Source organism: Nostoc sp., assembly GCF_036917615.1.
Lineage (GTDB): Bacteria > Cyanobacteriota > Cyanobacteriia > Cyanobacteriales > Nostocaceae > Nostoc.
On record NZ_JBALCZ010000010.1, the window covers coordinates 1 to 57671 of the forward strand.

Sequence of the window (57671 nt, forward strand, 5' to 3'; positions counted from 1 at the left end):
TCATCGACAATAACATAACTGCTCTCGGTTTAGCCTATAACCTGAGTAAAGCGAGACTTAATTCTCTTTAGATTTTCTTTACGAATCAGCTCTGACTTCATTGCTAGGGACTTCCAAGAAATAAATTATCCAATTTCACCGAGTCAAAACGATTTTTTCTCCCACTGCTAAGAGCTCCCTGCCCCCTGCCCTAAAAGCGATAGGACATTTTTATTATTTGTAAGTCCCCTAGAGCGCGTTGACCTTAAACATACAGAGACTAGGGCGTAGTTTACCGCCGTAGGCATCGCTACCTCCCTAAAGCATATATCTGAGCTTGTCTAACTCATCGTCCTAAATCATGCATCTGGTTAATTACCGTGGCACATTTTTGTGTCAACGCTTCCAATTCCTCTTTATTAGTGGAACTGGGAGGATCAATCAAGTTACCAATTCTCACAGTGATTGGAACTGCGCGAGGTAGGGACGATCCTTTTTGTAAAATCCCCTCAGTACCCCAAACACTTACCGGCAATATTGGGGCTTTTGCTTTCGCCGCCAGCAGCAATGCGCCTCTTTTGGGGTCTGTAATTTGACCATCTGGGGTGCGAGTACCTTGTAAGAAAACACCGACAGCCCAACCTTTATTGAGATATTCTACGGCGGAACGGATGGCTGTGCGATCAGCATTTCCCCGACTCACTGGATAAGCGCCATACAATTTAATCGCTTGCGCCAAAATGGGGATATTAAATAACTCTTCCTTAGCCATGTACGCCACTGGACGACGCACACAGTTGGAGACAATTGGCGGGTCAAAGTAACTAGCGTGATTACTCACTACCAACAACGGTCCTGATTCGGGGACATTTTCCGCACCATAAATCTGGCCCCGAAAGTAAGCGTGAAGCATGGGGCTGACGACTGACCATTTAAAGGCGTGGTAAAGTGCCAGACTGATAAACGGTTCGCGGTTTTTGTCCACAGAAGATAATGCAAATCAAACTGAATTTAGCATACGCGATCGCCAGGCCCAGAGCAAACTCAAAAAAGCTGTAGATATAAATTGCTTCATCCATCTGGGAATACTAAATCTGGAAATCTTTAGGATTTAGCAGTATGGTTAGCAGTCTTATCAGTATTCCCGGATATCGCATCAGTGAAGAATTCTACAATGGTTCCAGAACCCTAGTTTATCGAGGGTATCGAGAGACTGACTCATTAAGAGTAGTGATTAAACTGCTGAAGAATCCATATCTGAGTTTCAGTGAACTGTTGTCGTTTCGTAATCAGTATACCATCGCCCAAAATCTCAACTCGCCTCTGATCGTCCAAACCTACAGCTTAGAACCATACCAAAATGGCTATATGTTAATGATGGAAGTTGGGGGGATTTCTCTGAAGGAATGGGGAGTGAGGGTCAGGCGACAATCTCTACAGGAGTTTTTAGTTTTAGCAATCGCACTATGCAATACCTTAGATATATTGTACCGCGAGCGCATTATTCATAAAGGTATTAAACCCGCGAATATTTTAATTAATCCCGAAACTAAACAAGTTAAATTAGTTGACTTTAGCATTGTCTCAAGAAGAATTTATTGAATTAAACTGGGAATCAGGTTGTTAGCAATGCGATATTGCACAAGTAAATCAGGAAGCGGTTACAGATGATGTGGTAGAATTTATGGCGTTGCAGTTAGAAAAACTACCATTAGCAACCCAGAACATCCTCAAGTTAGCTGCTTGTATTGGAAATCAATTTGATTTAGCAACTTTGGCAATTGTTTCTGAACACTCAGAAATCGAAACGACGGCTGATTTGTGGAAAGCTTTACAAGAAGGGTTGATTTTACCTGCACATATCCGGGAAGACTAATGAAAGGAAGTCTTAAAGATTTTGCAGTATGGTTAGCACTAAAGTGAGTATTCCCGGATACAAAGTAAGCGAAGAACTGTACAATGGTTCGAGAACCCTAGTTTATCGGGGGTATCGAGAAACTGACTCCTTAAGAGTAGTGATTAAACTGCTGAAAAATCCTTATCCCAGTTTCAGCGAATTGGTACAGTTTCGCAATCAATACACCATTGCCAAAAATCTCAATTCACCCCTAATCATCCAAACCTACTACCTAGAACCTTACCAAAATGGTTATATGTTAGTGATGGAAGACTTTGGGGGAATTTCGCTGAAGGAATGGGGAGTAGGGAGTAGGGAGTGGGGAGTGAGGGGAAGCGTAGAATCTCTGATGGAGTTTTTACAGATAGCGATCGCGCTCTGCAATATCTTAGATATACTATACCGCGAACGGATTATTCATAAAGACATCAAACCCAGCAATATTTTAATTAATCCCAAAACCAAACAAATAAAATTAATTGACTTTAGTATTGCATCTTTACTACCACGAGAAACTCAAACGCTTATCAGTCTGAATGTATTAGAAGGGACACTCGCTTATATTTCTCCAGAACAAACTGGAAGGATGAATCGGGGGATTGATTACCGCACAGATTTTTATTCTCTAGGGATAACTTTTTATGAGTTACTAACAGGAAATTTACCCTTTAAATCAAACGATGTGATGGAGATTGTGCATTGTCATATTGCAAAACTTGCCGCTCCTTTGGAGCAATCAGAAATCCCGCAAGTGATTTCAGATATCGTGATGAAATTGATGGCAAAAAATGCTGAAGACCGCTATCAAAGTGCATTAGGGCTGAAATTTGATTTAGAAAATTGTTTGCGTCAGCTAAAAGAAACTGGCAGAATTGAAAGTTTTCCAATTGCCCAAGGAGATGTGTGCGATCGCTTTATTATTCCTGACAAACTTTATGGACGAAAAACAGAAGTAGAAATTCTACTGCAAGCATTTGAAAGAGTCAGCCTTGGGATAACAGAAATGATGGTGGTTGCGGGTTTTTCCGGTATTGGGAAAACCGTTGTAGTTAACGAAGTTCATAAACCGATTGTCCGTCAACGCGGTTATTTTATCAAAGGCAAATTTGATCAATTTCAAAAAAATATTCCTTTTTCGGCATTTGTACAAGCTTTTCGGAATTTAATGGGGCAATTGTTAACTCTAAGCGATGCCGAAATTCAACAATGGAAAAGCAAGATTTTAGAGGCTGTAGGTGAGAACGGACAAGTAATTATTGAAGTAATTCCCGAATTATCAAGAATTATTGGTCAACAATCACCTGCTCCAGAATTATCAGGAAGTGCGGCACAAAATAGATTTAATTTATTGTTTCAAAAGTTTACCCAAGTCTTTACTAGTAGAGAACATCCATTAGTGATATTTTTGGATGATTTGCAATGGGCAGATTCGGCATCGCTGAAATTGCTACAATTGTTGATGGAACAGACAGGACATTTATTAATCTTGGGTGCGTATCGGGATAATGAAGTATCACCGGCTCACCCGTTTATCCTAACCGTAGATGAGATCGTCAAAACTGGGGCAGTGGTCAATACCATTACGCTGCAATCGTTAAGTCTAGTTGAGATGAATCAGTTGGTGGCGGATACGTTGAATTGCGATCGCTCCCTGGCTCAACCGTTGACCGAACTGGTATACCAAAAAACTAAGGGTAATCCCTTTTTTGCGACTCAGTTTCTCAAGGCACTCTATGAAGAGGAACAAATTACTTTTGACTGGGAAGCACGGCATTGGCAGTGTGATATTGCCCAAGTCAGAGCTTTAGCGATCACCGATGATGTCGTTGAGTTTATGGCACTGCAATTGCAGAAGTTGCCGACACAAACTCAGGATGTATTGAAGTTGGCGGCTTGTATTGGAGCAGAGTTTGAGTTGGCAACATTGGCGATCGTGTCCCAGCAGTTTCCTGAAGATACGGCTGCTGCACTGTGGAAAGCATTACAAGAAGGTTTAATTATTCCGAATACGGAAATCTATAAGTTTTTTATTCAGTTTGACAGTGCGTCGGTTTCTGATGCAGCAGCTAATCCAACTTATCGCTTTTTGCACGATCGCGTTCAGCAAGCGGCGTATTCCTTGATTCCAGAAGAGCAAAAGCAAATCACCCATCTCAATATTGGACGTTTGCTGCAACAAGCAACCAGTGCGAGTGAACAGGATAAGCAGATTTTTGCGATCGTTAACCACCTTAACAAGGGGATATCTCTGATTGAGGATCAGACGGAGCAACAGGAACTCGTACAGTTAAACCTGATGGCTGGACAGAAAGCTAAGGGTGCAACGGCTTATGGAGCGGCTTTAAACTATTTCAACACGGGCATTTCTTTGTTGAGGGGCAATTGCTGGGAGAGCCACTACACTCTCGCCCTAGTTCTGTATGAAGGTGCAGCTAATTCTGCTTATCTCAGTGCTAACTTTGAACAAATGGAGCAGTTCGCTGAAGTTGTACTTACTCATGCCCGCTCTTGGCTTGATCGGATTAATGTTTACAACACGAAAATTCGGGCTTGCATGGCTCAAAACCAGCTTTTAGAAGCATTGCAGTTGGCACGGTTCGTGCTGGAACCTCTGGGGGTACATTTGCCAGAACAGCCTACCCCAGCAGACATCAAGCAGGCACTCCAGAACACCCAAATCCAACTCAGCAACAGATCGATGGAATCTTTGCTGCATTTACCGGAAATGACTGCGCCGGACAAAAAAGCCGCAATGATAATTCTGTCCACCATCATGTCGCCTGCCTATCAAGCTGCCCCAAACCTGATGCCCCTGGTGGTCTTTGCCCAGTTCGATCTATCGGTGCAGTACGGAAATGCACCAGAATCGATTCATGCCTACGGTCTCTATGGGTTAATGTTGATTGCCATATTGGGTGATATTGAAACGGGCTACTGCTTTGGGCAACTGGAGATAAACCTCCTGCAATACGTTCACTCACCCAGGCATGTTGCTGATGCCTTTTTTGACTTTAACTGCTTCTTCAAACACTGGAAAGAACCTGCAAAAACCTGCCAGGCAGGACTACTGCAAGCCTATTCCAGTGGATTAGAAATTGGTAATCTCAATCTTGCAGCACTCAGCCTACTCGTGTATGACTCTAATGCCTATTTCTGTGGGCAGGAACTGTCTTCCCTCAAGTTAGTGATGGAAGAACATCGCAAGGTGATGCAGCAACTGCGCCAGCATACCTATCTCTACACGCAAAGTCTTTTCCATCAGGTAGTCGTGAATCTGTTGGGGGCGTCAACAGAGCCACATCGGTTGGTTGGTGAATACTGCGATGAGCGTGAAATGATTCAGCTTTACCAGAAAACGGGTGAAGTAACCGCACTGCACCAAGTTTATCGCCATAAGCTGATACTTTGCTACCTGTTCCACCACTATGAACAAGCATTAGAAAACGCCAATAAAGCAGCCCAGTATTTGGGTGGAACGGCAGGACTAATGAGTGTTCCGCTTTTCCATTTCTACGATGCGCTAGTACAATTAGCGCTTTATCCAGATGCCAGCGAAACAGACCAATCAAGCATTCTAGAACGGGTTGCTACCAACCTGGAAAAACTCAGTGGGTGGGCAGCTTATGCACCGAGTAATCAGGCTCACCGCTGCGCCTTGATTGTCGCAGAACGGTGTCGGGTCTTGGGGGCTAGAGCCGAAGCAATAGAAAACTACGATCGCGCGATCGCCCTTGCCAAGGAACACGAATACCTCAACGAAGAAGCTCTCGCCAACGAACTCGCCACCAAATTCTATCTCGAATGGGGCAAAGAACGCATTGCTAAAGATTATTTGATTGAAGCCTATTATGCTTATTCCCGGTGGGGAGCAAAAGCCAAAGTTACTGATCTAGAACAACGCTATCCCCAATTACTTCAAGTCATCCTGCAACAGCAACGACTCAACCTCAACCCTCAAGAAGCTCTTGGTTTTCATGAGACTTTCTCATCGACTCGTACGAATACTGCTGGCACCACTAATATTTACGACGTCTTAGATTTTACCTCTGTCCTGAAAGCGGCTCAAGCTATTTCCAGTTCTCTAGAATTAGATACACTCATTACCAGTCTCACCCGGATTATCTTAGAAAACTCTGGCGCCAAAAAAGCTGTACTGCTGCTTCCTCAAGAAAACACTTGGCAAGTCCGAGCAATTACCTTGATTCATCATCAGAAAATACAAACCATACTTGACCCACAATTACTAGATACTTGTCAAGATATTCCCATAAAAATTATCAATTATGTCAAACATACTCAAGAAACCATTGTTATAAATAATTGCCAAACAGATATTCCTGGGGTAATTGAGGAATATATGCTAGAGTATCAACCCAAAAGTATTTTATGCACACCAATTATTAATCAAGGGCATTTGGTGGGGATTCTTTACTTAGAAAATAAACTCACAAGAGAGGTATTTACTAACGAACGTCTGCAAGTTATCAATCTACTTTCTTCCCAAACTGCAATATCCCTAGAGAATGCTCGACTTTATCAACAAGCTGGGCAAGCATTACAAGATTTACAACAGGCACAATTACAAATCGTTCAGAGTGAGAAAATGTCGGCACTGGGTAACTTAGTAGCAGGGGTAGCACATGAAATGAATAATCCTTTGGGATTTATTTATGCCAGTCTTCAACAAGCTAAACCCACCTTTACGGATATTGTTGAACACTTGAAACTCTATCAAGAAAGTCTTCCCAATCCCGGTGGTGAAATTATCGACCATGCCAAAGAAATCGACTTGGATTATAGCTTAGAAGATTTACCCAAGATGATTGATTCTATGACAATGGCGTGCGATCGCCTTCACAACATTAGCACTAGTTTAACAACTTTTTCCCGCACTGATAAAGATTACAAAGTGCCGTTTAATATCCATGAAGGCATTGATAGCACAATTTTAATTCTCAAACATCGTTTGAAAGCAAACGAACAACGTCCAGCAATTGAAGTGATAACTGACTATGGTAATTTACCTAATATTGAGTGTTTTGCTGGACAATTGAATCAGGTATTTATGAATATTATGGCAAATGCCATTGATGCGCTGGATGAATCAAATACAGGACGGAGTTTTCAGGAAATTAAGTCCAATCCCAATCAAATTACAATTAAAACCTCCCTAGAAAATGAAAGCGTGAAAATTGCTATTGCTGATAACGGCAAGGGGATGAATAAATCAGTAAAACAAAAGATTTTTGACCATTTATTTACTACAAAAGGTGTGGGAAAAGGGACGGGATTAGGATTAGCGATTGCCAAGTCTATCGTCGAAGAAACCCACAGTGGCAAATTGAGTTTTAACTCTGTTATCGGTGAGGGTACAGAATTTTTCATTGAAATTCCACTATAAACTTTTGCTCTTGTTGGTAAACAACTGCACATATCCGGGAACACTAAATAAAGGAAGTCTTGAAAATTTAGCAGTATGGTTACCACTCTAGTTACTATTCCCGGATATCAAATTAACGAACAACTTTATAATGGTTCGAGAACCCTAGTTTATCGCGGTTATCGAGAAACTGACTCTTTACCTGTAGTCGTTAAACTGCTGAAAAATCCATATCCGGGTTTTAGCGAATTGGTGCAGTTTCGCAATCAGTATACCATTGCCAAAAATCTCAACTCACCTCTAATCATCCAAACCTATAGCCTAGAACCTTACCAAAATGGCTATGTGTTGGTGATGGAAGACTTCGGGGGAATTTCTCTTAAAGAATGGGCAACAGGGTCAAGTCTAGGAAATCTCACGGAGTTTTTACAGATAGCGATCGCACTGTGTAACACCTTAGATATACTCTATCATCAGCGGATTATTCATAAAGACATCAAACCCGCCAATATTTTAATTAATCCAGAAACCAAACAAGTTAAATTAATTGACTTTAGTATTGCATCCCTACTACCACGGGAAACTCAAACGCTGATCAGTCCTAATCTATTAGAAGGGACACTCGCTTATATTTCCCCAGAACAAACAGGCCGAATGAATCGGGGGATTGACTATCGGACTGATTTTTATTCAGTCGGTGTTACTTTTTACGAGTTACTTACAGGTGAGTTACCTTTTCAATCAAACGACCCGATGGAGTTGGTGCATTGTCATATTGCAAAACTTCCACCAAATATCAATAAATGTCACTGTCATATTGTACCTTCTCCTTACCAAGGAGAAGGTTGCGGTGAGGTTGATTTTCCGATTCCCCAAGTTCTCTGTGACATTGTGATGAAACTGATGGCGAAAAATGCTGAAGACCGCTATCAAAGTGCATTAGGACTGAAATTTGATTTAGAAAGTTGTTTAACTCAACTCCAAAAAACAGGTTCGATTGAACACTTTGAAATTGCCCAAAGAGATGTGTGCGATCGCTTTATTATCCCTGATAAACTCTATGGAAGACAAACAGAAGTAGAAATTCTCCTCCAAGCATTTGAGCGAGTTAGCCTGGGTGCAACTGAAATGATCCTGGTAGCTGGTTTTTCGGGTATTGGTAAAACTGCGGTTGTTAACGAAGTTCATAAACCGATTGTTCGTCAACGTGGTTATTTTATCAAAGGCAAATATGACCAATTTCAGCGAAATATTCCCTTCAGTGCATTTGTGCAAGCATTCCGAGATTTAATGGGACAATTGCTCACAGAAAGCGATGCTCAAATCCAGGAATGGAAAAGTAAGCTTTTAAAAGCTGTCGGAGAAAATGGCCAGGTAATTATTGAAGTAATTCCGGAATTAAAAAGAATTATTGGTATTCAACCACCAGCACCGGAATTATCAGGAACTGCGGCACAAAATCGCTTTAATTTATTGTTCCAAAAGTTCACCCAAGTCTTTACTATTGCCAAACATCCATTAGTAATATTTTTAGATGATTTGCAATGGGCAGATTCAGCATCGTTAAAGTTAATGCAGCTATTAATGACTGATACAGGGCATCTTTTGATCATTGGTGCGTATCGTGATAACGAAACGGCACTTGCTACAAGCCGGGGAACCGATCCAACGCAGTGCCTCGTCAATCCAGTACATCCGTTAATGTTGACCTTGAGTGAAATCGAAAAAACACAAGCAACGATTAATACGATTACTTTAGCACCACTGAGTCAACTGCAAGTGAATTACTTAGTTGCTGAAACACTTAAGTGTTCAGAAAATTTAGCTCTGCCTCTTTCTTTATTAGTATCTCTGAAAACTCAAGGTAATCCGTTTTTCGCTACACAATTTCTCAAAGCATTGCATCAAGATGAACTGATTGAGTTCAGCTTTGAGTCAGGCTGTTGGGAATGTGATATTACACGAGTGACTCAGCAAGCGGTGACAGATGATGTTGTTGCTTTTATGGCATTTCAATTGCGAAGACTGCCGTCATCAACTCAAAATGTATTGCAGTTAGCTGCTTGTATTGGGAATCAGTTTGATTTAGCAACTTTGACTATTATTTCGGAAAAATCAGAGATAGAAACAGCAGCTTGTTTGTGGAAAGCCTTACAAGAAGGGTTGATTTTGCCTACTGATAATATTTATAAATTTTATGTCTGGCAAAAAAGTCAAGCAGTTACTCAAGAAATTTCTCAGACTGTCAAATACAACTTTTTGCACGATCGCGTCCAACAAGCTGCTTATTCTCTGATTCCAGATGAGCAAAAGAAAACAACTCATCATCGGATTGGTCAACAGTTACTGAATAACACATCTGAGAGTGAACAAGAAGAACGAATTTTTGAGATTGTTAATCAAATCAATGTTGCTGTCGAATTAATTGAGCAGCCAACAGCACGAGAGGAATTAGCAAAGTTAAATTTAATCGCTGGGCGCAAAGCTAAAAATTCTACTGCTTATAGTGCGGCGGTTAAATACTTTGCAGTTGGGCGCAATCTCTTAACTAGCGATCGCTGGCAAAATCAGTATAACCTGACACTAGCATTGTATGTAGAAGAAGTGGAGGCAGCCTATCTCAATACTGATATAGATGAGATGGAACAGCTTGTAGAAGTGGTACTGCAACAGGCAAAGACAGCATTGGATACAGTCAAAGTGTATGGTGTGAGAATTAATGTATACACATCACAGGGTAAGCTACTCGAAGCCATCAATACTGGATTGACGATATTAAAGCAATTTGAGATCGATCTCCCTGAATCACCAGATTTAGAAGATGTTGCACGGGTGAGTCAACAAACACAAGCTCTTTTAGGTAGTAAGAAACCTACGGATCTACTAAATCTGCCTGAGATGACGAACCCTCAAATTTTGGCAGTGATGCAAATTCTCAATGAAATATTAGTCCCTGCCTATTTGACAAAACCAAATCTCAATTCATTGATAATCATGACACAGATGAATCTATCAATGATTTATGGAAATGCACCTATTTCTGCATTAAACTACTCTGGCTACGGATTATTTCTTTGTGCTGTTGCTGGCGATATTGAGCAAGGCTATGAATTTGGTCAATTGGCGTTAAATTTATTATCTAAATTCAAAGAAAAAAAGATTGAATCTAGAGTGTTATTTGTAACTTCTACTTTTATAGTTCATTGGAAAGTTCATGTCAGAGAAACCTTAAAACTGCTGCAAAATGCTTACTCCAGTGGTTGGGAAAGTGGAAATTTAATGGTCTTAGGCTACGCAGCTTATGCTTACGGCTTCCATGCCTATTTCATGGGTTATGAGTTATCCGAGCTAGAACAAGAAATGACAGCCTATAGTAAGGTATTAGAACAAATTAATCAGCAAACGCAGCTCAACTACAATGAACTTTATCGACAGTCAATTTTGAATTTGCTAGGTCAAACGGCAAGTCCATCTCTGTTGCTTGGTGAAGCAGAGAAAGAACAGGAACTTTTAGTACGATATCAGCAGACAGATGACAAAACAGGATTATGGCATTTCTTTTTGAACAAGTTAATTCTGTGTTATTTGTTTCAAGAATTTGATGCAGCACTTGAGTATATCGAACGGGCAAAATATTATTCATCTGCCGGAAAAGGAATGTTTAATATTCCTGTTTTCTATTTTTATGCTTCTCTGACTTGGTTAACTGTCTTGCCTAACCATCCTAAATCTGAGCAAGAAAATATCCTGCAACAAGTCGCAGCTAATCAGAAAAATATGCAGGAATGGACAAGTCATAACCCGAAGAATCATCTACACAAATTTTATCTAGTGGAGGCAGAACGACATCGAGTTATTGGTGACTATTTAGAAGCAATGAAAAATTATGACCTGGCGATTTCTCATGCTAAAGAAAACGGCTACATCCAAGAAGAAGGACTGAGCAACGAACTCGCAGCCAAATTCTACCTGGACTGGGGTAAACAAAAAGTTGCCCAAGCATATATGCAAGAAGCATACTACTGCTATGCCCGCTGGGGTGCGAAAGCCAAAACCGATGACTTAACAAAATGCTATCCCAAACTGTTGCAACCCATCCTGCAACAGCAAAGAATTAATCTCAACCCCCTAGAAACTATTGGCTTTTCTGGGACTGTTTCATCTACTTACACTTCTAGCACTAGTAGCACCAAGATTTCCAATGTTCTAGATTATACCTCTGTTTTCAAAGCCTCTCAAGCTATCTCCAGTTCTCTAGAAATAGATCAACTCATTACCAGTCTCACCCGCATTATCCTAGAAAACTCTGGCGCGAAAAAATCTGCACTAATTCTTCCTCAAGGAGATACTTGGCAAGTTAAGGCAATTACCTTTATTAATCATGGATCAAATTCTCATATTGAGATACAAACCATTCTTAATTCACAACCACTAGATGCTTGTCAAGATATTCCCACAACAATTATCAATTACGTCAAAAATACCCAACAAACAGTTGTGATCGATAACTTGCAAACAGATATTCCTGGTGTAATTGGGGAATATATGTACCGAATAAAACCCCAGAGTGTATTATGTACCCCAATTATTAATCAAGGACATTTGGTAGGTATTATTTACTTAGAAAATAAACTGACTCCAGGAGTGTTTACCAGTGATCGCCTTAGCGTGATTAACTTACTTTGTACTCAAGCTGCAATATCCCTAGAAAATGCTCAATTGTACACTGATCTACAGGGCAGTGAAGCTCGTTTCCATCGCCTAGCGGAGAATGTTCCGGGGATGATTTATCAATTCCAGCTCTTACCAGATGGTATATCCAGATTTAACTACGTTAGTACTGGTTGTTATGAAATTTACGAAATCCCACCAGAGCAAGTAGTGGCTGATGCTAGCAGCTTAATATCTGCGGTTCCCCCAGAGGACATGGCACATTATCAAGAGTCTGTTACCATTTCTGCTCAAACTTTGGAGCCTTGGCGATATGAAGGACGAATCATCACCCCTTCCGGTAAAGTAAAATGGATTCAAGCTGCATCCCGTCCAATTAAACAAGCTGATGGCACAATTATTTGGGATGGCTTGTTGTTAGATGTCACAGAACGCAAACAAGCTGAAGCTGCTGTTTTTCAAAAATCCCAAGAATTGAAAGAAGCTTTAGAAGAATTACAACAGGCACAACTGCAAATTGTTCAAAGTGAGAAAATGTCGGCACTGGGTAATTTAGTTGCCGGGGTAGCTCATGAAATGAATAATCCTTTGGGCTTTATTTATGCTAGCCTCCAACAAGCTAAACCCAGCCTTGCAGATGTTGTTGAACACTTGAAACTATATCAAGAAAGTCTCCCAAATCCAGGTGATGAAATTATCGACCATGCCGAAGAAATCGACTTGGATTATAGCTTAGAAGACTTACCCAAGATTATTGATTCAATGGTGATGGCGTGCGATCGCCTCAAAAATATCAGCACCAGTCTCCGCACTTTTTCCCGTGCAGATAAAGATTACAAAGTGCCATTTAATATCCACGAAGGTATCGATAGTACGATTTTAATTCTCAAACATCGCCTGAAAGCAAACGAACAACGTCCAGCAATTGAAGTGATAACTGATTATGGGAATTTGCCCCAGGTTGAATGTTTTCCTGGGCAATTAAATCAGGTATTTATGAATCTTCTAGCAAATGCCATTGATGCGCTGGATGAATCAAATACGGGACGGAGTTTTAAGGAAATTAAGGCCAATCCCAACCGAATTATAATTAAAACTTCCCTGGAAAATGAAAGTGTGAAAATTGCCATTATTGATAATGGCAAGGGGATGAATGAATCAGTGCAACAAAGGATTTTTGACCACTTATTTACTACAAAAGGTGTAGGTAAAGGGACAGGATTAGGATTAGCGATCGCTCGTCAAATCGTTGAAGAAACCCACAATGGCAAATTGAGTTTTAACTCTGTTTTAGGTGAGGGTACAGAATTTTTAATTGAAATGAAGTTCTAAAAAAATTAAACAGGTAAATCAGCTGCACTCTGTATGTTTTCTAATATTAAGTCAGGGCTACTACGTTTAATCAAGCCAGTTAGGACTTTACCAGGGCCAATTTCGACTACTCGCTGGATACCGTTGGCTGGTAATTGCAGAGAAATTTCTCGCCATCTTACAGAACCAGTCATTTGCTTGTTCAGGCGTTGCTTTAAAATCTCGGCATCAATAGACGGAATTGGTTCTACATTAGACAACACTGGCACAGTAGCCGACTGAAATTTCACAGATTCTAGAATGTCTTGGAATTGGGCAGCTGCTGGTGCTATTAAATGTGAGTGAAATGCTCCAGAAACTTTTAGGGGAATAGCACGCTTTGCTTTTACTTGAGTCATCACCGCTTGTACAGCCTCAGTTGTGCCTGAAATCACCACCTGAGTCGAACTATTATCATTTGCCAGCACTACATCAGGCGTTTGGGCAATGACTTTTTCTAACTGTTCGCGGTCAAAGTTCATCAAAGCCGCCATCATCCCACCAACGGCATTATCCATGAGTTCTGCACGACGCTTTACTAGATATAAACCAGCAGACCACTCAAAGACACCCGCTATGTAAAGGGCAGTATATTCTCCCAAACTGTGGCCAGCAACTAAATCTGGGTGGTGTCCTCGTTCTCGGAGAAGGTCAGCAAGAATGCTTTCCACCACATAAAGAATTGGCTGGGTATATAGCGTCTGTGATAACTTCTCTTCTTGAGTTTGACAGATTTCGGTTACAGACCAGCCCAAAATTTCCTCAGCCTGAGCAAATTTGTCTTTAGCGGCGGGTATATCTAATAAGTCCATTCCCATTCCCAGTGCTTGGGAACCTTGTCCGGGAAACACCCATGCAGTTTTTATCATTGGTCATTAACAAAGGATAAAATATTCACCGAATTTTATATTTTAAGTTTTGAATAATGGAATTGAATAATTCAAAAGCGTTAGACTAAGCGTTCACACTGTACCCCTACGGGGATCTTGGTACGCGCAGCGTCCCGTAGGGAAGAAAGAGCATTCATGCATGGAATCAATCTAAAATCTAAAATCTAAAATTAAGTCACCTTCCCCATTGAAAAATTGCCGCACCCCAGGTAAGACCGGCACCAAAGCCGGATGCAGCAACGATGTCATTGGGTTTAATTTTACCTTGTCGCACTGCTTCATCCAAAGCTAAGGGAATGGAAGCAGCAGAGGTATTGCCGTACTCGGCGAGATTACTGATAACTTTATGTTCTGGGACATTCAGGCGTTGGGCAACAGCATCGATAATCCGCTGATTGGCTTGATGCAACAGCAGCCAATCTATTTGGTCAACGCTGAGGTTGGCTTGAAACAAGGCTTTGTCAATGATTTCTGGCACTTTTTGGACAGCAAAGCGGTAGACTTCTTTGCCATTCATAGTAATGGGTTGGTAAGTGCCTTTAGTGACATTTACACCTGACAGTAGTTCTTGGGAAACGCCTGCATAGGCAAGGTTGAGGTGATGGTTTTGAGTGCCATCACTTTTAAGTGCAAATCCCAACAAGCGATCGCTTTTGTCAGCCTGCAAAACTACTGCCCCGGCACCATCACCGAACAATACACAAGTGCGCCGATCTTGCCAATCTACCCAGCGAGAGAGGATATCTGCCCCGATCAAAAGCACATTTCGATAAACGCCTGTTCTAATATATTGGGCTGCTGTAACCAGACCAAACACAAAGCCGGAACAGGCTGCGGTTAAGTCAAAGGCTACTGCGTTGGTGGCTCCCAATTGAGCCTGCACTTGACAAGCACTACCAAACAAATCATCAGGGGTGGAAGTGGCTAGTAGAATCAGGTCTAGGTCTTCTGGTTTAATTCCCGAAGCTGCGATCGCCTGATTGCTGGCGGCAGTTGCGAGTATACTCAAGGACTCAGATGGCTGCGCTAATCGCCGTTGACGAATTCCTGTTCTTGTGGCAATCCATTCGTCTGATGTTTCAACTACTTCACTCAATGTCTGGTTGTGTAGGGAAGTTGCTGGCACTGCCGAGCCGCTTCCGGTAATTGCTACGCCTAAATTTTGCACACCTAATCTCCCCAGCTATCAGCTTTTTGCCTTTTTTCCCTTGTCTTTTGTCCTTTGTCCTGGCAAATGACAAACGGCTCATGACTTATAACTGAATCGCTAACCGCTCTCGCGCTCTAGGATATATTGGGACTGAATTCGTTGTAGCACCTGGTTGTCAACAGCTTCTTTTGCCATCCGAATTGCATTAAAAATTGAAGGAGCTTGTGAGCTACCGTGACCGATCAAACAGACTCCTGCCACGCCTAACAGCAAAGCGCCGCCATGTTCTGCGTGATCCATCCGCTGCTTTACCCGCTTCAGGTTGGGTTTTAAGAGTGCTGAACCAACTTGACCGTGCAATCCTTGGGGTAATTCTTCCCGCAGAATTTGCAAAATCACTTCTCCGACGGCTTCGGCAAATTTTAACAATACATTACCGACAAAGCCATCACAGACAATTACATCAAAGCGACCGGAAAGCACATCACGCCCTTCGGCATTGCCAATAAAATTAATTTGGGAATTTTCGCGGAGCATTTGGTGGGCGCGGACGGCTGCATCATTGCCCTTAGAGTCTTCTTCACCGATATTCAATAAACCCACTTTCGGTTCGGTTGTACCTAAGACATATTGACTGTAGGCCGAACCCATGACACCAAACTGCTCTAAAAACTTGGGACGGCAATCTACATTCGCGCCGACATCAAGTACCAACACTGGCTTCCCAGCAATAATCGTGGGAAAAACTGTCCCTATGGCTGGGCGGTCGATTCCTGGCAATCGTCCTAAGCGGAGCAAAGCGGATGCCATAGCTGCCCCAGAGTGACCGGCAGAAAATACGGCATCTGCCTGCTGCTGCTTGACTAAATCCATCGCCACATTGATCGAAGCCTTGCGTTTGCGTCTAACTGCGTTTAAAGGCTCCTCATCCATAGCGATCGCTTCCTCAGCAGTCACGATCTCTACCTGCCCTAAATTCGTTTTTGGCGGCAAGGCAGCTTTTATTTGTTGGGGATCACCAACCAACAATACATCTACACCCAATTCTTCCCGTGCTCGCAGTGCGCCAGCAACAATTTCACCGGGTGCGTGATCCCCTCCCATTGCGTCAATTGCGATCCTTACACGAGTCGATCCCATTGCTCAGAGCTTTTAGAAACCTTACAAATTTTACCAGATGGCTTTGCCGAAAAAGCTTAACTTTCAACAGAGCCAAATTACTTCTGTTACTATTGCAACAATTTTTGCTGGCAAGCTCAAGATAGCACGAATTGTTTGGGGATTGGGGATTGAGGATTGGCATGGGACATTGGCATTGGGTATTAGTTATTTCTTTCCTGCTCCCTCTGCCCCTCTGCCTCCCCTACTACCTACTCCCCAGTACCCAGTACCCAGTTAACTAGCGTCCGAACGCCGTAGCCAGTTGCCCCCGCGCCGTTGTAGCCATTTTCTTTATCTGTCCACACTGGGCCGGCAATATCTAAGTGCGCCCAAGGGGTTTCTTTGACGAATTGCTTGAGGAAAAGGGCAGCGGTAATTGCACCACCCGGACGCGGCCCTGTATTCTTCATGTCCGCGATACCAGACTTTAACCCTTCAAAATATTTTTCTTCCATTGGCATCCGCCAAATCTTTTCGCCTGAAGTTTCGGCAGCTTTCTCGATTTGGGAAGCTACAGCATCATCGGGAGTGTACAAACCAGCAATATCGTCACCCAAGGCAATAACGTTGGCACCAGTGAGGGTGGCTAAATCGAGGATCGCATCTAATCCCAATTTGTCGGCATACACCAAGGCATCTGCTAGGGTCAAACGTCCTTCAGCGTCGGTGTTGTTCACTTCGATTGTTTTGCCGTTTGATGCTGTGAGAATATCTCCAGGGTGCATGGCGTGACCGCTAATCATGTTTTCAGCTACTGCCGAGATAAAGTGAACCTCAACATCTGGCTTGATTTGAGCAATTGCTTTTGCTGCGCCCAAAGTAGCAGCTGCACCGCCCATATCCATTTTCATGGTTTCGATGCCACTACCAGCACCTTTAATGTTGAGTCCTCCAGAATCGAAGGTTACACCTTTGCCAATAATTGCTAGTTTCTTTTTGGGTGTACCTTCTGGCTTATAAGTCAGGTGAATGAATTTAGGTGGCAACTCCGAACCTTGCGATACTCCCAAAAATGCACCCATGCCTAACTTTTCACAGTCTTCTCGTTCCAGAATTTCCACTTGTAAACCGTGATCGTTAGCGATCGCTTGAGCAGTTTCTGCCAAAGTAAGCGGTGTTACCGCGTTAGCTGGTGCTGCTACTAACTGCCGTGCCAAATTTACCCCTGACACAATTTGATTGGCGCGGCTGATGGCTGCTTCTTGCCCACCGAATCCTAGTAAATCTACAGTTTCTATTTGTGAGCCTTTCTCTTCTGGTTCTGACTTAAAGCGAATATCTTCGTAAAGCGCCAATTCGACACCTTCTGCGATCGCTTGGGCACTTCCATCTGGATCGTTGTTCCACAATGGAAAGCTAAATCCCAGAATTTTGCTTTTTTGCTTTTTTCCTACTCTGGCTACAGCAGCAGCAGCGCGTCGCAAAGTGTCGAGGTTTAGTGCATCTGGTTTACCCAAACCTACCAGAATCAATTTACGCACTGGGCTACCAGCATTCACACGGGTAAAGATGGTACTGTTGGCTTTAGCTTTAAATTCCTCTTCAGCAATTAGTTCTTTTAAGACCCCGGAAAACTTTTGATCTAAAGTTGCCAATTCTCCGGTTAACTCTACTGCATCTTCAAATAATCCAATTGCCAAACTATCGCCTGCCCACTCTAGCAAAGGCTCATCACTAGGTTGAATTCTCATTTTGGGATTTTGTGTAAATATTCCTTCTTGTACCAGTATTGCTCAAAATTCTTGTTTCAGGCTGAGGCGAGTGGGCAATAGGGATCAGTAGCTATAATCTAGTGCTGAGAGTGTCAATCCATATACTCTTAAAAATGTATGAAATTTTAACGATAATAAAGTTAGTGGAATGGCAAGTTGAGTTTCATGATGATTTTGAGTCTGAGTTGGATGCTCTACCTCAAGAAGTAAAAAATGAGTTGCTTGCTACGGCTCAGATATTAGAAAACTTTGACCCACAAGCAAAACGTCCTCATGTTGATACGCTCAAAGGGTCTAAGTACCCAAACATGAAGGAGTTACAATTCTCAGCTTTGGTGATGTCTGGCGTGTGGCATTTGCTTTTGATCCATTGAGACAAGCCATTATATTGGTTGCAGGTGATAAATCCGGTGTTAGTCAAAAACTTTTTTATAAACACTTAATTTAAAAAGCTGATGCACGGTATAAGAGTCATCTTCAAAAATTAAAAGAAGAAGGGTAAGAAGAATGGGTAAAAGCTTAAGAGAAAAAATTAAAGAACAGCCAATAGAAAGCCAAATTAAAATTGAAAGCCGCGCTCAGGAATTAATCGCTCAAGAATTAACTAGGCAAAAACTCTTACTAGAGAAACAGCAACTTAAAGTTAGAGTTAGAAAGGGAAAAGGTTTGAAACAAAGAAAGGTAGTTATATTTCAATACGGTTCAGTTAAGGTTAAAACTCTTTAGAGGTGCAGAGGACATAGAAAAACAGGGCTATTTCATTCTCATCTAGCCCGCCTCAGAATAAATTCTGAGTCTAATAGCGAAAGTCGTCTCAAGACGACTGAGACTCATGTTATAGTCCGTTTTAACGGACTTTAGCTATTAGTCCGGAACTTTAGTTCTGGGCGGTTTATGTTTAGAAAGAAATAACCCTGCATAGAAAGAAGGAAAAAATGCTTAACTAACCGTATTGGATTCTACAGGCACTAAACAGGCACACGCCGAACAAGGTTTTATCGCGGTTATTGTCTAAGCCGTGACTGAAGATTAGTTGTATCTCTTGTTGAGTGAGAACTTTAACACGTCCGTGACGGTTGATTTTCATCGTCAGACTGTAACCCTGTGATTCACAGCCTACAACGATTTGAAACCTGACAAGCATAACTATTTAATTAGGCTTTTTGCGATCGCAACACCTCGCCCCTACATAAATGTTAATTTATTTGCTAAATAATTGACACCTTTTTTTCAGTAGTATATTTTTAGTGTATATGCGGTCTGTTAAAACTCATCGCTGCATCTTGGATAAATTTTGAAAAGTTTATAACGAAAGTTGTGATGCGTTTAATTAGCGCTGTTTTTTACTATAGTTATAAAATATTCAAAACCTTGTTTATACCTACTTGATTACAAACAAAGATTTTTTATTTCGGTTGATAAAACAAGGTTTTGAACAAGATTCAACGTCAACATCTTTTTCTCTTACCAGAGAGATAAAAGAGTGTTAAATAACTTTACAATGTATTCCCGAACAGCACGTATTTTCTCTGCCACTCTTTAACGAAATTTGGGGGACTTATTTTTATGAAGACAATCAGACTTTTAAAATATTTTCTCTTGCCTATATCTTTACTACTCTTGACAACTATGTTAGGCCTTACAGTAAAAGCACAAAGCTTTACAGCAAAACCAAATGGGGCTGATCTTGTACGTGTTTCTAACCCAGACCAATCCTGTAGCGTACTTATGTCAGATTTGAGTAACTTCCTTTTGTATAACAATCAAGACCATCAAGTTATAATACATCACTTAACAAATTACCAAACTGTTAATAATTCCTTTGGTGGCTATACAGCAGCAACGTTGAGTAAAAACATATATGGAAATTTCATTGGCTCGGGTAATCGACTACTCAGTACAAGGGCTTTGACTCTTGATGCTCCTCCTCCTCTTACTTTTGATCCTAACAATCCTGTTTTGGAGGAGGAGGAGGACGATCTCAGCCGTTTGACGTGCAACAACCCGATCCAATATCTTATGAGATAAATCCACTGACTATAAAAATCACTTTCAATGGGAAATACGGGGCTTACAACATGACTTGTCTTGATGATAAGTTCGCAATCGTCAACACAGGCGATAGCATCGAAACCTTTACATTTTTTAAATTCACATCCCCCCCCCTGCGGTGATCACCTTACTCTGCCCAATGCTCTATGCCCCAATTGCATTTGTATCAATGTCAAATTTGTTAGCGATCGCTGTGATTATGTATTGCTCAACAGGTGTAGTCTGATTGTCTAGCTGGGCAATTTTGTAACACTGAATCAACAAGGGGATGGCAAAATCACGATTTAGCTGATTGAGCAGTATATCAAAAGACTTAAGTGATTTGATATTTTGGGCAATGGTATCCAACGAGTTATGACTGAGGTTTACAGCTTGTAATTCTGGCAAAATTTCTTCCCAAGTCTTTTCTGGATGGCTAGCCAGGATCATGTGAACTAAGATTTGATCCATGACGGCTTCTTGAGCGATCGCACTTTGGAGATACTTTTCACTTTCGGCTTTTAATGTTGCTAGTGTCTCTGAAGAAGTCAGCGAAATTGATTCATCTAGCTTGGCTTCGTAAAATCGGCAAGCAGCATATCCTAATGAATAGATCATCGTCGCATTTGAACTAGCTGCGATCGCTGCACCCGCCAAGGGCACATTTCGCAGCAAGCCTAATCCCGCAGCTTTCAACAGACGACTTCCACCCAAAGCTAAACCAAAAATTGCCAAAATTTCACCTTTACGGGCAGGATCTTTTAAATCTAGCCCGTAGACAGATGCAATCTGATAAAGCATTTCTGACTGCAATTTGGTTGTGGCTGTTAAATCAATTGCCAACAACGCCACTGCTACTCCTGGCAAAATACTCGTGGCTAGTCCAACTGTGCCTGCTTGAGTTGCTTTCTCCACCATGATTCGGTGAGCAATCTGGCTAGGTGATTCATTTGGATACTGTTGCTTGAGCTTGTTTACCGCAACTTCTGCTTTTTCCAAGTCAACAAGATTAGTATCACTAATTAGCCAATTTAGATTTAACACTCCAGATAGTTTTCTAATCAGCCAATTTTCGCTAAGGCTAGTCACAACCTGACCGCTGGTTTGAGTTGTTTGCTCAATTAACTTGTGTGTTTGTTTCGCCGTCGCTTCTCCCACCCCTACTGCTGTATCTAAAACTGCTTTGCCAGTCTGAGCAACAGTTTCAACAAAAGACTCTAATACAGACGGTTTATTTTCTACTGATGATTGAGCCTGAATTTTTACTTGTGAAGTTTCTCTAGGTGAATTAACTAATTTATTCACCTCTATTTCTTGGGGTTTGTCTGCCATTGCTTGATACCATCCTGTAAAGCCTCTCTCTTTAAATTTGTAGCGAAGTATGAGCGGCTTGACATCTCTCAACAAGTACAAGTTATAGATTAATAATTCCTGTCACAGTTTTACAGAAAGTGATCTCATTCCCATAAAATAATCGCGTTGAGTGTGGCGTTTAAATGGTCAATCTAGATACAGGCACTGTGTTTGCGTTTATTTCTGAAGGCTCACTTGTCCGCTATCAATTACGACAATATATACAAGAACAGCAAATGGTAATGACTTAAACATGAAGAGTGGCTGAAAGAAGCTAAATAGCGCTTATCTATACTCAAGTGCGATCGCACTTACTCAAATTGTCGGATTCTGCCGTCTAACAGGTTTGGGCTTGGGAATTGGTTTAGAAATTGGGGTAGTATTTGTAGTCAGTGTCAAGTTTTCAACGGCTTGGGCAATTACCTGTACTTGCATTGGTGTTAAACAATCAGGAGAACTCTTTATCATCTGTAGCAGTGCAGGGATACCTCGTAAAACTGGAACTGAGCAATCATTTACTCCTATCCATTTAGCAATTGGGAAGACCACTGGAGCCACAACCAACCCATTAGGAAGATTAGGCATTAAGGAAGTAATCCACTGACTAAACATTTTTTGATGGTAAATACTTTGAGAAGTCGGACTATCAGAAACTGCTAGCCAGTCGTTACCTTCACGCCGTTTCCATTGATCTTTGTAAGCACTAAATGACCCTTTCCAGGTTTTGACCTCCACTAAAAACACACCACCCTCACCGATAATTAGATGGTCTATTTCCGTTAAAGAGCCGGAGTTAGTAGGGATTAAAGCATTATTAAATATCACCCATGTATCTGGAAAAGATTGTAAAAGTAGTGATACTCCCCATTCCCCCATATTACCTTTGAATTTATTTTTGGCTTGCTTAAATTCAAACATGAATGAACCCAACCCACCCAAAAAGCCATCACCTAATGTTTCATAAATTTCTTGGTGTTTAGTAGATTTTTTGGTGTCGATTTTTTGTTGGAATATTGCCCTAAGTAAGGGTGATTGTTGAAGAGTTTTCATAAAATTTTGGTACGCTTTATCAGCGATCGCCATTCTTAAGGTTCCCAGAAAAAGCAAACAAAATACGATGAAACCACATTTTCAGTATATTAACTGATGAAATGCGTAGGCGCAGCCCGCCGTAGGCATCGCTCCTCACTCTATCCTCTCACCTCTAGCCCCGTACCTATATCAGCTTTACTTTCTAAAAAGTCGTTATCCTTAAGAATGTCATAGAGATTAATATCTTGCTCTAACAAACAAGCGTGTCCGCAATTGGGCAGCACCACAATTTTGGTATTTGGTAAGATATTCGCTATCCGCTTCACTTCTGTTACAGAAGGCAAAAGGCGATCGCTAGCACCGGCAATTAGCAAAACTGGTTGAGTCAAGCGACGTAACTGTTCCTGATCAATTTCAAACTCTCGCAGTAAAGACAACCGCCAAAGAACGGTTTCTACCGGGACAGAACGCATAGTTTTCAGCAGCTCGTGGCGATCGCTTCGGGAAATGCGTGGCAAAGATGATAAAAACGGCAATAACGCCAGTGCCCCAACATCATACAATCCTGATGGCACTAAGTAAGTTAGTTGGGATGCCCAACTTAACCAAGGGCGAAGATGAAAGGATGAAGCTGGGTTAATTAGGATAATTCGCTTAAATAACTCCGGTGCTTGGATCGCTACTTTCATTGCCAAGCAACCACCAAAGGACTCACCACACAAGTAAATCGGCCTCTGAGAGCTTTTTTCTAATTCAGCGTCGATCAAGTCCAATACACTTTTACTTAGCACATCCCAACTATTAAGGTCTTTGCGTGGGAGCGCCAAACAACGGACATCAAAGCCAGCTTCTAATCCAGCGGTTTGCGATCGCAATAGTTGACCAGTTCCATCCATTCCTGGCAAATATACCAACAGGGGATACTCTGGTTGTACTCGTTTAGGAGTAAGGAAACAAGGGTTTAGCTCAACTTCTGAGATAGTCATTGGTCACTAGTCAATCGGATAAAAATTTTGAAATGCTGATTGTTACTTATAAAAGCTTCGGTGTTTTTGATTCTAATAGCAACCTTGACGCAGTAAGTTGCTAATTTCGCCGTGACAGTGTTGCGTCAGTTCAGCCACAACAGTTCTCGCCTGTTTTCCGTGATATTTTTTCTGCTGTTGGGGTGTAATCCAATAAGGGCGACCGATTAACACAGCAACCCGCCGATAAATTACCAGAGGATGCCAACCACCTTGGTTAAATAAAGGTTCTGAAGGGTCAAATACACTCAAAAGCCTTAAGGGGAAGCCATTCGTGTTTACCTCTTCTAAAGAGGCGATCGCAATCGGCAAAATAGCTAGATCCTGCACATCCGCTCGCAATGCCAAATGGGCAAATCCCCGCTGAAATTCACCCATTTGGTTTGGCACAGTAAATTTCACCATTGGTTGAGTTCCTTCTGGAAAGACTCCCACCATCTGCCTGGACTGCAATAGCGCCTGTGATTGCGAAAAAAAGTTTTGCTGGCGGTTTTGAGTTTCCTCCAAAGGAAAACACCCGAATTGTCCGATGACAATCTCCCGCATTACTGGCACTTGTCCCATATAGTGATGGCAAGCAAAGCGAATCGGACTCGATAACGCCGCCATTAAAATCAGTGCATCCATAAAGCTGCGGTGATTGCTGACTACCAATACGCTGGCATCCTGGGGAATGCGGTCTTCGTAATAGCGAAACATTTGCGTTGAGAGTGCCGCCACCAAAGCGCGAGAAATCTCCAGGGGGCTATTTCGACTCATACTTCATCAATATATTTTTCCGGTAATATGGCAGTTTATCTTAATTTAATTTTTACATTTCTTTACTATTGCCATCACCGTCTTAAGATAGAAATATCTAATCCACAAAAGCAGCTAGATTTTCTGCGTTCTCGGTTATGTATTCTTGATCACAATAATATCTAATAGTAACTATTTGAAAAAATTATGATTAGTTAATTTTCATCTTTTAAGTAGCAATTAGCTGAATTGATGCATATTACAAAAGAATTCTGAACTGAGAAATTTGTTAATGTTAAGGTATTATTGAAGAAAATGGTAAAAATATTGTATAATCTCTTGGTTTTTCCGATAAAAGTTAAGATGTAAAACGTTTTAATAAGTTGATTTTTATTTTGCATGAATTTAGTGAATAAAACAGAAAAGACATTTGCACTGACAACACCGCTATATTATGTAAACGATGTCCCCCATATAGGCAGTGCTTATACAACGATCGCAGCAGATGTAATAGCGCGATTTCAAAGGCTGCTGGGGCATCAGGTATTACTGATTACAGGTACAGACGAACATGGGCAAAAAATTCAGCGTTCGGCAGAAAGTTTAGGGAAAGCACCACAAGATTTTTGTGATGAAATTGTCCCTAGCTTCGTGAGTTTATGGCAGTTACTAGACATTCAATATGATCGCTTTAGTCGAACTACTGCGCCTCGTCATGAAGCGATCGTTAAAGAATTCTTTGAGCGAGTCTGGGAATCTGGTGATATCTACCAGGGACAACAACAAGGCTGGTACTGCGTATCCTGCGAAGAATTCAAAGAAGAACGAGATCTGTTAGAAGGACACCGTTGCCCGATTCATACTAACAAAGAAGTCGAGTGGCGAGACGAGCAAAACTATTTTTTTCGCTTATCCAAATATCAAACTAAGCTGACAGAATTTTATCAATCTAGACCGGATTTTATTCAACCAGAAAGTCGGCGTAATGAAGTCCTCAGCTTTGTAAATCAAGGATTGCAAGACTTTTCAATTTCGCGGGTGAATCTCGATTGGGGTTTTCCCGTACCAGTTGATCCCAAGCACACCCTTTATGTTTGGTTTGATGCGCTGCTAGGTTATGTAACGGCATTACTAGAACCAGATGCAGAACCGACTTTAGCAAATGCTTTCGGAAGATGGTGGCCGATTAACTTGCACCTAATTGGTAAGGATATTCTGCGCTTCCATGCAGTTTATTGGCCAGCAATGCTGTTGTCGGCTGGCTTACCCTTGCCGGGGCGAGTATTTGGGCATGGCTTTTTGACTAAAGATGGTCAAAAAATGGGCAAAAGTCTGGGTAACACCCTTGATCCTGTGGCGTTAGTTCAGCGCTATGGTAGTGATGCCGTTCGTTATTACTTCCTTAAGGAAATCGAATTTGGCAAGGATGGAGATTTTAATGAAGTAAGGTTCATTAATGTTCTGAATGCAGATTTGGCAAATGATTTAGGTAATTTGCTCAATCGCACCTTGAGCATGGTGAAGAAATACTGCGCTAACAATAATGTCCCATCAATCGGCAATGAAGGAATTCCTGAGGGAAATCCTTTGAAAAAAATTGGTTTACGTCTAGGGGAACATGTAAAACATGCCTATGAAGAGCTAGCCTTCAGTCGAGCCTGCGAGGCCATCCTTTCATTGGCGCAAGCCAGTAATAAGTTTATTGATGAACAAGCTCCTTGGTCATTATATAAACAGGGACAGCAGCAGTCGGTGGAAAAAGTTCTCTACGCAGTTCTAGAATCAGTTAGACTAGCAGCTTATCTGCTTTCCCCAATTATTCCGAATATTAGTAGCGATATTTATCAGCAACTGGGCTTTGGAATAAACTTTAACGATCAAATACAAAGTTCAATTACCGCTCCTTTTGCCACCCATGCAACATGGGGGATACTATCTAGTAAACAACAGTTGGGTACACCCCAACCGATTTTTAAGCGAATAGAACCCCCGAAAAACGATTAATCCTTATCAAACTCTGATTTTGTTCAATTTCTTAATTTTCTCAAAACATTTATCGGGGCTTAACTTATATTAGCCCCGGAACATTATCATAAGCCGCTGTGACTAGCATCTAAAAGTTGGTAATTTGTATCAAAAATAACAGAGATAAAAATCGAGGTATGACAACGATGTTGAATAATTTTGAAACCGATTCAATTTTTACGCCAGAACAAGTTTTGGAGAATCGGGGTCGGGTCGCCATATTTATTGATGGCTCAAATCTATTTTACGCTGCACTGCAACTAGGGATTGAAATCGATTACACGAAGCTGTTGTGTCGATTAACAGGAGGTTCTAGACTACTGCGTGCTTTTTTCTACACTGGTGTAGATCGGACAAACGAGAAGCAACAGGGGTTTCTTCTGTGGATGCGTCGCAATGGCTATCGAGTCATTGCGAAGGATTTGGTACAGCTACCAGATGGCTCTAAAAAAGCCAACCTGGATGTAGAAATAGCAGTCGATATGATGGCACTTGTAGATTCTTATGATACCGCAGTTTTAGTCAGCGGTGATGGGGATTTGGCATATGCGGTAAATTCAGTCAGCTATCGCGGCGTGCGGGTAGAAGTGGTAAGTTTGCGTTCGATGACCAGCGACAGTTTAATTAATGTAAGCGATCGCTACATTGATTTAGAAGCCATCAAAGAGGATATTCAAAAAACCCCTCGCCAAAGCTATCCATACCGCCCGTTATCTGGTATTGGTTTTTTGGAAGACCCAAGAACTAGTGATGGACATCTAGAAATCCAAGAATAATGGCGCATCAATTTCATCAAAGGGGGAGAGAGGGGGTAAGAAAAATTCAAAATTTCTCCTCTACTCCTTCCTTCCTGATTTTTCCTTTGACTTTTTTTTTGGTATTTGGTTTAGTTGCCTGTGGGGGTAAATCCCCCCCAGCTTCTCAACAAAATACAGCGGGTTCATCTAACCAAGATAGTAATTTAACTTTCTTTGATGTCACCCTAGAACAGGCAGATGAAGTGGGACGACCGATTTGGAAAGTCAGGGCTAAAACCGCAAAATACACCAAAGAAAAACAAATTGGTCAGGCTGAAAGTCCTTATGGTGAACTATATCAAGATGGCAAAGTAGTTTACCAAATAAAGGCAGATGTCGCAGATATTGAACAAAATGGGAAGCAGTTATTTCTTAAAGGTAAGATATTTGCCATAGACCCTAGTAATGGGGTTGTGTTGCAAGGGAATGAATTAGAATGGCGACCCAAAGAAGATTTGTTGATTGTCCGCAACCAGATTAACGGTACTCATAAACAACTACAAGCAGTGGCGCAGGAAGCACGAGTTAAAACCCGCGAACAGCGCATGGAATTTTCTGGACGGGTAGTAGCAAATTCCACTGATCCCCAGTTACAAGTCAGAACCGAGCATTTAATCTGGAATATTAAAGAAGAAAAACTGATTGGCGATCGCCCCATACAAATTGACCGCTACAAAAATAATAAAATTAGCGATCGTGGCAAGGGAAATTCTGCCGAAGTCAACTTAAAAACGAAAATTGCCACTATTCAACAGAATGCTCAATTAGAATTACTAGACCCACCAGTGCAAATAGCTAGTAACTCTATGATCTGGAACATGAACGCAGAAACTGTGACTACAAATTCCCCCGTGCGTATGTTCCAGCGAGTCGAAAATCTTACCGTCACCGCCAATCAAGGTGAAATGAAAATACCGCAAAAAACGGTTTATTTAACAGGTAACGTTAACGCCCTTGGTCAGCGTCGCCAGTCTTTGAAATCTAATACATTAACTTGGTATTTAGACAATAAGTTAGTTGAAGCTCAGGGAAATATAGTTTATCGGCAAGTTGACCCACCGTTAAATTTTACGGGTGAAACAGCCGTTGGTAATCTGCAAACAGAAAATATTGTTGTCAAAGGTGGCAGTTCTAGCGGTAGGGTAGTAACAGAGATTATTCCCCAAGAAAAAGTCAATCGTCAGTAGAGTTAAGGACTTTCACCCAGAAATTTTGGGTTGGTCGAGTACTAGGCTAGGATCTTAGTACTACAAGTCCTTTGATAACCCATGAATGGATCAAACCGATTAGGCAATGAATCCTTGCCAATATCCCAACAAGCAGAACATTCCCACCATCATGATACAGACCATGAACATACAGATCATACTCATGGGACTGGAGAATCGGCTCATTCTCACGTCCATAGCGAAGAGTCTTTACGGCGAATTGTCAATCGATTATCGCGTATAGAAGGACATGTTCGTGGTATTAAGGCAATGGTGCAGCAAAGTAGCCCTTGTCCTGATGTTCTACTGCAAATTGCCGCAGTGCGGGGCGCATTGGATCGGGTAGCACGAATTGTTTTGGATGAACATTTAACTGAGTGTATTGGTAGAGCCGCACAAGAGGGTAATATTGATGTTGAAATTAAACAGTTAAAAGCTGCTTTGGATCGATTTTTGCCTTAAGAATTAGAAAAATAAAAAATTAACTAGCACAACAAGACATTTTCTAGAGATAGGAGATTTGGTGTATTGACTCAGGCAGAGGGTTCTTTATGCGAAAATTAACACAAGTGTCTCACAGTCATGGCTGATGGTTTGCGCGGCTCCAAAGCGATTGTAGAGCGGTAAATATACCCTCGAATGTATATTAAGCTAATGAGCATTTAAGTTGCATAAAAGCAGGGCTTCAGCCCTTACTACAAGCGAATCATTCTGGAAAAATGAATGACGATTAGCTCAGAGGATGTTTGAAAAGTTCTCTTGTCGATATCAAAAGTGTTAGATCCCTCTAAATCCACGCCACGTGTTAAAGAGCGTGAACGCTAAGAGCGAACAAGTCGGCAGAGCGCAAGGGCGCAGTGGCTCCCCTTTAAAAGGGGGACTTTGATTCCGGTTCCCCCCTTTTTAAGGGGGGTTAGGGGGGATCTAAAAGTGCCTCAAGTCACAGGGAAACACTTTTCAAACAACCTCTTAGGGCGAGAACATTTTGGCATTACTTATCTTGCCAAGGATCAAAAAAGCGATGCCTACGGCGGTAAGTTACATATTTTCGTCAAAACCCTGGAGGATGAATCTCTCAACCAACCAGACTTTAATATGATATACAGCCGCGATAGTGATTAGTTAGACTATGATCTTAGAAAAATATCATTTTCACTATTTTTTAATTGGCAAATTCAACAAACCACTAATTCTTTTTCTGCATGGTTTCATGGGTAACATCGATGAATTTGATGAAGCCATACAATTACTATCTGACGATTTTGATTATTTAACACTTGACCTCCCCGGACACGGCAAAACTCAAGTTTTGGGTGAGGAAGAGTACTATACAATCGTAAACACTGCTCATGCTTTAATTAACTTATTAGATGAGTTAAAAATTCCCAAATGCTTTTTAGTTGGTTACTCAATGGGTGGGAGATTAGCTTTATACCTCACCCTATATTTTCCAGAACGTTTTCATAAAGTTGTGCTAGAGTCAGCTTCCCCTGGTTTACCAACACAAGCAGAACGATTAGAACGAATTAAACTTGATACGCAAATAGGCAGAAAGTTGACAAGAAGCTTTGAAAAAAAGGATTTTGCCGTTTTTCTATCAAATTGGTACAATCATACTATTTTTGGTTATATAAAAAATCATCCAGAATATAACCGAATGCTAGAAAGTCGGTTACTGAATAATCCCAAGGAATTAGATAAATCACTTCGCTTCATGGGTACTGGATTCCAACCTTCTTTATGGGAAAAGCTACAAGATAATAAAATATCTATGCTTTTGCTAGTCGGTGAATATGATGAGAAATTTATATGTATTAATACAGAAATGGCTAAACTATGTGAATTTGTCCAGCTAAAAATAATTAGTAATGCTGGACATAATATTCACTTTGAAAATCCTTTGGCATTTGTGGAAAATATCAAATATTTTTTCCGTAGCAAGTTAAAAATTAAGATAACCTTACTGCTTCTTTTTCTTTACTGTCTTGCTGGAAGGAGTTGGGGATAGTGTCAAATTCGGGGCAGGTCGTTGATTTGCTGCGGTTAATTCCTCTTGCAACATTTTCTGATAAACCTTAGGTAAAGAACTACTAACATAATTAGTTTCTATCCCATATCCTAGACTTGTCCAGGTGGGAGAGAGTCGCCGCAAAACATCATTTAACTTTCCCTGATGCAACAATTGAGAAATATCAGTTCCCCAAACTTTAGAATCACTTAACCAACGGTAAACTACTACATCTTGATATTCTGCTTCAAAACTATAAGCAGTCCAAAACATCATCCGCATCGGCTTTGGGTGATAACGAGGAGCTAAACGATACCAAGTAATGTTGATAATTTGATATCTCCCAGCAGCTGTGGAACAATTACCTGTGTTGGGGCCTGTGATAATTGTGACGCATATCTCAGGATGTCGGCTAAGGTCGTTGACTTGCTGTCCACCATACAACAGCGAATAGGGACGGTTCCCACTAGCCTCACTCGCCGAGATGGTTCGCATTAAAGCGCGGATATAGGGGTCACCCTGTTTCATCACCAAAGGCGGCTGTTTATCTTCAAAGATGGGATCGGAAGGCGATCGCAAGTCTCCAATATACCATTGCAACAAATACACAAAGCCGAGAAGCGCGGCTATTGGCCCAATAAGTTTTTCAACACCTTTGAATTCAAAGCCTTTCAGAGTCCGACTCCTTCAAATTCGCTCTCTTTGCTAACAAAAATCATCGACGAACTCATTCTGACAAAGTTCGCACCTGATTGTTAGTTATTAATTATCGATTTGCTGATTTTTTTAGGAATTAGGAAAAAAGGGCATAAATCAAGCGAGATACTTCCAACAATGCCAACTTAGTTAGGACTTACGCAAAATCATGAAAAAACCAACCGCAAAGAACGTAAAGGACACAAAGGAATAAGACTTTCAGAGGGTTATTGCGTAAGTCCTATTAGTATAAGCTCAATCGCTTCTTGTTGCATCCTGCTGACGGCAAGAAATCGCTACTTCGCTCAAATAGTGCGATTTTCGAGTCGCACTTCTAAAACTGTGACCTATATAGCAATCCTAAGTGAATCATCAGAAAACACTATATTCATCTACTGGTAGGAAGTAAAAAATTGAACAATTAATTTATGAATAAAACCAACGTTTTTATAAAAGAGGAGTTATGCACAGATAAATACGTATATTCCAGTTCAAAATAAAACCAAGTCTTTACTTGTGTGTTTTATCACAAATAATTCAGTATTGCTATATATGGTTTACCACGTTGCCGCCCATTCTTCCGAATGTGAGTTGATGCACATCTTGGACATTTGATTCGGAGTTAAACAATCCGTAATTCGTAACTTGTAATTCGTAATTATGTTAAGGGAGCGGGGATTTAAACCCCGACACAAAAAATTTTCCTGCCCACCTACTTAAGTTCTTAATCAAGGATTATTTGTTTATAATATTTGGAGCAAATTTAAGGATGTTTGAAAATTCAGAACTTCACATCGATTCATCTTTGTCAACATTGGGTAATACCTCAAATTATTTAGGTAATAATTCGGTAAATCCTTTACAAGCGGATTGGACAGGATTCAATTCCCAGAGACTTTTAACGTTAGCAGGTGAGATGCTGATTAACGTATGGCAAAACCAAACTAACCCAACCCAAGCATTGGTTTACACTGCTGCGAGTATTTTCAATCCTAATTTTGCGGCTAATGCTCAGGTTGCCTTTGGAGAAGCCTTTGATGTTAGCAAAGCACAAGCATTAGGTGCTGACATACTGGGTGGAATCTATGGTGTCTTGCCAGATGTGAAATTTCTCTCCAATTCTGAAATGAATGGTGCTTTTAGCGCGTATGCCAAAAGTAGTAACACAATCTACCTTAACAGTGTTTTTCTGACGCAGAATGCGTCTAATCCAACCGCTATCGGCAAAGTTATTGTTGAAGAAACAGAACATTTCCTAGATGTCTACGCCAGTCCTATTGACTCACCTGGCGATCAAGGTGACATTTTTGCACGGCTTACAAATAACGAAAAAATCTCTAATGAAGTATTAAAGGCCTTAAACTCTGTAATTGATAGCCGTGGAAACGATATTCTTACTGGCAACAGCTTTAATAACAGCCTCAATGGCAACAGCGGTAATGATGTTTTGGATGCCTATGGTTCTGATCTTCTTGAGCGAGATGATTTGCTGGGTGGTTTAGGAAGCGATCGCTTTATTCTTGGAGATGCTAACAATACTTATTATGCTCGAAGCGGAAGCCGTGATCTGGCTGTGATCGCTGATTTCAGAATTGGTGAAGACACTATTCAACTCAGACGGCTTTCTAACTCTGTGACGAATTCTAGTCAAGCCTATGGCGATCGTTTAAACACACTAAGAAAGAATACAGAAATTCGTTTAGACAACAATGAACTGATTGCTATCCTGAATGGTGTGACAGGTCTAGATTTCACTAGCTCTGCTTTTCAATTTGTTGGTACTGTTCCGCCTCCTGACTATGCAGGAAATAGTACCAGTACAGCTTATAACATTGGTATATTAAATACTTCTCGTAGTTTTAGTGATTGGGTAGGTGCAGCAGATACAAACGACTACTATCGCTTCTGTGTGGAATCTCAAAGTAACTTCAATCTCAGTTTAACAGGTTTAAGTGCTGATGCTGATGTCCAGTTACTCGATGATTTAGGTAATGTCATTACCAGTTCTACTAACAATGGAAGTAGTTCCGAGTCTATTATCCGTCAGTTAAGTGCAGGTACATACTTTGCGCGGGTTTCTCCTTTTAGTAGTGCCAATACTAACTACAACCTCAGCTTGACGGCAAACCCAATTCCTAACATTAGCTTTAGTTCTTTTAATGTTTTTGATGCTGCGGGTGACAGTACTATCAACAGTGTCTTCCAAGGTGGAGCCATTCAGTTAAATTATGGTTTGTCAAATGTTACATCTTTATCAAGTGTTCGCTTAGAAGCTCTAAGAAACGGTAGTACTATAAATCTAGGAACTTGGACTGGAGGTAGTTTATCCAACTCTTTAATCAACCTTGCTAACTTCTCCAGCTTAACAGGAGGTGATTATCAATTCCGTGCAGTCGCTCGCACTACCAGTGGTCAAGACTTTTTCTCTAGTTCCCAATCAATGAAAATTTTGTCTTGGAGTCAATCTAGCAATACCACTTATGGAACTTTTGCTGGTGAAACACTTAATTACTCTGGTGGATTAGGTACAGGCGCTGTTGTTGTGGGACGCGGTGGAACAGACACTTTGAATCTCTGTGGTATTTCCCGCTGTAATGTGACTGGTATTAATGGCGTCAGTCTTGGGTTTTTTAATCCTTTCTGTTCAACTAGTCAAGCAATTTTCAGAGGCACAAGTTTTGACTATCTAACTTTAGCTGATGGTCGAGAAATCTATTTCCAAGGAATTGAAAGCCTCCGCTTTGGTGATGGCTCAACATTAGAGATGCAAGTCCGCACTAATGATACTTACTTCAATTCTCAGTGGAATCTAAGTGTATCTGATGTCGGGAGTGCATGGCGCTTTACCCAAGGTGCAAGTAACGTATTGATATCATCTTTGGATTCAGGTGTGCTAACGGCGGCTGGCAAAAGCGGTAGTGTTGTGGATATTTCAACAAACCGCTTGATCACTGATCCAACAGATGATGATAACGTCAATCGTCCAGGGCATGGACATCAAGCAATCAGTATTATGTCTTCAACGGCTAACAATGGTTCTGGTATTGCTGGCATCAACTGGAATAGCAGTGTGTACGTGAATGATGTGTATCATGGCGTATCTTTACAGCAAGCAATTCGTGACACTATTGCTTATGCAAGAGCCAGGAATCAGCGCGTTGTTTTCCAAGGTGGTATTCAAGGTGAGTATTGGCTGAAAAATGGTGGTACACAAGCACAATTGGAGCAGTTAATCCGAGATAACTCAGACATTGCTATATTTGCCATAGCAGCAGGTAATGGTGAAATCGATATAGACAACTCTAGTGTAGACAACTCTAGTGTCAAAAAGGGCTTCAGTGGTGGTGTTGCAAGGCTTCAAACTACTTACAGTAATGTGATGTCTGTAGGGGCGCTTCAGCGTTCAGGACAATCGACTGTGAATGGTTTGGCAAATGCTACATCTGTGAATAGAGCTTATTACTCCAACTTTGGCTCCAGCCTCACACTGATGGCAGCAACAGACTCACCAGCGATGAAACCAGATGGCAGTGTGAACTTAATGTTTGACGGAACCTCTGCCGCTAATCCCAATATGGCTGGAATTGCTTCACTGGTTTGGAGCGTTAACTCTAGCTTGAATGGGGGGCAATTGCGTCAGATTCTGATCGATACAGCAATGGATTTGGGTGCAACAGGTCGGGATAATATTTTTGGAAACGGTTTAGTTAATGCAGATGCTGCTGTACGTCGTGCATTAGCACTAAGCCGTAACAATCAACTTAGCAATCTTTATTCTGGACGATCAGAATTTGCATAAGGTTGTCTAGATTAAGGCAAAAAGGGTTCATAACTAGAATTGTAGAAAGGCGATCGCCTTTCTATGATTCCAAAATAACGATCATATTTTTTGTGATCGTGAAAAATGGGGTGCGTTCACGTAAATGTAAAGCGATCGCTTTCTCATTCACAGACAAGCGATCGCTTCAGGGAGTGGAATCAAGGGCGGTCAATTTAGATGAGTCCAGCTACTTGACAAAGTGCCGCAGCTACGCCCGTCGTAGACATCGCTTTTCCATTAAAATGTGAGCCGATCATGTTGGGAATAGAATCCTCTGGGATATCAGCACTGTTGAAATAGCTCCTTAAAGCTTTTGGAGGCTGCTTCAGGTTTGGCAACAATTTCGACAAGTTTATTGCGTGCATCTGCTTCCAACAGTGCCTCAACTGCAACTTGGGCGACTTTTTGCCTGGGGATGCTACCGTCGAACAGTGTATCAGCACTCTGCATCACGATCGCGTCCGGGTTATCTTCATTCTTCAACCCACCAGGCCGCACAATCGTATAAGTAAGACCACTTTTTTGGATGTACTCTTCAGCTTGCTTTTTCCACACCAAAATCAGCCAAAACAAGTTCAGCGGATGGAAAAGCTGGGAAGTACACAATGAAGAAACGAAGACAAAATGCTCAATTCCCTTTACCTTAGCAGCATTTACTAAATTTTTAGTCCCTTCAAAATCCACTTTATAGGGGCCAGTGGGGTCAAAACTAGGTTTTGCACCAGTCGCAACTAACAAAACTGTGCTATCTCCCAACGCAGCAGTTAGACTTTCTGGTTGTAATACGTCGCCTACTACCAATTCGGCTTCAGGAGACAGAATACCCCTAGCTTTCTCTATATCGCGCACCAAGGCCCGAACGGGAATATTCCGTGCTATCAACTCTTGCACAATCCGGCGACCTGTTTCACCCGTTGCTCCTGCTACAAATGCTTTCATGAGAAATGCTATCCTGGGAAACTATTGTGTGCTTGTTCAGTTCTTTATTTTAGTAATTCTATGGAGTTAATGGCAGATTAATGAGGTTTCGGTCAAAATGGGATCTAAGTGCTAAATCACCCAGGTATATGGGGAACTATTAATATAGACGAACGCCAAAGTATACAGTAATGCATTTATGCTCTCAACAAAAGGCGAATATAAATCCTGGGAAATAACAGAAGCAGTTTTACCTGTAGCGTCCAGCCAAGAAGAAGCCGAGGACATATTAACAGAAGAAAATGTAGTGACGCTCACAAAATTTTCTGGTCGTTATCAAGATTTTATGGAAATGCCTGCCCCAGCAGAGAAGGTTGCTGAGTATCTTAATGCTCACGCCTCATGGTTTTGTCGTTGCGCTGAACCCATGAAGGTACAATCACTTGGGAAAAATGGCTATGCTTTAGGAATTGGTCGTTTTGGTGCTTTTGGTTATGATGTAGAACCAAAAATTGGTTTGGAATTGTTGCCTCCAGAGGAAGGTATTTACCGCATCCGTACAATCCCCATTCCTGACTACCAACCGCCTGGTTATGACGTAGACTATCGGGCATCTCTACAGTTAATAGAAAACAATGTTTCCACTAGCATTGGTGAGGTTACGAGAGTTGAATGGGAATTGGATTTAATGGTTTATTTGCACTTTCCCAGGTTTATTCAGCGATTACCCAAGTCTATAATTCAATCTACAGGTGATCGCTTACTTAACCAAATCGTCCGCCAAGTCTCCCGCCGCTTAACTCGCAAAGTTCAGGAAGATTTTCATAAATCTTTAGAAATACCCTTTGATGCCAATTCCAAGTAAAAGGGGTGAATCAACAGTCAGTTGTCATAAACTAATGACAACTGACAAAGGACAAAGGACTACTTAACTATGCTTGAGTCAGAATTCTTTGGACAATTTGCACGCCAGTAACAGCCTGCCAAGCAAAAAGTCCCAAAAGGATAAAATTCAACAAAATGTGAGTTGCACGCGCCCAATTTGCCCCTTTCTGCATATAAGGAGACAAAGCAGCCGAAAATGCAATTAAACTCGTCATACCCAGTCCTGCTAGTAGGTGAGACCCGACAAATAACTTACCATTATTGATGTAAGTGACAGCCATAGCAGCGATCGCACCTGCCACCATCAAAGCTAGGAGTATAGACCCCATTTGGTAGTGTATGACGTTATATCTACCTTTAATCAGTTCTTTCTTTTCTTCCCCCTTAGCATTTCTGGTACGCTGTACTTGCAGTCCCAAATAGGCAGCATAAATTGAGAGTGCTAATAGCGCCCACATGAGCACCGGATGAATGAAGTTCAGCCAATATTTTACCGACGTAGAAAGTTCCAGACTCATCGTGTTCTCGTCCAATTATTAAATCTTCATAAAAATTAGCATAACTCTATTTTCTGTGCTTAAAGTTGCACAAATTATAAGAGACTGAGGGAGAAGAGAGAAGAAAAGAGTAAAGCCTCCCTTAGTTTAATTTACATCAATTCAATAGCCAGAATGCTTGCCAAAACTGCATTTATTAATTTTGAATTTTGCGGAAAGTCTAAGCGGAGGTTTCCGACGCTCTCTACGAGACGCTGCGCGAACGCGGACTCTCTCTAAGCGTACCCCTGCTCTTAAGCAAGCTACGCGTAGCGTCTCGTAGAGAAGCTATGCCGTTGGCGAACGCGAACAGCGTGTCGCAGACAAACCTCTCGTTCGCGTAGCGTCTCCCTTTGGGAGAAGAGAAGGACTTTACGCTGCGCTATCCGTTCGTCGTTCGCGCAGCGTCTCGTAGAGAAGACGTTGCCGAAGGCATCAGAACTTTCCAAAACGAATGAGTGAATTTTGAATTGGATAACCTCTTGCCAAAGTGGATAAACAATCTCAGACTGAATTTTAAGGGTAGACGAACAAAACTCCCTGTATGGGATTTCATCCATGACTGAAAACAACGATACTTTGCTGCTACAAGCTGCTAAAAGTGGGGATATTAAGCATCTGTGTGCGTTACTAGCTGCTGGTGCGAAGGTGGACGCGTGCGATCGCCAAGACACGACGGCGTTAATGTTTGCTGCCAATTTAGGCTACACCGAAATTGTGCGATCGCTGCTGGATGCTGGGGCAAATATCAACTTGAAAAGAAAACTCTATGGTTTGACGGCTTTGATGTTGGCAGCTAATGCCAAACAGCTTGACATTGTGCAGCTTTTACTATCCAAAGGTGCTGATGTAAATGCTAGTAATGAAGATGGCAGTACAGCTTTAATGGCAGCAGTACTCAAAGGTCATATTGATGTAGTGCAAGTCTTATTGGCTGCTGATGCCCAAGTTAATATCGCAGATAAAGATGATGATACTGCGTTGAAACTCGCCATTAAGCAGGGAAAAATAGAAATTATAGAAGCAATTCTCCAAACTGGTGTCGATGTCAATATCCAAGATCAGGAGGGTGAGACACTCTTAACATTAGCGGCAGATTTGGGACATCTGGAGATTGTGGAAGCACTGCTACTAGCTGGGGCTGATGTGAATGTGAAAAACGCTGATTGTGGAACTGCCCTATCGGCAGCAGCAGCAGCGGGACACAGTGCGATCGCAGCAGCTTTACTGGATCGAGGTGCTGAGATTAATCTCCAAGACCAAGATGGTGAAACTGCCTTACACCTTGCTGTTGTGGAAGGCTACATTGAAGTGGTGCAAGTGTTACTTAACAGGGGTGCAGATGTCCAAATTATAAATCATCTGGGTGATACGCCACTGCTTGTAGCAGCATTGCAGGGACACAGTCATATTCTTGAGGCATTGCTGCATTCTGGGGGAGATATTACTGGGAAAAACCTTGGTGAAGTACCTTTGACGCTGGCTGCATCACAAGGACACACCCAAACAGTGAAAGTGTTGCTAGATTATGGTGCTGATGCCAACACTCCGGGGGATGATGGCAAAACTGCTTTGATCAAGGCAACCGAACGCAAGCACACAGAGATCATACATTTGCTGCTGGCAAAGGGGGCAGATGTGAATTTTCAAGACTCAGCGAGGGCAACATCATTGATGTGGGCTGCCTCAGCAGGTTATGGCGAAATTGTGCAGTTATTACTCCAAGCTGGGGCAGATGTAAATTTGAAAAACCGGGGTGGTTATACTGCTTTGATGATTGCAGAATTTAATGGTTATAAGAATGTGGTACGGAGTCTGCAAAAAGCTGGGGCGCAAGAATAGCCAATAGCCATTTGAATTCTTCATCTAAAATATTTTCACAAATATCTTGACAAATCATTAAATGAAGGTTATTAACTTTAAATACCAAGAAAGTTTAAAACAACCAAGTTTAGACCTGAGAAATAAACAAAGCAAAACTCCGTCGTAGCTGTTGTGAACTTGCTACGGCGGAGAAAAGAAGAATTAAAACGCCAAAACTGAGCAGGCCAAATGCTTGCGTCACAAGGATAGTAAAGAAAGCAAAAATGAAGAAGTAAATTTACCTTTTACTTTTTCCCTTGTACGTTTTACCTTTTACCTGGTCTCCCCCTCGGCGTTTCCTACTGTGCTAGATGTGCAAAATATATAGTTTTTACTTGAACAGAAAAGTATTCTAACGATCATTTTTTATGTATCATCCTAAAGGCTAAATACAAACGAGTCCGGAAAAAAGGTTGATGTGCTACCATTTGAGCGATCGCTACAGAAAATCAAAGAAAAAATAAATAAAAAATTAAATTTAGTATAATCACTGTAGTAAATCCCCAGTCACCATAAGCTTAAGCATTGACTGATGACTTAACCAAGCAAAAATGGCTAATGACTATAAAATTTGCAGAACAACTAGTGTCATATCATCAGTGTTTTGCTTATCAACACCGATGAATTGCTGAACTTGGTCAAATAGGTAATCCACAATCTCCTGTGGCCCATTGCAGTATTTGCAAGCCGTATTGAAGCCAGCAACAAAGTTTTCTTCATCAAAGCGATCGCCACCAGCAGCAGCGGCATCGGTCAAGCCATCTGTATAGTAAATAATTGTATCCCCAGGCTCTAGCTGTGCCTGGGCATCTTCATATTGGCTGTTAGCATCTAAACCGATTAACATTCCTAAAGTATCTAAACGGCTGACAGTTTTCGTGGCTGCGTGCCACCACAAGGGAGGATTGTGTGCCGCATTGCTATAAGACAAAATTCGGTTATGGGGATTATATTCTGAGTAAAATAGCGTTACAAAGCGGTGGGAATTTTCCAAATCCGCATACATAACTCTGTTTAAGTTTTGCAGAATTCCTGCTGGGGAATTACCATGTAGCACTTCTCCCCATAGCATTCCCCGCATCATCGTCATAATCAGCCCAGCGGGGACACCTTTGCCCATAACATCTCCAATAACTAAACCCCAGCGAGTAGTTTCCGTACCACCTTTGGTCTTGGGTTGAATCTTATTGTCATTGGTAGCAATAAAGTCGTAGTAGTCTCCGCCGACGCGATTGGCAGGTTTACAGCGTGCCGCCAGGACTGCACCAGGGATTGCGGGGCATTGACGTGGCAGAAGTCGCCGTTGAATTTCTGCGCCAATTTCTAATTCTTGGTCTAGACGTTCTTTTTTTCTTAGTTCTACAGCTAGTTCATCGTTTTCGATCGCAACCGCTGTTTGGTCTGCAACTAACCTAACTAATTTTTGCCTAGTTTCTGTCCAACTATATTCTGGATCGCGGCTCAAGACATAGAGCCATCCCCGTTCTGTATGCTTCACCAGAATTGCCGTACCAAAAATTTGCACATCTGGTCCCAAATAGCGATGCATCTGGTCATCCAAAATCCCCGTAGCATTCGCTAGAGGGGCAGTATTGGGCACAAGCGTGATTTGACTACTGGCTATTTCTAGCGCTTTGCGGATATTCTTTCGCTGGCGACTATCTTGCCAATGTAATTGCTCTAACCTGACTTGACCATTAGGTTTGTAGAGAAATAGGGCGCTACCGTCTGCATCTGTCACTCTTGTTGCCATCAGCGGGATCAGTTCCAAAAACTGATTCAAATTATTGAAACTTCTAAGAGCAAATCCTAAAGAACTTAGCAAATCTTGAATTTTGTTCTGTTCCCGGTGCAACCTTGCCACAAGTTCTTTGAGTGCCACGACTGGTGTGACATCCGTCGCGGCACTACTATTGTTATCAGTGGGTTGAGAGGGCAGTTGAGACACAGGCACAGGTACTATTGCACTTATATTTGGAAGATTTCAGATTACTTATAAATCTTTTGGCTTTGGCATTGCTAAACCATATTTAGACAAGACTTGTCACTTTAGCAAGAGTATAAAGACGTAACAGGCAAACTTTTATAAGTATTTTATTTGCTTATTGTATTTCTGATGGAATATTAGTAATTTCAGACCATGTATTTTTAGTCAAAATCCAACCCGTAAAAATTACTAGTTTCGGTGATAGTTCAGAAAGTTATTAATTTTTTCATAACTTAATTCCCAAAGCATATCTCTAAAGTCATAAAAATACTTTATTAAAAGAATAATTCAGCAGGTTTTCAGAGTGAATGTTTGGGCAGAGGCAACTAGGAGACTAGAAGTCTTTTAAGTAGAAACCTCTATAAGCACTCAAATAGAGCTTGAGTTTGGTAAAAAACTAGCCTGTAATTGATTTTAGGGAGGAGTCATTTGGTAAGTGTAAGATATGAATAGAAGAGATGACACTAAATCTATAAAAAATATCTTCCAAGAACTTTAAGTCAAAAGCCAGAAAGAGTGTTGTCGTTTAACCATCAGAATTCAAACCTCTCGATTTATTACATAAAATATTTGTGGATATTTTCGCAAATAGGAGCTGAGAATACAGCTGCGAGTGTTGAACCAGCTTACTTACACTAATTCACTTTTTGAGTCCACAGTGGACGATTCTGCGAAGTTTTGATGGTCAGAAACTGTCCTTTTCTTGAGGTCGGCGCTGGGCAAACATCTGACGCTCGTACCCTACTCTTAAGTAAGCTACACGCAGCGTGCCGCTCTGTAGACTCGCTAACGCAGTTGCTTTTCCTGTCGGAGACGCTGCGCGTAGCTTGCTTCTCCGTAGGAGTACAAGTCGCCATAGCTAACACCAGTCACCTGCGGAGGGAAACCCTCCTGGAGTGCTGGACTCATCCGCGCTGGCTCCCCAACCACTGCTCACCGCTCAGACTGTTGTCCATCCCACAATAGTTGTATTTGTGGAAGTGAGCGTCTCGCCTGCCCTTTAATTTGCTGCAAGATGCAAGTTTACAGGCTTTTGTGTGTCACAACTAAATGCTCATGCTGCTACATTTAAAAAGCCCATTCAAGGTGTGAAAAAAGGGCATTAGCTTGAAATTTTAGCAAAAGTCACCCATTTATTGTGACAAATCCATGATTTTAGGACTTGAGATGTTTTCAGTATTTTGTTTCTAGTTAGTTCAAGTGATAATACCAGATCAGTCAGCCCTAAATTTATCAGTTTGTCAAGAAAAATTTTTAACTCTAAATTTTTCAATTAGCCACTCAAGAGAGCTTCGACAAACTCATAGCTGGAAAAGGGGCGCAGGTCTTCAATTCCTTCACCAGCACCAATAAAGCGAATGGGTAAACCTAGCTGTTGCACAACGGCAAGGGCAACGCCGCCTTTAGCCGTGCCATCTAGCTTGGTTAAGACAACGCCACTCAGTTGGGCAGCTTGGGAGAAAACTTCGGCTTGCCGCAATCCATTTTGTCCTAAAGTGGCATCTAGAACCAACAGTGATTCTACTTTGGCATTTGGGGCTTTTTTGTCGATAATTCGCCGGATTTTGCTGAGTTCGTCCATTAAATTTTTCTTGTTTTGTAGTCGCCCAGCCGTATCTATCAGAAGTAATTCTGTTTGACGCGCTTGGGCGGCAGCGATCGCATCAAATACAACTGCTGCTGGATCTGTATTCTTTCCAGGATTGGCAATTACTTCCACATCACTTCTGCTACCCCAAATCTTCACCTGTTCCACAGCGGCGGCGCGGAAGGTGTCTGCTGCCCCAATCAAGCATTTATAACCAGATTTTTGTCCCAGGTGGGCAATTTTGCCGATAGTGGTGGTTTTACCTGCACCATTCACCCCAGTGATTAACCAAATGTTCAAGGTTTCTTTTTCTAGGGTAAAGGTAGTTTTGTGGGATGTTTTGCTCGGCGCATCCAGCATATCCCGGAGGATTTTTTTCAGGTAAGCGATCGCTTCTTCTGGTGCGGTGACTTCTTCTCGAAGTTTTTTCTGTAGGGCATTGATAATAAAATCTGTCGCCTCTACACCCACATCAGCTTGCAGGAGCAATGCCTCAATTTCTGTCACAGCAGCTTGGTTAAGCGGCCCTTGACCGACGATCGCCTTTAGTTGGTTGAGGATGCTACGGCGAGTTTTGTCTAACCCTTGCCGGAGCTTTTTCAGCCAGGTAATTTCTTCAATAGAAACGTCTTCTGGACTTCTACCTTGAGCTGCTAGGACTTTCGCCGACCAGACAAAACCATCATCAAATACCAGTCCAGGAATTTCCTCTCCTGTCTCTGAGGTTGCAGCTACTGGTTGTACTATCTCCGGTTCTGGGATTTCAATGGCGGTGGCTATTAGTTGTTCCAGCTTTGCTTGCCGTTCTGCTGCTGCCCGTTCTAAGAAGGATAAGATAGTTGGTGCTGTTGGCTGTGTTGCCTCTGGCGTAGCTAGTGCTTCGGTAGGTGTTGGTTCAGCTTCATTTGCGGTTAGTTCTGGGCTTGTGACATCTGGCTCTTCAGCAATTGCTGCTACTGAGAAATCTTCTGTAATTTCTTCCTCAGTAGCTGCTTGGATAACTTCTGGCTGTGCAGTTTCTACGGTTGTACTAGCAGGTGACTCAGTTGGTTTTTGTTCGGTGATTTGGGCAATTGCCGTTTCTGCGGTTTCCGGTTGTGCTGATGGTGCTGAGGTATCTACTGAATCAGGCGGTGTTTCTACTACCTCGGCTTGTTGTTTTTGCTGGATATTTTTGTAGGCAGCTTTAGCAAACGCCAACAAGTCTGCCGTTGTGTCTGATGCCGTTTCAGCAGTTGGTGTTGACGTTTCGGCTGGCTCTGGTTGGGGTTCTTGTGCGGGAGGAGTTTCTTCCTGCTTCTGATCAGAGGGAGTGTCAGAGGAATCGTTATATTTACGACGGAACCAATTAAAAACCATTGCAGCAGTATTGGTTATATGAGTTATAAGTTATAAGTTATGAGTTTAATTTAACTTTGCACTTTTTCCTGGGGTGAAAACTTCCGGGTTATCCTCACCTTTCAACGCCAGTTTCAGGAGAATTGGTACAACAGAAGGTTCCCTGCGTTCGCGCAGCGTCTCCCCTTCTCCCATTCGTGAGAGGCTAGCGCCTGCCGTAGGATGCCCGAACGCGAACAGCGTCTCCTGTCTTGAGAAGGGCTGTAGGGAGAAGTCCCCCTCGGAGGAAGCCGCAGAAGCGGCTACAGACTTTTCTTCACCGCAGTATAGGAATTACAAATTACGAATTACGTTAGCGAGTCATCGTACTCCTGCAAAGAAGCAAGCTAGCAAGAGCGTCTCGTAGAGAACGTCATTACAAATTAAGAATTCCCCAGTGGTACTATGCTGTTTTTTTCTGCTCAGTGACTCGGCGTAAAACACCGTTAATAAACCGATGACCTTCGTCTCCACTGTAGCGTTTGGCTAGCTCCACAGCTTCGTTGATGGCGATACTATCTGGCACTCCTAAAAACTTCATTTCTGCCACAGCGATTTGCAGGATATCCCGGTCAATTTGGGCGAGGCGAGTTACTTGCCAATCTACTAAGGCAGTAGAAATGAGTTCATCTATAATGTGTCGATTTTCGCTGACTGTAATCACAAGCTCTTTAGCGTAATTCCGGACTCCCTTGTCCTGATTAGCTAACTGAATCAATTCTGGGAAATCAACTGCTGTACCCAACTGATTGATTGCTGTTTGGGTGCAGGCGATCGCTTCTTGGAGCATTGTTCTAGCAGTATTAAGGTCGGAGGCCCGAGTTTGGCTACTTAAGAGGCGATCATTACTGCGTTGCAGTTCACCTGCGGCATTATCGAGGGTATCTTGCACTTCTGAGGTCAGGGTGCGTACTGCTCCTAGCACCAACTTGGATACTAGTTGATCGTCTGCCAATTTATCTAATTTCTTTGGGTTTACTGGCAATTGGCTAAGGCTTAAAAGCGCCAATTCACGAGCAATTTGCTGGGGTTTACGAGGTTGCATAAAACTGAGGGTTGATTGTGCGAGAACTGATTAACTAAGCGGCACAAACTTACAATCATATTAATTTTGGCACAGTCAAACAACAACATTACGCATTTGCTTGTGACTTTGCCAGATTGATTTTAAGTTTCTTCAACGGGAATAACCTGCTGCTTGATTTGGTCGTGTTTCACTTCTAGTGTGGACTCTTTGGGGAAAACCAAGGGCGTATTGGGGGCAACAATGCCACCTGATACAACTATTTTAAAGGCGTCTTCAATCGACATGGAGAGGTTCACCACCTCGTCTTCAGGAACGACTGCATACCAGCCGGTAGTCGGATTCGGGGTGGTGGGGATAAAAACACTTAGCACCGGGCGAGATATCTGGGCTTGGATATCGCTGCTGATTGCACCAGTGACAAAGGCGATCGCCCAAATTCCTCGGCGGGGATACTCTACCAAAATTACCCGGCGAAACTTGCCATTAGAATCTTTTAGTATTGTTTCTAAAAGCTGTTTTAGGGTTTTGTATACCTGCCCAGCCAAGGGAATTGCCTGTAATAACCGCTCACCAAAATCTAGCAACCACCGGCCAGCAATATTGCGAGCCATCAAGCCCATCAATAGTATACTCAGTAGTGGCACAGCCAATCCTACTAACAAATTCAGTACATTTACTACAATTGGGTTTAACCCATCAAAGGGATTCAGTTGTTTGGGAATTTGGGTGAGGAAATTGATTACCCAAGTAGCAATGGTAATTGTCAGCCAGATAGTGGTTGCTAGGGGAATTACTACCAACAAACCAGCAATCAGGTCGTTTTTTAAGTCCTGTTTTAGGCGATCGATTACCAAGCCCCGATTCTCCTGTTTTAAGCTAGAGGAACTTTTATTATTGGTATCCATACCAGCAGATTCGTCAAATTGCGAAGACTTTAACTTGGCAGCTTCTGCCGCAAGTAACTGTCCAAAACGCTAGCAAGTTGGCTGCTGCCGCAAAAACACGTACTTGTTGCTGGAAATCAGCTATTTTCCTATAAGCATACACATAGACATTAACCAATCCGATGGCGACTAGTTATTCTTAGAGGATGTTACTTTTCTTTGTAAGACTTGTAAATGATTATTGCAAGTCCTTAGGTATTACTAATCTACCGCGCTCAATCAAAAGCTGCTGATGATTGTGAAAGTACTACTAGGTAAACTAAGGAACCATTTTATCTGGTCAATCACTCACATTTAAGCAGGAGCGGCTTTTATGAAAATGCTCTGTTAAAAATATTAATTTATTATGGTGGTTATTGTTTAGATGTAACATGCATTAGAGGCGCACAGCTAGCTGTGCGCCTCTACTTCTGAATTATGATTTTGTGATCGCTGCTTCAAATTGTAGTACGTAATCCTTCTAATCTCCAGTCCCCTTTACGTCGCATCAGCCTGTGTAGTTTCAGAATCCACGCACTGCACCTGTTGTGTACTCTCTTGTGGCAGAATTGCTGTTGCGTCTAAATTAGGTTTTGGTAGATACTTCATTTCCCAAACTTTGAGCAAAATCAGGTATTCGTAGAATGCCTGCAATGTACACCAAGCGATTCCGGCGCGTCCATCTAAACAGCCGCCTAAGATAAAATACATATATACAAACCGTAACAACGGCCTGGCGGGTAAACGCAAAGACAAATCTTTCAGGGCGCGGCGTTTTTCGACTTCCGATTTGCCAAAAAATAAATCTTGCCAGCTAACCTTTCCTTGTTCTAGTTGATACAATGTTTCTTGAGCTTCATCTGTAGAATAACGGTTATGTTTTTCAATCCAGCGGCTCAAGCCCTTGCTAGAAGTGTAGTGGGGGTATGTTTCTTTTAAAAAGCTAGTTGCACCCTCACAAACTTCGCGTTCAGTATGACCGTAGTCCGTAAACCACACTTTCCCGTGGCAAAAGAGGCGCATTTGGTAACGGGGATACTGTGTGCTGTACCGAATCCAACGATTCATGAACATCACGCGTTCAGCCACGTAGTAACCAATGTAGTCTGGATTCTGACTTGCCTTTTGGCATTCCGCGAACAGTTCTGGTGTCATGCGCTCGTCAGCTTCGAGAATGTAAACCCATTCGTGCTTCGGGGGGATAGACTCTAACATCCAGGTGCGTTGGCGTCCGTGGCTTTCAAAAGCATGTTGGACGACGCGGATGGGATAGCGACTGGCGATTTCCACAGTGCGATCGCTACTGCATGAATCCACAACAATGATGTCATCCGATAGCATTGCCGATTCGATACAAGCAGCAATATCTAGCTCTTCGTTATATGTCAGTATGTAAATTGAGAACATTACCCAAGTTCTATAGCGATTTTACTCAGTGATAATTGTCTTTTTATTGTTATTAGCTGTTAGGCGCATGGCAGTATGAGCCGTCAACAATTTTTGAATACGTCCTACTGCCATGCCAATAGTGGATTAGCGTGCGGTAGCTCTAGGTTTAGCACCTTGTAAAGCACCGCTACCTCTTAAGCCTGTCCAGCCGATGATAATGTAACCAATGGACAACAGCAAACTGCTAATCCCAATCCGCAGTCCAGACTTCCAAGCAGCATCTTTAGCTTGGTTCTCTGCTTCCTCTCTGCTCTGACGAAGCTGGCTCAGTTTTTGAGTTCGCAGCGTCTGAATATCTGTTTGTTGTTCGATAGCTTTGTCAAGTACTTGGGGATTTGTTTTAGCCTTCTTCAGTAACTCTTTGATATTTGGAGGAATTTGAGAGCTTTCAAGTGCTTGCTTATATTTTTGCTCATCTTTGAGGATTTCACTAAACTGAGCTTTGGTTTGGTTTCGCACTTGCTCTAGTTGAGCTTTTCCTTCCTCAGTAGTCAGTTTTGCTTGCAATTGCGAGAAATCAGTGTTCAGTTTATTTTCTGCCTGATCTGCTTCTTGGGCGATTCGGTTGAGTGTTTGAGTCTTAGCTTGATTGACGTTATTGAGGTGCAGGGGAAAAATCAGCAAGAACATCAACCCTAAAATACTTGAGAGGATCACGGCGGGAAATCTTAAATCGATCCCTTGGGGGCGATCGCTGACTGCATCAGCACTATCAATCCAATAGGCAGCAAACAGAAGCCCCAAACCTACTAAAGGTACAATTCCTCGATCAACTAGCGCTGTTGCCAAATTGATTTGCCATACCCGATCAGTAGGTTGAAAGGGTAACAATAGAATCAAAAAGTCAACGAAAAAAGACAAAATGCAGATTATTCCAACTACCTTAAGTGTGAGGGCAGTACTCACGGAAGCAAAACGGTTAACCATAGTTTTTCAAACTGGCGGTGAATACGAGTGATTTTCATATTTCAAGCTACTTGAATATTGTGCCCATGACCGTGACTGTTCTGTAAAAACATAAAGCAGATTCAATACTGGTAAAGGCTATCTGCCTCTTGGTTTTCAACTAGGCCACAGTAACATTTGTTATGTGCAGTGTCTTCAGGAAATTCCTAGTAGTTTAAGATACAAAGCCAATGCGGGGCTGGAGAAAAAGACTGATTAATTACCCAATTTTTCTTATTGCAGTTCTCAATCAGTCGTAATACAGGTCTTTTGTAGGGGCGCACATCTGTAAACTTAGAGCCAGACCGAATAGAATTCGCGGCTATAAAAGCGTTCGCCCTTGGCGTTCCCGTTGGCGCAGCCTCTCGTAGAGAAGGGTAGTCCGCTTACGCGGACTAAGGAAAAATTGAGTGTTTGAAAGCCACGGAGGTGGGTAAAGCCTAGTGTAGACTCGCAGGGCCAAGTACGAGGTCAAAGGCGTGTAATTTCTCAAAGGCTGTTGCTAAAATTTGGGCATTCACTTCAGGACAATCTTTACCGATGATAATTTTATTTTCTACACCAGATAGAAAGGCATTTCTAAGCGATCGCGTCATCCGCGAACCTAGATCCCCTTCACCTTGAGACTGGTAAACCAAATCCAACCCCAGCCAGTCTTGCATGAGTTGCGAATCGCCACCTGCAAACCGCACTTCCACAGATATGTCAATGGCTTTTTGCAATTCTTAAACCTGAAATACTGTATATTCAGTCATTTCCCGTTGAAGATTGGCAGCACCGACAGTTCCGAAAGCAGGTATCAATCAGGTTTTTGTCTTACCTGGTTCTGGATAGCGAGTGAAAATAATCAGGTGCTGTTTTGGATTTGCTGGTAAGTTCAGCACACAATACCTTGTTTAAATAAACTAAAAATACCTTAATAGCAATACTTTTCGTTATTGGTTGTAGTATGCTCCTTTGCGGTTCGCATTTCCCCTAAAATTGTAGAAACTATTACACAACGTTTAGCTTTACCACCATGCTTATTAAATAGCGCGATCCGTCCTAAATCTTTAGCGTTACCTCTGTAGTCAAATCTAACTTCTTGTACAGTACTGAGTGACGGTTGGAAGTTTGTCTCAGAATCAAGGCGCACATTCGCATCTAAGTTGTTCCAGTTAGCATCAGATGGGTTTACTGTAGCAGGATGAACTGCCCATTGAACAATACCGTTTTGTTCACGAAAGCTGGCTTGCCAAGTCAATTTTTCTTTAGTGGCTTGCCTTTTGGCTTGGCGCATAGCAAGGTGAACTTCGTTTTGGGCAGTGTTGAGGCGTTGAGTGTCCACAAAAGCTAGCCAGTTAGGTATTCCTACCGTAGCTAATATACCAATTAATAGAACAACTACTAACATCTCTGGTAAGGTAAAACCACTACTGGAGTGCTTATTCAAAGGATTTTTTGTATTAACTAGAGACGGTAGATGCATGTGGGTATCCATTTTTGTTTTCTGATCGTTTTTCAGCTACCCAGATGTTGAGGAATGTTTCAGTTTCTTGGCTTCTTACTTCGCGCCAATTAGTAATACTGTAGAGCAAAGTGGGCAAGGTAAAAATTATGATAATTTTCAATAACAATTTTAAGGTGAAATTTATATTCTGAAGTCTTGAAGGGTCATTAAGAAAATACTTCCACAGAAATCTAGCAGATGCTAGACATTTTTGTCCATTAAACGGTTTTTGTAGACCTTTGCAGGTCAAGTATTTGTATAAATTTGCTAGGCTTATATTCCAACTCTGCTTAAGTGTCGATGGTCTTGCCTGATACGCTTGTTCAAGTACTTGTAAGCAGGCTTTTTCCTGTCTTACAAGATTAGAAGAAACTGAATTAGCACTTATTCTGTATAGGATTTGCACAGATGGTATGCATACAAAATCGAACTTGCAGGCTAATCGCAGCCACATATCCCAATCTTGAGCAGCACTTAGGGATTTATCAAATCCACCTAATTCAATTAAAGCTTCTTTACAAATCAAAGGATTGGAACCATTCTCCAAAAAATTAATCAACAACAGATTTTCATAAACATCTCCATTGACATTAATGCGCTTACCTGAAAGTACAAATTGACCATTTGCGTCAATATAATCAGTCCAACTGTAAGCAACTTTCGCAGTAACGTTTTCTTGCAGAGCCTTTAACTGAGACTGAAGTTTATCAGGTGTCCAAAGATCATCTGCATCTAAGAAACTAACAAATTTTCCTACTGCATGGTGTAGCCCTCGGTTACGACTTATATTTCCGCCAGCATTGGGATAGGAAAATATTTTTATTCGTGAGTCTTGGATTTGTGTAATAACTTCTAAAGTTGAATCTTGGGAACCATCATTAATTACAATTAATTCTAGGTCAGTAAAAGTTTGATTGAGAACAGATTCAATGGTGTAATTAATGGTATTTTCACTATTGTAAGCAGGAATGATTACAGAAATTTTTGGCATTTTTTTACTAGATATAATCATTTTATAGAGCTAGTTTATTTTTAACAAAGTTTTGGGGTTTAATTTCTCTCCCTTGATTGGTAGCATGTTTAGTGTCGGGGTGAAATCCCCGTTATAAAACATAATTGCGAATTGGTTTAATACTCTACGTATATGACATTTTAAGCAGTAAAAAGGACTGATCATGCTAGCCAAGTAAAACTCCATTTCAAAAAGGGCAATTAGATTATTTTTTAATTGCCCTCTATACTGAATGAGGTGCTGTAATGCTCGGCGTAAATTCCCTAAAATAGTTTTTACAAACACTATTGGTTTTTGCCAATTTTTAGTATTTATCAGGCGTAGCTGGAAAATACACAAACCACAGCCGCGTGCTAGAGTTAGAAGGTAATCTCTCTCAAGTCGCCAATCTGGTATTTGATGATAAGTATGCATAGTAGGGTTATACCAAATTTGCCAGCCTCCATAATGTATATAAAGCAATGCTTCATAATCATCACCCTGGACAAAAATACCAGGCAACTTGCCGCTTAAACTAGGTCGTTGTGGTACATTTTCACACCATACTTGTTTCCGAACAACAAGCGCAGCACCAGGAGGAAGTCTTAAATTAACTGCATCAAATAAATGTGGATTTGAACCATGTTCTCTTATAGCTAAAAAAGCTTGAATTCTTTCAAAATTTTCTGGTGGCTTTCCTTCAAAATCTCCATGAATCTGTCCACTCCAAGCACCTGCTTGAGGATGCTCTTTGCCAAAAGTATAAGATTGTAAAATCCAATCAGGTGCTAATAGATTATCATCATCTACGAATGCAACAAACTCACCTCTCGCTTCACTTATCGCCCGCATTCTTGCAAAAGGTATTCCTTGTTTATTCTCGAAGAAGTACCTCAAACAAATATTCTGGCTATAAGTTTTTTGATAATGCTTAATTACCTCATTTGTATTATCGTGACTATTATTGTCAATAATAATTATTTCCCAATTTAGCTTTTCTATTCCCGTCTGCTTGAGTAAAAAGTCTAAAACTTGAGGTAAACGTTTTGCACCATTGTATGTAGGAATAGCTACGGTAAAATCTAGTTTTTCAATCATTTTATTCATATATATAATTTCTAATTGTGTTTTTTACTTAAATAGCTATTTTTCCAAAGATAAAAAGGACTAACTAAACTACTTAGAAAAAGTTGCATTTCACAAGCTACAACTAAATCAGTTTTCAAGATATTCCAGTATTTTAGTAAGTGTAAAGTGATTTTACGCAGGTCATTTATCATATAAGATAAAAGAGCAAATGGTCTATATACATGTTTGACATTCACCATTCTAGTTACATGACGGCTAAGTCCAATACCGCGAAAAAATGGAATTAAATACTCTTTTTGCAACCGAAAACTTGGGATTTTGTGAGAAACTTCCATTTCTGGGTTATACCAAATTTCCCATCCTGATTTTTGGATATGAGACAATGTTTCTAAGTCTTCACTGGCAAGCATATTGCCTTGAACTCTCCCAGTTAAAATAGATTTATCTGGTACACTTTCTAACCAGGCTTTTCTACGGACAACAAGTCCGGCAGCAGGAGGTAGTAATTTTTTGGCTGTTTCATATAATAGGGGTAAATTACCTCGCTCTGTAATTGCCAAGAATGGAGCAATTCGCTGAAAGTTTTCTGGTGGTTCTACTTCCCAGTCAGGGTGAATTTGGCTGCCATAAGCTCCCGCTAAGGGGTATTTTTCACCAAAAGCAACAGCTTGGAATACCCAATTTGATCTTGGGTAGTTGTCATCATCTAGAAAACCTATGAGTTGACCTTCAGCTTGTTGCACTGCCCTTTTTCGGGCATAAGCTACTCCCTGTTGCTCTTCAAAGCAATACTTTAAAGGGTAAGGACACTGCCAATTTTGCTGATAGGTTTGAACAACTTTAGCTGTGTTATCAGTGCTGTTATTGTCTACAACTATAATTTCCCAAGATAAATTTTCGGTGTGAAGTTGGTTTTGTAGTCGTTCTAGTAGTTCAGGCAAACGACTTTCACCATTATAAGTTGGGATAGCTACAGTAAAGTCAAGGTTTTCAGTCATTTGACAAAAGTTATCTTTTGATATTTTGATTAGGACGCTTTTTAGATGTTCAGCTAATGGCTAATTTATCAGTGGCTCTTAAATAAATATATCAAACATTAAAACTGCACATGATATTTTAATTTTGCTATCAATGTGCAGTTTTATGTACAGTGGTATTGCGTGTTTTTGAATAAATATTGCTACTTAAAGTACTTAATTGCATTGATTGTCTTTTGCTGTAATCATTGAGCCTAAGAGAGTTTTCACAATGACGCATCGCTTTACGCTACTAGCCAATGTAGAATTTGCAGAGCTTGGTACAGCTACCACTATTTTTAACCCAGGTGGCTCTGTACCTGCTGCCACTGTTCCAAAGTTTGGAGTTGGTAAAGTTGGTAAAGCCCCCATATAGTCAAAGGTAATTTTTGTTGGTGTACTTGAGGGAGGGTAGGATACAGGAGAATTAGTAGTAGAATTGGCAGCGTTTTCACTACTGAGATTTGCACCTAGCAGAAATTTATCAGAGCTAACGCCTACATCCGCCCCTAAAGGTTTCCATGTGCTGATTCCAGCAGTGGTATTATAAATAGCAACCTCCACATTTTGAGTTGTGCTATTTTTCTGAAAACTGACACTGTAGCTAAGTTTATTTCTTTTAGCTTCGCTCTGTGCTTCTTGTAGTGTAGCCAAAACGGCATCGTTAGCCTTATTTACCCGCTGTCGATTTACAAAGCCAAGCCAACCAGGAGCTGCGATCGCTGATAAAATTCCGATCATTAGCAGCACTACAAGCACTTCTATTAAAGTAAAACCAGCATCCTGTTGAGGATTAAATCGCTCCTGGGTATCTTTATTACAGATCCTAGTGTGGAATAACTTTAAAGTTAGGTTGCCCATAATGCCCCACCATTAGTTGTGCTGTGTATATCAAGTTTATTTACTAAATAAATATCCACGTCCCTGTACGCGGCGGTTTGCTGTGGGAAAGTAAGTTTGGTTATTTGAAGAATAATCGAAATTGCTAGTTTGCAACCGAGCTAGTGCATTACCTCGTAAAAACACCTGTGCTGTGGTGTTGGCAACATCAACGCAAGTATAAAAGCCCATATAACTACCTGAGCTAACTGTTGGAGTTATTGGAGAGGTTCCATAGGAGCTAGTGGGACAAGTAAGAGTTGTTGAACCAATAGAGGTTTGATCGATAAAATCAATTAGTACTAAAGGTTGTTGAGTGTAAGCGGCCGTTGCTGTTGTCCATGAATTCATTTTGGGAGTTAGACCTGCTGCTCCTGCTAAATTCAGGTTAAAACGCTGAAAACCTGCATCGGGGCAGTGGTTGGTGTCAATATATGTGTCATTTGAATAACCAGTACAATTCCCAGCAATACCGCTAGTAGTACCACTAGTAGCCAGAACTCCATCGCTAATTTCAAATCTAGCAATACGAGCCGCTTTTGACCAAGTAGTACTACTATCTTTGATTAAATAGTAGGCAACTAGTGAGTAAACAAAAGTATCATCTTTTGTGGTTGATGTAGTGCTGCTGGAAAGTGTAATCGCACCTGAGACAAACTTGCGTTTCCAAAACACCAGAATTGGTTGACAAGTAGAAGAACTGGTACAACCACTAGCTGCCTTAACAGGGGGTATTTGGTCTTGAATTCCTGAGCTTGTTGCGACACTATTTGAATTGGTAGTCAGTGCAGTTTTATCATATATGTAGACAGCTTGTTGTAAATCATTGCCAATGTAATCTAGTGCTGTCTGGATTTCTTGTTCAGAATTTGCCTTGGCTTGCTCATTTTGATCTGTACTGAGAATATTAACCATGAATGTTAGTAGTGGCGTAAGCACGAGGAATGCCAGCACTAAGGCTACCAAAAGTTCTATCAGGGTAAAACCATTAACTTGCTGAACAAATTTAGAGTGTTTCAGCTGAATGCTGAGAAGAAATTTGAGTACATTCTTCATAACTAACGTTTGCCCCTTATTGATAGAAATACATCTAGCGAATGGTGGTGTACAGTTATACTATGTATTCACAAGGTTAACGATTACGGTTGTTGAATGACCACCATCTTGAAAGTTATATCTTTCAACCCTGACTTTTCACGGTATCTGGAAAACCTTTTTCCTAAGAGGAGAGAGGTTTTGAATTTCCCCCCTTCCCTTGTGGGGAAGGGGGCTGGGGACTGTTTTCAAACCCCAAATTAGACTTAAATGTAGGTTGGGTTGAGGAACAAAACCCAACATTTGCGTTGCTTTGTTGGGTTGCGCTACGCTTAACCCAACCTACTTTTTGAGTTTGAAAACACGCCCTAATGGGTTAGGTTTCGCGTTGTTTTTTTCACATAACGTGAAAAGTTAGCTTTCAACCCTACTGCACAGGATTAATTACAAGTGTTGTTACTAGTAGTGCTGTTAGTAATAGCAAGGCGCTGACACAGAGTATTGAAGGAAGTGTTTTTAGAACCAATTACAGTGGTCATTTCCACTAATGGGGATTGGGTATTGCCCAAAGTCCCAATGAAAGTGTTTTGTCTTTTATTGTTACTACTGTCGCTAGCGTTGACAGTTTTAGTAAAGTCAATATCTGACCGATAAACTCGAATTCCCAAACCGTAACCATCAATTGGGAGACCTGTTGTGCTATTAATTGGGGTACTTCCTGTTACTATAAGTTTTACAGCTTGAATGTAAAATATCTTGTTTACGTTGCTTGTACAGTCTGGGTTACTAATAGTTAGGATGTTATTTGTGTCTTTTTTAACGCAATATAACGATGTTGACGTTGATGTTGCAGGAACTGGCATACTTGTGGCGCTCGGGGTAAGTAAATTGTCAGCTAAACTTCTGGGTGTTGCAGTAGCTGATAGAGTCAATGTAATAGTGGTAGCAGGAGTTGTCACTGCACCAGTTTTCACACCATCAATGAAAGTTCTGGCAGCTTGTGTGGCTAACTCTATGCGTTTTGATTGGACGCGGGTTGCTGTTGCAATCACGATTGTAGGTGCGATCGCTGCCACTAAAACAGTAACTACGACTATTGCTACCAGTGACTCGATGATCGTAAAACCAGACTCACCAGATGATTGACTTACTTGCTGTTGTTTGCGCTTAATCATAGTTACTCACCACTTTCTAGGAATTAAAGATTAACTACAGCTAGGACGTTGATCGGCATCGACGGCATAACTACTGTCTGAGGCTTTTTTGGCACACAACAACGTTTGCACCCATGTATCATCTCGACCAACTTCCCGGAAGTACTCATTGGGTTTGTTATTTGGCGTTATCGCTAACTTTTGCGAAAATGCGTCTGGTGATTGTGAGAGCAAGGCGACATCATAACCCCACTGCCGATTGGGAGGCTGGTAATAAGGTATTTGACCACCACCATTATTTGTCGGATATGCTGTCAGGGATGAGCCATTTAAGTATGCTAAAAATGGTGCAGTAGCGTAGGCACTACGAGTTCTTTGGATAAAAGAGCCGTTAATTGTAGCTATATAAGCTGGGATTGAGTCACTTGGGTTCCAATTTTCCAAGAGGCGGACAAAGTTGTGTAAACCACCATTGTCTTCTGTAGGACGAGCTGGGGTGTCTGCCCCTGCTGCGGCTAAGTTAAAGGTGGTAGATGTTGCCCATTGAAGCCAATAAGAATTCTGTACACTGCCAGAACCCAGTACGTCAAATGCATTTTCATTACTAGTGCTGAAAGCAACTCTAATTTGTAACACTGGCGATAAAGCTGGTTGGGTTGTTGTAGTAGCAGTAAATGTTGATGGTGAAAGTACTGTTGGGGGATTATTATCACTGTTGTTTGAATAGAACCATAGAGAATTAGCTGTGTTATCTGGGTGGCTAGAACTAAAAGTACTGAGTGGAAATGAAGTTATTTTCCCGCCCTTGATACCTATAATGGTTGGTTGATTACTAGTAAGCGTGAGTTGTCCAGATGCATTACGGAGAAAGGCAACACGACGAGGATAGCCTAGATATTCAGGATTAAGACCAGTCGGTGATTGTGCTTGTGCTGTTGTACCTGCTTTATGTTTTGTCAGCAAAAAAGGCTGTCCAATAACATCAGTAACATTAGAGGCTTTTAGACCTAATGAATATGTAGTATTACCAGTAGTATCATTGGGTAGTGTTACCCACCAATCAGTTGGATCGCAAGCTGAAACAGGTAGTTTCTTACATACTTCCATTAAATACTCTGGGGCAGTTTTCCTTCGCTGGATGGGTGTAACAAAGTTGTTGAGGTAAGAACTGCTTTTAGCGGCAAGGGGCAAGCCTTGATTAGAGCCAGCGTTAGGATCATACCAGGGAGCATTAACGACATTACTGTTGTTGGTAGCAAATCCATTTTTATTAAATCCGAAAATATTGGGAATAATACTGGTATTACCGATAATGGAATTAGTATCTCCCAAGTTATTATTCAGGTCATAGTCTCCATCGCTGCGGTAGCCCGTCTTATAGGTAGTAGAAAGAAGTGTGATCGCATCTGACAATACGCTGGCAGGTCGCCATGCGTCCCCAGTGGTACAATTTGGTAGTCTAGGATCACCAGTACGACAAGCAAAGTTTGGATTAAGGTCTGAGCGAGAGTAAAAATTGCCCAAATTACTAGCTAGAGCTGTTATAAACTCTTCTTGGCTATGTTTATTAAAGTCGCCTAAAATATATACAGGCAAA

General features: G+C 41.5%; 46 protein-coding genes and 3 pseudogenes (1 of these 49 running past the window's edge). 18 read left to right on the forward strand and 31 right to left on the reverse strand.

Features of this window, described 5'->3' with window-relative positions:
- Positions 1-325: 325 nt before the first annotated feature.
- A complete protein-coding gene (locus V7K85_RS01070; RefSeq protein ID WP_334810817.1) occupies positions 326-964 on the reverse strand; it encodes a lysophospholipid acyltransferase family protein in 639 nt (212 codons plus the stop codon).
- Positions 965-1098: 134 nt separating this feature from the next.
- Between V7K85_RS01070 and V7K85_RS01075 the strand changes: the two are divergent.
- The 4 genes and pseudogenes from V7K85_RS01075 to V7K85_RS01090 all read left to right on the forward strand — a co-directional run.
- Positions 1099-1566 (forward strand): annotated as a pseudogene (locus V7K85_RS01075) (serine/threonine protein kinase); the annotation flags it as partial.
- Between the two features lie 97 nt (positions 1567-1663).
- Positions 1664-1855 carry a hypothetical protein gene (locus V7K85_RS01080; RefSeq protein ID WP_334810818.1) on the forward strand — a complete coding sequence of 64 codons (192 nt, stop codon included), beginning with the start codon at positions 1664-1666 and terminating at the stop codon, positions 1853-1855.
- A gap of 28 nt (positions 1856-1883) precedes the next feature.
- Positions 1884-7277: an ATP-binding sensor histidine kinase gene (locus V7K85_RS01085; RefSeq protein WP_334810819.1), complete on the forward strand. Its 5394-nt coding sequence runs from the start codon at positions 1884-1886 to the stop codon at positions 7275-7277.
- Between the two features lie 75 nt (positions 7278-7352).
- Positions 7353-13259 (forward strand): trifunctional serine/threonine-protein kinase/ATP-binding protein/sensor histidine kinase, encoded by a 5907-nt coding sequence (locus V7K85_RS01090; protein WP_334810820.1) that lies wholly within the window; start codon positions 7353-7355, stop codon positions 13257-13259.
- A gap of 5 nt (positions 13260-13264) precedes the next feature.
- Here V7K85_RS01090 and fabD read toward each other — a convergent pair whose 3' ends face one another.
- The 3 genes from fabD to plsX all read right to left on the reverse strand — a co-directional run bounded on the left by fabD (position 13265) and on the right by plsX (position 16457).
- On the reverse strand, positions 13265-14146 hold the full coding sequence (fabD, locus tag V7K85_RS01095) for an ACP S-malonyltransferase (RefSeq protein WP_334810821.1): 882 nt from the start codon (positions 14144-14146) through the stop codon (positions 13265-13267).
- 196 nt (positions 14147-14342) lie between these two features.
- Complete coding sequence (locus tag V7K85_RS01100) at positions 14343-15335, reverse strand: beta-ketoacyl-ACP synthase 3 (RefSeq protein ID WP_334810822.1); 993 nt, start codon at positions 15333-15335, stop codon at positions 14343-14345.
- A gap of 99 nt (positions 15336-15434) precedes the next feature.
- Positions 15435-16457: a phosphate acyltransferase PlsX gene (plsX, locus tag V7K85_RS01105; protein ID WP_334810823.1), complete on the reverse strand. Its 1023-nt coding sequence runs from the start codon at positions 16455-16457 to the stop codon at positions 15435-15437.
- Positions 16458-16494: 37 nt separating this feature from the next.
- Between plsX and V7K85_RS01110 the strand changes: the two genes are divergently transcribed.
- Positions 16495-16716: a hypothetical protein gene (locus V7K85_RS01110; protein WP_334810824.1), complete on the forward strand. Its 222-nt coding sequence runs from the start codon at positions 16495-16497 to the stop codon at positions 16714-16716.
- Here V7K85_RS01110 and V7K85_RS01115 read toward each other — a convergent pair.
- Complete coding sequence (locus V7K85_RS01115) at positions 16688-18169, reverse strand: leucyl aminopeptidase (RefSeq protein ID WP_334810825.1); 1482 nt, start codon at positions 18167-18169, stop codon at positions 16688-16690. The two genes, V7K85_RS01110 and V7K85_RS01115, sit on opposite strands and share 29 nt — an antisense overlap.
- 164 nt (positions 18170-18333) lie before the next feature.
- Between V7K85_RS01115 and V7K85_RS01120 the strand changes: the two are divergent.
- A pseudogene (locus V7K85_RS01120) lies at positions 18334-18638 on the forward strand (type II toxin-antitoxin system RelE/ParE family toxin).
- Positions 18639-18697: 59 nt separating this feature from the next.
- Positions 18698-18916: a hypothetical protein gene (locus V7K85_RS01125; RefSeq protein ID WP_334810826.1), complete on the forward strand. Its 219-nt coding sequence runs from the start codon at positions 18698-18700 to the stop codon at positions 18914-18916.
- A gap of 217 nt (positions 18917-19133) precedes the next feature.
- Here V7K85_RS01125 and V7K85_RS01130 read toward each other — a convergent pair whose 3' ends face one another.
- Positions 19134-19334 carry a hypothetical protein gene (locus tag V7K85_RS01130; RefSeq protein WP_334810827.1) on the reverse strand — a complete coding sequence of 67 codons (201 nt, stop codon included), beginning with the start codon at positions 19332-19334 and terminating at the stop codon, positions 19134-19136.
- 422 nt (positions 19335-19756) lie between these two features.
- Between V7K85_RS01130 and V7K85_RS01135 the strand changes: the two genes are divergently transcribed.
- Entirely contained in the window at positions 19757-20218 is a 462-nt protein-coding gene (locus V7K85_RS01135) for a hypothetical protein (protein ID WP_334810828.1), read from the forward strand.
- 168 nt (positions 20219-20386) lie between these two features.
- Here V7K85_RS01135 and V7K85_RS01140 read toward each other — a convergent pair whose 3' ends face one another.
- The 4 genes from V7K85_RS01140 to V7K85_RS01155 form a co-directional block, all read right to left on the reverse strand.
- On the reverse strand, positions 20387-21553 hold the full coding sequence (locus tag V7K85_RS01140) for an EcsC family protein (protein WP_334810829.1): 1167 nt from the start codon (positions 21551-21553) through the stop codon (positions 20387-20389).
- Between the two features lie 336 nt (positions 21554-21889).
- Entirely contained in the window at positions 21890-22624 is a 735-nt protein-coding gene (locus tag V7K85_RS01145; RefSeq protein ID WP_334810830.1) for a nuclease-related domain-containing protein, read from the reverse strand.
- Positions 22625-22764: 140 nt separating this feature from the next.
- Positions 22765-23592 (reverse strand): alpha/beta fold hydrolase, encoded by an 828-nt coding sequence (locus V7K85_RS01150; protein WP_334810831.1) that lies wholly within the window; start codon positions 23590-23592, stop codon positions 22765-22767.
- Positions 23593-23664: 72 nt separating this feature from the next.
- A complete protein-coding gene (locus V7K85_RS01155) occupies positions 23665-24390 on the reverse strand; it encodes a lysophospholipid acyltransferase family protein (RefSeq protein WP_334810832.1) in 726 nt (241 codons plus the stop codon).
- Positions 24391-24768: 378 nt separating this feature from the next.
- On the opposite strand from V7K85_RS01155, the gene metG reads away from it, so the two are divergent.
- The 6 genes from metG (at position 24769) to menH (ending at position 30407) form a co-directional block, all read left to right on the forward strand.
- Positions 24769-26373 carry a methionine--tRNA ligase gene (gene metG, locus V7K85_RS01160; protein WP_334810833.1) on the forward strand — a complete coding sequence of 535 codons (1605 nt, stop codon included), beginning with the start codon at positions 24769-24771 and terminating at the stop codon, positions 26371-26373.
- Between the two features lie 167 nt (positions 26374-26540).
- The gene (locus V7K85_RS01165) at positions 26541-27170 is read left to right on the forward strand and encodes a LabA-like NYN domain-containing protein (protein ID WP_334810834.1); all 630 of its coding nucleotides are present in this window, start codon (positions 26541-26543) and stop codon (positions 27168-27170) included.
- Complete coding sequence (lptC, locus tag V7K85_RS01170) at positions 27170-28378, forward strand: LPS export ABC transporter periplasmic protein LptC (protein ID WP_334810836.1); 1209 nt, start codon at positions 27170-27172, stop codon at positions 28376-28378. The genes V7K85_RS01165 and lptC overlap by 1 nt, the downstream gene beginning before the upstream one ends.
- Positions 28379-28459: 81 nt before the next feature.
- Entirely contained in the window at positions 28460-28861 is a 402-nt protein-coding gene (locus V7K85_RS01175; RefSeq protein WP_334810837.1) for a metal-sensitive transcriptional regulator, read from the forward strand.
- A gap of 468 nt (positions 28862-29329) precedes the next feature.
- Positions 29330-29521, forward strand: coding sequence for a hypothetical protein (locus tag V7K85_RS01180; protein WP_334810838.1), 192 nt, complete (start codon positions 29330-29332; stop codon positions 29519-29521).
- 7 nt (positions 29522-29528) lie between these two features.
- Positions 29529-30407, forward strand: coding sequence for a 2-succinyl-6-hydroxy-2,4-cyclohexadiene-1-carboxylate synthase (gene menH, locus V7K85_RS01185; RefSeq protein ID WP_334810839.1), 879 nt, complete (start codon positions 29529-29531; stop codon positions 30405-30407).
- Here menH and V7K85_RS01190 read toward each other — a convergent pair.
- Positions 30360-31016 (reverse strand): glycoside hydrolase family 24 protein, encoded by a 657-nt coding sequence (locus V7K85_RS01190; protein WP_334810840.1) that lies wholly within the window; start codon positions 31014-31016, stop codon positions 30360-30362. The genes menH and V7K85_RS01190 overlap by 48 nt on opposite strands.
- Positions 31017-31872: 856 nt before the next feature.
- Here V7K85_RS01190 and V7K85_RS01195 point away from each other — a divergent pair.
- Both V7K85_RS01195 and V7K85_RS01200 read left to right on the forward strand, forming a co-directional pair.
- Positions 31873-34902, forward strand: coding sequence for a S8 family serine peptidase (locus V7K85_RS01195; protein ID WP_334810841.1), 3030 nt, complete (start codon positions 31873-31875; stop codon positions 34900-34902).
- A gap of 110 nt (positions 34903-35012) precedes the next feature.
- A complete protein-coding gene (locus tag V7K85_RS01200; protein WP_334810842.1) occupies positions 35013-35171 on the forward strand; it encodes a hypothetical protein in 159 nt (52 codons plus the stop codon).
- A gap of 34 nt (positions 35172-35205) precedes the next feature.
- On the opposite strand, the gene V7K85_RS01205 is transcribed toward V7K85_RS01200, so the two are convergent.
- Positions 35206-35862, reverse strand: coding sequence for an NAD(P)H-binding protein (locus tag V7K85_RS01205; RefSeq protein ID WP_334810843.1), 657 nt, complete (start codon positions 35860-35862; stop codon positions 35206-35208).
- Positions 35863-36040: 178 nt separating this feature from the next.
- On the opposite strand from V7K85_RS01205, the gene V7K85_RS01210 reads away from it, so the two are divergent.
- The gene (locus tag V7K85_RS01210) at positions 36041-36706 is read left to right on the forward strand and encodes a DUF1997 domain-containing protein (RefSeq protein WP_334810844.1); all 666 of its coding nucleotides are present in this window, start codon (positions 36041-36043) and stop codon (positions 36704-36706) included.
- 67 nt (positions 36707-36773) lie between these two features.
- On the opposite strand, the gene V7K85_RS01215 is transcribed toward V7K85_RS01210, so the two are convergent.
- A complete protein-coding gene (locus V7K85_RS01215) occupies positions 36774-37244 on the reverse strand; it encodes a DUF4079 domain-containing protein (protein ID WP_334810845.1) in 471 nt (156 codons plus the stop codon).
- Positions 37245-37525: 281 nt separating this feature from the next.
- Positions 37526-37822: a hypothetical protein gene (locus V7K85_RS01220; RefSeq protein ID WP_334810846.1), complete on the reverse strand. Its 297-nt coding sequence runs from the start codon at positions 37820-37822 to the stop codon at positions 37526-37528.
- On the opposite strand from V7K85_RS01220, the gene V7K85_RS01225 reads away from it, so the two are divergent.
- A complete protein-coding gene (locus V7K85_RS01225) occupies positions 37821-39104 on the forward strand; it encodes an ankyrin repeat domain-containing protein (RefSeq protein ID WP_334810847.1) in 1284 nt (427 codons plus the stop codon). The two genes, V7K85_RS01220 and V7K85_RS01225, sit on opposite strands and share 2 nt — an antisense overlap.
- Before the next feature lie 583 nt (positions 39105-39687).
- On the opposite strand, the gene V7K85_RS01230 is transcribed toward V7K85_RS01225, so the two are convergent.
- From V7K85_RS01230 to hpsA, 17 genes and pseudogenes are all read right to left on the reverse strand, one after another.
- Positions 39688-41079 (reverse strand): PP2C family protein-serine/threonine phosphatase, encoded by a 1392-nt coding sequence (locus V7K85_RS01230; protein ID WP_334810848.1) that lies wholly within the window; start codon positions 41077-41079, stop codon positions 39688-39690.
- An 819-nt stretch (positions 41080-41898) separates the two neighbouring features.
- Positions 41899-42042, reverse strand: a complete 144-nt coding sequence (locus tag V7K85_RS01235; protein ID WP_334810849.1) for a hypothetical protein — start codon at positions 42040-42042, stop codon at positions 41899-41901.
- A gap of 343 nt (positions 42043-42385) precedes the next feature.
- Positions 42386-44059: a signal recognition particle-docking protein FtsY gene (ftsY, locus tag V7K85_RS01240; RefSeq protein ID WP_334810850.1), complete on the reverse strand. Its 1674-nt coding sequence runs from the start codon at positions 44057-44059 to the stop codon at positions 42386-42388.
- A 45-nt stretch (positions 44060-44104) separates the two neighbouring features.
- On the reverse strand, positions 44105-44233 hold the full coding sequence (locus V7K85_RS01245) for a hypothetical protein (RefSeq protein WP_334810851.1): 129 nt from the start codon (positions 44231-44233) through the stop codon (positions 44105-44107).
- Positions 44234-44480: 247 nt separating this feature from the next.
- Complete coding sequence (gene nusB, locus V7K85_RS01250) at positions 44481-45122, reverse strand: transcription antitermination factor NusB (protein ID WP_334810852.1); 642 nt, start codon at positions 45120-45122, stop codon at positions 44481-44483.
- Between the two features lie 122 nt (positions 45123-45244).
- Positions 45245-46009 (reverse strand): DUF502 domain-containing protein, encoded by a 765-nt coding sequence (locus V7K85_RS01255; RefSeq protein WP_334810853.1) that lies wholly within the window; start codon positions 46007-46009, stop codon positions 45245-45247.
- Positions 46010-46525: 516 nt separating this feature from the next.
- On the reverse strand, positions 46526-47434 hold the full coding sequence (locus tag V7K85_RS01260) for a glycosyltransferase family 2 protein (RefSeq protein ID WP_334810854.1): 909 nt from the start codon (positions 47432-47434) through the stop codon (positions 46526-46528).
- 126 nt (positions 47435-47560) lie between these two features.
- Entirely contained in the window at positions 47561-48403 is an 843-nt protein-coding gene (gene hpsJ-B, locus V7K85_RS01265) for a hormogonium polysaccharide biosynthesis protein HpsJ (RefSeq protein WP_334810855.1), read from the reverse strand.
- Positions 48404-48873: 470 nt separating this feature from the next.
- Positions 48874-49305: pseudogene (locus V7K85_RS01270) on the reverse strand (TIGR04282 family arsenosugar biosynthesis glycosyltransferase); the annotation flags it as partial.
- Positions 49306-49337: 32 nt separating this feature from the next.
- Positions 49338-49889 carry a pilus assembly FimT family protein gene (locus tag V7K85_RS01275; RefSeq protein ID WP_334810882.1) on the reverse strand — a complete coding sequence of 184 codons (552 nt, stop codon included), beginning with the start codon at positions 49887-49889 and terminating at the stop codon, positions 49338-49340.
- Positions 49867-50901: a glycosyltransferase gene (locus V7K85_RS01280; RefSeq protein ID WP_334810856.1), complete on the reverse strand. Its 1035-nt coding sequence runs from the start codon at positions 50899-50901 to the stop codon at positions 49867-49869. Before V7K85_RS01280 ends, V7K85_RS01275 begins: the two co-directional genes overlap by 23 nt.
- Positions 50902-50931: 30 nt before the next feature.
- Positions 50932-52008 carry a hormogonium polysaccharide biosynthesis glycosyltransferase HpsE gene (gene hpsE / locus V7K85_RS01285; protein WP_334810857.1) on the reverse strand — a complete coding sequence of 359 codons (1077 nt, stop codon included), beginning with the start codon at positions 52006-52008 and terminating at the stop codon, positions 50932-50934.
- Between the two features lie 11 nt (positions 52009-52019).
- Complete coding sequence (gene hpsE, locus V7K85_RS01290; protein ID WP_334810858.1) at positions 52020-52988, reverse strand: hormogonium polysaccharide biosynthesis glycosyltransferase HpsE; 969 nt, start codon at positions 52986-52988, stop codon at positions 52020-52022.
- Between the two features lie 195 nt (positions 52989-53183).
- On the reverse strand, positions 53184-53867 hold the full coding sequence (locus V7K85_RS01295; protein ID WP_334810859.1) for a prepilin-type N-terminal cleavage/methylation domain-containing protein: 684 nt from the start codon (positions 53865-53867) through the stop codon (positions 53184-53186).
- 36 nt (positions 53868-53903) lie between these two features.
- Positions 53904-54941, reverse strand: coding sequence for a hormogonium polysaccharide secretion pseudopilin HpsC (hpsC, locus tag V7K85_RS01300; RefSeq protein ID WP_334810860.1), 1038 nt, complete (start codon positions 54939-54941; stop codon positions 53904-53906).
- Between the two features lie 419 nt (positions 54942-55360).
- Entirely contained in the window at positions 55361-56095 is a 735-nt protein-coding gene (gene hpsB / locus V7K85_RS01305; protein ID WP_334810861.1) for a hormogonium polysaccharide secretion pseudopilin HpsB, read from the reverse strand.
- 30 nt (positions 56096-56125) lie between these two features.
- Positions 56126-57671, reverse strand: partial view of a hormogonium polysaccharide biosynthesis protein HpsA gene (gene hpsA / locus V7K85_RS01310; protein ID WP_334810862.1) — the end only. It continues 3113 nt past the right edge of the window; 1546 of the gene's 4659 nt are visible here — the last part of the coding sequence; the start codon falls outside the window, past its right edge — the gene reads right to left on this strand; its stop codon occupies positions 56126-56128.

Coding starts and splice junctions, on each gene's coding strand:
- V7K85_RS01080 (WP_334810818.1), top strand. CDS start 1,664: ATGGCGTTGCAGTTAGAAAAACTACCATTAGCAACCCAGAACATCCTC.
- V7K85_RS01085 (WP_334810819.1), top strand. CDS start 1,884: ATGGTTAGCACTAAAGTGAGTATTCCCGGATACAAAGTAAGCGAAGAA.
- V7K85_RS01090 (WP_334810820.1), top strand. CDS start 7,353: ATGGTTACCACTCTAGTTACTATTCCCGGATATCAAATTAACGAACAA.
- fabD (WP_334810821.1), bottom strand. CDS start 14,146: ATGATAAAAACTGCATGGGTGTTTCCCGGACAAGGTTCCCAAGCACTG.
- plsX (WP_334810823.1), bottom strand. CDS start 16,457: ATGGGATCGACTCGTGTAAGGATCGCAATTGACGCAATGGGAGGGGAT.
- V7K85_RS01110 (WP_334810824.1), top strand. CDS start 16,495: ATGGCTTTGCCGAAAAAGCTTAACTTTCAACAGAGCCAAATTACTTCT.
- V7K85_RS01115 (WP_334810825.1), bottom strand. CDS start 18,169: ATGAGAATTCAACCTAGTGATGAGCCTTTGCTAGAGTGGGCAGGCGAT.
- V7K85_RS01125 (WP_334810826.1), top strand. CDS start 18,698: ATGGGTAAAAGCTTAAGAGAAAAAATTAAAGAACAGCCAATAGAAAGC.
- V7K85_RS01130 (WP_334810827.1), bottom strand. CDS start 19,334: ATGCTTGTCAGGTTTCAAATCGTTGTAGGCTGTGAATCACAGGGTTAC.
- V7K85_RS01135 (WP_334810828.1), top strand. CDS start 19,757: ATGAAGACAATCAGACTTTTAAAATATTTTCTCTTGCCTATATCTTTA.
- V7K85_RS01140 (WP_334810829.1), bottom strand. CDS start 21,553: ATGGCAGACAAACCCCAAGAAATAGAGGTGAATAAATTAGTTAATTCA.
- V7K85_RS01145 (WP_334810830.1), bottom strand. CDS start 22,624: ATGAAAACTCTTCAACAATCACCCTTACTTAGGGCAATATTCCAACAA.
- V7K85_RS01150 (WP_334810831.1), bottom strand. CDS start 23,592: ATGACTATCTCAGAAGTTGAGCTAAACCCTTGTTTCCTTACTCCTAAA.
- V7K85_RS01155 (WP_334810832.1), bottom strand. CDS start 24,390: ATGAGTCGAAATAGCCCCCTGGAGATTTCTCGCGCTTTGGTGGCGGCA.
- metG (WP_334810833.1), top strand. CDS start 24,769: ATGAATTTAGTGAATAAAACAGAAAAGACATTTGCACTGACAACACCG.
- V7K85_RS01165 (WP_334810834.1), top strand. CDS start 26,541: ATGTTGAATAATTTTGAAACCGATTCAATTTTTACGCCAGAACAAGTT.
- lptC (WP_334810836.1), top strand. CDS start 27,170: ATGGCGCATCAATTTCATCAAAGGGGGAGAGAGGGGGTAAGAAAAATT.
- V7K85_RS01175 (WP_334810837.1), top strand. CDS start 28,460: ATGAATGGATCAAACCGATTAGGCAATGAATCCTTGCCAATATCCCAA.
- menH (WP_334810839.1), top strand. CDS start 29,529: ATGATCTTAGAAAAATATCATTTTCACTATTTTTTAATTGGCAAATTC.
- V7K85_RS01195 (WP_334810841.1), top strand. CDS start 31,873: ATGTTTGAAAATTCAGAACTTCACATCGATTCATCTTTGTCAACATTG.
- V7K85_RS01205 (WP_334810843.1), bottom strand. CDS start 35,862: ATGAAAGCATTTGTAGCAGGAGCAACGGGTGAAACAGGTCGCCGGATT.
- V7K85_RS01210 (WP_334810844.1), top strand. CDS start 36,041: ATGCTCTCAACAAAAGGCGAATATAAATCCTGGGAAATAACAGAAGCA.
- V7K85_RS01215 (WP_334810845.1), bottom strand. CDS start 37,244: ATGAGTCTGGAACTTTCTACGTCGGTAAAATATTGGCTGAACTTCATT.
- V7K85_RS01225 (WP_334810847.1), top strand. CDS start 37,821: ATGACTGAAAACAACGATACTTTGCTGCTACAAGCTGCTAAAAGTGGG.
- V7K85_RS01220 (WP_334810846.1), bottom strand. CDS start 37,822: ATGGATGAAATCCCATACAGGGAGTTTTGTTCGTCTACCCTTAAAATT.
- ftsY (WP_334810850.1), bottom strand. CDS start 44,059: ATGGTTTTTAATTGGTTCCGTCGTAAATATAACGATTCCTCTGACACT.
- V7K85_RS01245 (WP_334810851.1), bottom strand. CDS start 44,233: ATGGGAGAAGGGGAGACGCTGCGCGAACGCAGGGAACCTTCTGTTGTA.
- nusB (WP_334810852.1), bottom strand. CDS start 45,122: ATGCAACCTCGTAAACCCCAGCAAATTGCTCGTGAATTGGCGCTTTTA.
- V7K85_RS01255 (WP_334810853.1), bottom strand. CDS start 46,009: ATGGATACCAATAATAAAAGTTCCTCTAGCTTAAAACAGGAGAATCGG.
- V7K85_RS01260 (WP_334810854.1), bottom strand. CDS start 47,434: ATGTTCTCAATTTACATACTGACATATAACGAAGAGCTAGATATTGCT.
- hpsJ-B (WP_334810855.1), bottom strand. CDS start 48,403: ATGGTTAACCGTTTTGCTTCCGTGAGTACTGCCCTCACACTTAAGGTA.
- V7K85_RS01275 (WP_334810882.1), bottom strand. CDS start 49,889: ATGCATCTACCGTCTCTAGTTAATACAAAAAATCCTTTGAATAAGCAC.
- V7K85_RS01280 (WP_334810856.1), bottom strand. CDS start 50,901: ATGCCAAAAATTTCTGTAATCATTCCTGCTTACAATAGTGAAAATACC.
- hpsE (WP_334810857.1), bottom strand. CDS start 52,008: ATGAATAAAATGATTGAAAAACTAGATTTTACCGTAGCTATTCCTACA.
- hpsE (WP_334810858.1), bottom strand. CDS start 52,988: ATGACTGAAAACCTTGACTTTACTGTAGCTATCCCAACTTATAATGGT.
- V7K85_RS01295 (WP_334810859.1), bottom strand. CDS start 53,867: ATGGGCAACCTAACTTTAAAGTTATTCCACACTAGGATCTGTAATAAA.
- hpsC (WP_334810860.1), bottom strand. CDS start 54,941: ATGAAGAATGTACTCAAATTTCTTCTCAGCATTCAGCTGAAACACTCT.
- hpsB (WP_334810861.1), bottom strand. CDS start 56,095: ATGATTAAGCGCAAACAACAGCAAGTAAGTCAATCATCTGGTGAGTCT.